Origin of the sequence: Brumimicrobium oceani, assembly GCF_003143775.1 — a bacterium.
In the GTDB taxonomy this organism is placed as follows: Bacteria; Bacteroidota; Bacteroidia; order Flavobacteriales_D; family Crocinitomicaceae; genus Brumimicrobium; species Brumimicrobium oceani.
In genome coordinates this window covers 1-57,671 of the sequence record NZ_QFRJ01000016.1, presented here as the reverse complement: position 1 = coordinate 57,671, position 57,671 = coordinate 1, and the positions used below count along the sequence as shown (strand labels likewise).

The window sequence follows — 57,671 nt, the reverse complement described above, 5'->3', positions numbered from 1 at the left end:
CAATTGGCTGCCTGGGGACAAGACGCTTACTTTCATTATCAAGACTTAAACGAAGGAATTTGGCCCAACGATAAACCCCATGTTATTTATGATTACGCATTAATCGATTCCGCAAAATCTTTAACCATTCAGGCAGGCACTAAAATCCACATGCACAAAGGAGCAATCCTGTTTGTAAACAAAGGCGAGCTGCATATTGAAGGAGATTTTGACAACAAGGTGATTATTGAGGGAGACAGGCTTGAGCCCTTCTACCAAGACGTAAAAGGTCAATATTATGGCGTTTATTTCAATCAAGCACTTCCATCAACAATAGATAATGCAATCATTAAGAATGGAACAGCTGGAGTTCATATATTCGGCAACAACCCATCCAATAGCGGATACACCGTTGAAATTACCAACTCAGAAATCTCAAATCATTCCAGTTATGGAATTTTCAACTACTCAGGCGGAAAAGTGAAAGGAGAAAATTTAAACATTCACAGCAATGGCATTTATGCCTACTTTCTTTTAGAAGGAGGTAATCACAATTTTAATCACTCCCAATTCTTAAGCTATGGCTCAGATGGAAACCAACCCGCTGTGGCTATAAAAAACTACTTTACAAGAGAAGACAACCTAACATACATTGGCGATGTTGGTGAAGGAGTTTTTACTAATTCAATCATTTTTGGAGGTGGAGATTTCCAAATTGCTTACGATACCATTACAGACAACGGAGCAGTTTCTATAGATATTAATTACAACACCAATTTCATCAATCAATTGGATATTCCTAGCCATTCAGGATTTGTTAATAACGTATGGAACACCAATCCAAATTTTGAAAATGTAATTGAAAAAGAATTTATAATCAAAAACTCTTCTTTGTGCAAAGACGCCGCTAACATGGGAATCCTTATGATCCCAGGAAACAATGTAGACATCACAGGAAAAAGCAGAAGTGGTGTATTTGACATTGGCGCTTACGAGTTAGACTAAAAAATGAAATTAAAACACCACTGTATCCTCCTAATGGCTTTTATAAGTCTGCATGGAATAGCTCAAAAATGGGTTGGAGAAAATTGGGGTGTTCAAGTAGGAATAACTGCGGATGTTGGAACGCACATCAATAAAGTAGGGTTAAAGTTTCAAGGATATTATTCTTATGAATTCGTTCAAATAAATCTGGGAAATCAAATTAGATTTAACAGCACAAATTTAGGAGGAAGAAAAGATTACGTCACACAAAGAATTAGCACTGGAATTGCACTTTTAACAGGAGCTAAAAACAGCACTCCTCAACTTATATTAGATGGCCTCAATCATCAAAGCAAACACGATTACGCTATTGCCTATAACTACCTGTGGTACTTCGACAACATAGGAACTTCTCAAAGATCTGGCGGATTTGGGATACATCTCCAACAAATCAGTTTATATATAGAAAATGATTTCTTTGCAGGTTCAGGACGAGACAGGTACAGAACAAATCACGCCAGCATAAGTTACCATGATGGATTATACAACGTGAGCTTAAACACTCAATTATGGACGGGAGACACCAGGGGAACTCGTTTAATGAACACCGCAGACAGCATGTACGTTGTAGGATATAAAGATTTAAGCGAAACACATTACGGCAGATTTAGCCATGGAATTTTGAGCTTGGGGTTTGATTATCAACTATTTTACGGCAATCAATTCTCTGCCCTTGCTGGTGTAGACAGTGAACGTATACGCCACGGTTTACAAAACCAGTTCATGCACAACAAGAAGTTCATTCCATTACGATGGCGAGAACCAAATGTTAACTACCCTATGCTGAATGCGGAAGGTTTTCCAGTCCATTTCAAAGAGGAAGCTGCACCAGCCAGATTATTCCTTCAATTTGGGTTAAACAGAAGTTTTTCCTATTAAAAAAATAAGCCTATCGGATACTTTACCCCAATCTGCTTTATGAATAAAATTAGCATTATTAATTGGTGTTTTTCTTTTTGGCATTGCCCCAAAAAGAAACAAAAAGGTCTAGCGCCTGATATTTTTTCTTGTCTTCACTCCTAAAAGTCGATAATGTCGGTGATCTCCGCCGCAAGCTATGGAGCTTCCGCCATTATTAGCGACTTCTAGCACGCTCCACCTTCAAAAAAAGATAAAGCGCGTCCTAAAAACGAAGAATTTCCACCCTAATAACTATTTGGGATTTCATTTTGAAGTTATAAATTTTTAGTTTTCCAATAAAATTAGAATGACAATTCGCAAAACAAACCTAAAACAAAGGGGGGTAAATAGTTTTGGGGTAAAGAAGACGATAGACATTTAAAAAAATAAGCCCTTCTCCATTCCCCTTTTGAATTTTATTTTTTTGGGCGCCTAAATCCAAATACACCTTCAAAATAATTTCTGCTTTTTGGTTTTGCTTTAACCCTTTTATAAAGTGTTCCCGCAAGGTTGTATCTTGTGGGAATGCTTTAATCACCTATGGTACTACTTCGTGGTATATCTTATGGGAACACTTTAGTCTTGTTCTTTTATGCACTTCATATTTTTCAGAATCCCAAAGATCAACTCAAGATAGGAGAATACCAATTTTTATACAGGGATTCTTAGTTAAGAAAAAAGTCAATCCCTAACTTTTGAAACTGCCCCATAAATAACAACTCGTAACAATAACAACACTTTTAGTTGATTTTCTTTGAATACTCAAACAATTATAAACACCGAACTCAAGTGAGACAAGCCTTAAACACCAGAGATCATCAAAAATTTAAGCCATAAAAAAAGGCGGTTCTGAATTCAGAACCGCCTTTTTTAAAAATTATTAAAATGCTTAGTGATTTACTACTACTTGCATTGTGTGAGTCATGTTGTTTGTTAAGTAAACCTTAACAATATAAACACCATTTTCAACACTTGCTACATTCATAGTTGAAGTTTCAGCATTGTTAGTTACATTTTGAGAAACTACTGTTTGCCCCATCATGTTAACTAATTCTACTTTATTCACTTCATTTCCGTTGAAATCAACATTTAGCACATCAGAAGCTGGAGAAGGATAAGCAGACATATTGATTGCTAATTTCTCTTCGTTTAAGCTTACTCTTGACGCGTCAATAAACCCTACAGTTACACCAGGAACAGTTTCAGGTCCAAATCCATTTGGATTAAAAGATCCAGAACCACCTTCAATTGGGAACATTGGTTGTAGGTAATACTCACGGTTAAAAGTGTAATCTCTAGCGCCATCATGACCAAAGTACACCTCTGCATTAAATGTATTTACACAGAATAAGTATCGTTGGTTATCTTCCAATGCTTTTACTTCAGCATCTTCAAACGTTGCAGTAACCATTTCGTTTGCTGCATCCGTTGCGTATTGATAATCTCCTGCCATGAATGGTTCATATAAAGAAATTGGGTTTGTAAAGTTAGGGTCATTTAAATCTACAAAATTGTCATTCCACTTATACACTTGTATAAAAACATCTTCTCCTGCCAATGAAGGATCTACTGCATCAGATGCCTTAGAAGCTGCAAAAGAAATGTGTCTTGGAGCTAAACGACTCGCGTTTTCATCCATAAATGTAATACAAGAAGAATAGTGAGGAATCGCAGCACCCCCAGCATCAATAGGTCTTAAACCACTCAATCCAGAAGGCAACATTGTTACTTCATCAAACTTGGCATAAGATAAATCTGTTGGACTAATTACAAAGTCAGACTCTAATGCGTCATCTACAATGTATCCATCAGTTTCAGCACTTTCGATAGTATAAGTTAAGTTATAGTAACCTTCATCCCACATTGCTGGAGCAAAATCTGGTAAACTAAACAACAAACTGTCACCAGAGATAATATCAGCCGCAGCAGAAGTTTCGTTATAAATTTCAGTTCCGTTTAAGGTAATTACGGCATTCAAAGTAATACCTGTTTGGTCATTACTACCATAGTTATAACCATAAGCAGCAAGATCAACTTGGTATTCAGAACCATCCGTAGCCAAAGCTGAAGGCATAGAAGCAAATTGCGGGCGCAAAATCTGTGCATCTTTCAGTCCTAAATCGTTAGCAAAATAGCCCAATTTATTCCCGATAAATACGTTTACAGGTCCATTAGCCATCTCAGCAACGATAGTTGCTCCATCCATTTCACCAATCATGGCAACTGGAATATTCGTAAGCATACCATCAGTACCACCAGCCATTCCAACTGGTCCACCTGGAACGTTGTTAATGATTACAGTTGCAATTGCACCTGCCGCCTCAGCTTTTAATACTTTCGAAGAGAAAGTACAATCTCCTCTATAAAGCACTGCAATGTTTCCATTAAGCGCAGCTGCGTTTGTCGCAGCTGTACAAGCCGTACTGTCAGTTTCAAATAAAACAAGATCTCCCGTTACAGAATTTGCTGGGATTGCTAAATCTGGAGAAGACCAACTGCTTCCTGGATCTCCATAAGTCATGTCGTAACCTCCTTCAATGTTGGCCGGACTCAAACCAAGGAAAACTACTTGGGCATTCATCGCTCCTGCAGCCAGCAATGCCAATCCTAAAAGTAAATGTTTTTTCATAGTATTTATTTTTCAATTATTTAAGACGAAAATAATGCAATTAAAGTTAAAAACAAAGATAAAAGACAATGTAATTGATTAATAAAGGGTCTTCAATTGATTTCTGATGAAATTCTCAGAGAATTCCTCAGCGAAACCAGCTATTGAAACACTGCTATACTCCGTTTTTGAAAACTTCTGCAAGGCGTTTAAAAGTGAAGCCACATCCTTAGCTTGGATTTGAGTTCCTAATCGTTCTTCTTTGATTTCTGTAAGCCCACCACACTGACTGTATATTGCTGGAATTCCAGAAGACCAAGCCTCGGCCAACACCACAGAAAAGGTTTCATAATTACTAAACAAAACCAGACAATCCGCTAAACGCATAGCTTCGCCAATTTCCTCCACCTGCAATTTACTCTCTACAATGCATTTGGCTTTCGGAATATCATATTTATGTATCAAACTCCACACATCATCTTCCTCTCCTTCCGTAACCAAATGTAAAATATAATCACTTTTTAATTGTCCAAAGGCAGACAGCATTCCTGAAACATTTTTATGCTTATCATCAAAGGTTGAAATATGTAAAAATCGATTAGGCAAATCGCTATTACGGTCCTCCTTTTTAGGGTAGAAACAATCTGACTTCACCACATTGTTGATTACGGAATACGCTTTAATTAAACCCAAATTCTGCAATGATTTCCCAAGATGATCCGAAACAGGTAAAACTTGTTTAGCACTGCTGAAAATTTGCTGATAAACCCGTTTAATATAAAAAGGTAAAGACTCATAAACATTGTGGTGCGGCAAAAAACCCGTCCAATGCACCGTAACAATAAAAGGTGTTCCTACATTACTTTTAATCCAACGGGCAAACATCCCAGCAGGAAAAACAGCATTTAGATGAACCACATCATAAGTGGTTTCCAAATATTTGTAACCAGTTCGCAGCGCAAGTAGATAGGTCTCTTTTTTAAGAACAGTGCTTATAAACGGTACATTTGATTTAATAGGTGGGTAGTAAACGATAACGGTACGTAAGTTATTAACTAGTTCATCCACTACTGTGATTTCTTCAACCTCATCCGAATCAACAGCATAAAGCACATCTACGCATGCAACTTCATTTGCCAACTCAGCGTGTTTTTGAACAAAATTTCCAAGCGTAGTATCATTTTTACTGGGATACCAACTAGCTAAAAACAGTACCTTCTTCTCTGAGTTCTTCCCCATAAGTAAAAAGTTAGAGTTTATTTATGAGCTTGAAGATAAATCTTTTTCTGAAAAATTAAAGCAAATTAGAAAGATCATTTGTCCCAAGTGGTCTTTCTGTGATAAAACCCTCTCCATATTTCACTCCAATATCCCTACCGAATTGAACTAATCGAGCTTCCAACGCATCCAAAAACTCTTGACCAGATATTGGTGTTTTGGGTCCTGTCATATCCGTTTGATAAAACTGGGTCTTGTATGCTAAAATGGCTTCAAACTTTAAATCTCTTTGTGCAGAAACATCCACAATAAAATCAGGGCTTAAGTATCTATCTTGAATATAATGATAGACCGCTTTAGGCCTCCAATGCAACTGAGCTTTCCCTTCACTTTCTGTTTCAATTTTCAATAATCCAGATAAAAAACAGGCCCGAGAAATTAAAGCATTTCCTCTTCCGTGATCTGGATGTCTGTCTGAAGGTGCATTGGCCAATACTATCTCTGGTTTATATTTTCGAATAGTCGAAACCACCTTCATTAAACTGGCTTCATTGACCTCGAAAAAACCATCTGCCAATTTTAAATTCTCACGATAATGAACACCCATAATTTTCGCCGCATTTGCCGCTTCATCATAGCGTGTTTCAATTGTTCCGCGTGAACCGAGCTCCCCTTGTGTTAAATCAACAATTGCTATCTTTTTTCCTTGTTGAACACTTTTAATTATAGTACCCCCGGCTGCCAATTCTACATCATCAGGATGTGCTCCAAAGGCCAATATATCGACTTTATTATCCATTAATCCAATCTGTAATTTCTGTTGCATTTGGAAGCGTTTTTGGATGAACATCTTTTACGAAGTTCCCAGTTTCATCAATTAAAAATTTATGAAAATTCCAAACCACTTCTTCCGTTCCTCCATTGCTTTTACTTTCTTCCAAAAGCCATGTGTAAAGGGGATGTTGATCACTTCCTTTAACCGCTATTTTTGACATCATTGGAAAAGTCACCCCATAGTTTTTTTGACAGAATGCAGCTACTTCACTGTTTGCACCAGGTTCTTGCGCACCAAAATCATTTGACGGAAAACCAATAATCATAAACTCATCTCGTGAGGTTTCATCGAAGAGAGCTTGCAACTGCTCGTATTGAGGCGTCAATCCACATTCAGAAGCTGTATTAACAACAAGAACCTTTTTACCTTTCAATGAAGCAAGGTCAAAGGGTTCACCATTGATTTGATTCACTTTAAAATCGTATAAATTCATAGTTTACTTTTTTGATTTATTTGAAGAATCCATTAGATATTTCACCGTGGTTACCAAAGTGAATGTTCCAAATATTCCAAGTGCAACGAACACAGATGTAGGCCATTCTGCTACTCCATCACCTTGGGCGTATGAATGCAGACCAACAAGAATAAAGTTCACCCCAAAGAACGTAAACAGTATCGCGGAATACCCCCACAAACTTAATACATTGAAAAGGAAGCGGCTACTTAATGCTGGAATGAAACGCAAGTGAATAATTATGGCATAAACCAACATTGAAACAAGTGCCCACGTTTCTTTCGGGTCCCAACCCCAATATCTACCCCATGATTCATTTGCCCAAACTCCACCTAAGAAGGTTCCTATGGTCAGCATAAAAAGTCCAATAATCAAAACCATTTCAGAAACTGAGGTAAGCTCCACAATATTCATTTGAAGTCTCTTCTTATTGTTTTTGGTTTTCAGTAAGTACAAAATCATATTAACCAAACCTAGAATACCCGAAATACCCAAGAAACCATACGAAGACGTAATAATTGCTACGTGAATCATCAACCAATACGACTTTAAAACAGGCTGTAAAGGGGTAATTTCAGGATCTAAGAGATTGAGTTCTGTTACAAACAACATCATCGCTGCCAATAAAGTTGTTGCCGCGATAACGGCTGGATTCTTTTTCACAAAGAACAGACCTGCTAAAATAGTGGACCAAGCAATAAAGATAACTGCCTCATAACCGTTACTCCAAGGAGCATGTCCAGAGATATACCAACGCATTGCTAAACCTGCACCATGTCCAATAAATACAAGTACAACACCTGCTAAAAAGACATAGTTTATTTTCTTTATTATCGATTCACTTCTCAGGGTTGGTGTAACCAAAGTTCTGAAGAAAAAAAGTATCAACATAAGGAAACCGAACAAGAAGTAGAAAGATTGAATTTTATCAAAAACCTTAAACTTATTGTATGCTATCTCTACATCAACATGATTTTGAGTTAGAGGATTTAAGTGCGGGTTGTTTGCTTCATACTTTCTTAATTCCTCCCATTGATATTCTTTCAAGGGAACCAAGTATTGTTGTGCATCGGAAAACGCTGCTTCACCTTGAGAAATTGCATATAGATTCGTAAGCAGATTCATCGCCAAAGTGTTTGCTTTTTGATCTTTTTCTCTTAGCTCCATTGCGAAAGGCCATATCCATTTTCCGTTGTCATCGCCTGGTATAGGAACAATTCTCAAATGTTTAAATTGAAAAATCTCTTTTAAAATTCTATAGCGCTCTCCGAGTTTGATTAACTTTTTATCGAATTCATTTTTTTGACCATCCGATTTTCCATGAGCAATTTCATACTCATCCATCCACTTAAAGACACCAAACTCATCTTCCATGTCTGTAATAGAGATGTACTTACCACTACCTAATTCCCCTCTTATTTTGTTAGAAACATAGGCTATCTTTACATTATTCCAAGCATCGGGACCATAAAGATGCATTGCTAATAAAGTCTGAACTGCAGTTTTCTCATTAAATTTATCCGACTGATGAACTTTTCTTAATAGCTTATCCGCCATCGTGTGAAAAGGAATTATTCTACCATCATAATCTTGAACAAGCAAATCATCCAGCTTCTCTGCATCTTCGACGGAGAGATAATTAATTTCAATTTTCTCGGACTCAAATGAGGTACTGCCGTGTGTTGAATGATCATGATTGTGCCCTTCATGATTATGTCCCGAATGGTCATGAGAATGGTCATGTCCTTCGTGATCACCGTGATCATGATTATGCTCTGTTTCATGGTCATGCGTATGTGTTGAATCATCGCCATGCGCGTAACTGAAACCTCCTAAACCTACACCAATCAATAACACAATGGTTTTAAGCATTTTAGAACGATTATTCCTGGACTTTTTGATTAAGTTATTTAATTCTTTCATTCTACCCTTGTAATTGAATAAAGACATGATCATCCCAATGGACATAATCAAATAAGCAATATATGTCACGGTAGTTCCCCACCAATCATAATTCACACTGAGCACAGTACCTGATTCGTCAGGGAAATAACTGGATTGAAAAAATCTGTAACCGTGATAATCCATTACATTATTCATAAAAATTCGCTGTTCATGATTTACCCCACGCGCAGAATCAATAACAGAAACCTCAGAGGCAAATGAGCTGGCCATAGAAGAACCCGGATACTTGTGTAACTGAAAGTCACGACATTTCAAATAAAAAGGAATTTCAATTGGTTTTGCACCATAGCCAATTTCAAAATTTAATCCAGCAAATTGAACATATTCTTCATCTAAAATATGATTAGAACTACCTTGTACTTCAACTATTTTAGACTCTGACTCCGTAGAAAGTTTCATTGTTAAGTAATCTAAACCTCCGTCCTTTTCAGGAGATTTCATTTTCTTGATACTTACCTTCTTTTTATAATCTCTAAAAACTAAACTTTCAGTTCCAATCATGTACAATTGATTTGGATAAAAAGGCATTAAGGTGTCTGCTGGAATTTCTGTTATCGCACTTGGATCTATATTGTTTGACATTCTGTCTTCTTTAGACAAAACGGACATATCTATTCTTTTGTAAGGCTCAATTGCTTGGATATATAAAAATCCTCCATCCTCATGAATGCTTACTCCAGGGTGCGCCTGATTATCATTTTCGAATGCATAATTTACCCCTCCAAAGACGGCTTGATCTCCCTGAAACAAGTAGGTGCTTTTACCTCTAATTACAAGCTCTATAGCATTTCTACCATTTTCCGAATCTTCAACCAAAGAGTCCACCATTCCTTCTTTATAAGAAACGTACTCCACTTTAACTTCAGGTTGGTTTGGTAATTGAAAATCAAAAGAAAAAGGGTTTTCTACTCCCTCAGATAACCAACGCATCTCTTCATGTGTATATTGATTCACTAGATCATTCGATTTCAATGTGAGATAAGGAATAGAACTATAAATGACATTGGTCGTTTCACCTTCCGCAATTCTCATTTGACCTTCAAAACCGACGTAGCGCGTTAAAGCCGCCCCAACAATAATCAATAAGAATGAAAGGTGAAATGCGAAGGTAGCTAACTTACCTTTTTGATACATTTTATACTTCACGATATTTACAACCAAAGTGATGGATAGGTGAAGTAAAAGTATTTCGAACCAAACGGCGTTATAAATTGCGATTTTTGATGCTGGTGTTCCGTAATCTGATTCGACAAATGTTGCTACTGCTATTGCTACTGCGAAGATAACCATACTCACGGCCATCATTTTCATTGAGAAAATCCCTCTTAATATTTTATCTAACATTGCCTTTTCTGTTTTACCCGACAAATCTACGAAAGCTTTGCTAATTTAGATTGATTTTAAATGTTAATTTTGGACTAATTAAACGATTATTGCAAAGGATTTATGACGAAAAAAAAGGAGCACATCGTAATTATAGGAACGGGAAAAGTAGCCCAGCACTTGGGACTTCAATTAATACGGAGTGGACATAAAATAAAATATGTTTGGGGTCGTAACATTTCAAAAGCTAAAAGATTGGCGAAGCTTTTTGAGACCAACACACTTCCTTCACTTGAGCAGCTTCCTAAAGAATATTTAGCACTTGTTTGCGTTTCAGATGACGCCATTAAAGAAGTGGTCTCTCAACTACCGAAAGAAGTAAAAGTGGCTTACACTTCGGGGAGTGTTAAACTAGAAGACATTGCTGACAGACCGGATATTGGAGTATTTTATCCCCTACAATCTTTTAGCGAGGAGAGGAATATCAACATTTCAATTGTACCCTTCCTTATTGAAGCTACGCAGATTGAATTTCAAGATGACCTAAAACGATTAGCTAAGTCATTAAGTTCAAAAGTTATCATCGCTGATTCTCAAGTTAGATTCAACACGCACATTGCGGCAGTCATGGTAAATAATTTCACCAACTTTCTTTACCACCTTGCCCAGGAGCATCTCAATGAAAACAAGATTGATTTCAATTTATTAAAGCCATTGATGAGAGAAACGATCAATAAATTAGATGAGTTAACACCGATAGAGGCCCAAACTGGTCCTGCGGTTAGGGGAGACAAAAAAATAATTGAGAAACATATCAATGCATTAAGTAATCCTGAAACCAAACAAGTATATCGCTTGTTAAGTGAATTAATACATAAAGAAATAAACAAATCATGAGTTATAAATTAAAACTTCCCTTAATCACCACATTTATCTTTGATATAGATGGTGTTCTTACAGATGGTTCTGTAATGCTTTACAAAGACGAAGTAGTAAGGACTATTAATGCGAAAGACGGATATGCCTTGCAATATGCTGCCAAAATGGGTTATTCTATTTTTATTATTAGTGGAGGAGATTCAAAAGCAGCTAAAACTAGACTACTCTCTGCTGGCGTAAAAGAAGTGGTTCTTAAAGCCTCCAATAAGGTTTCTGTTTACGAAGAACTAAAACGTAAATACAATTTTACAGACCAAGAAGTTCTTTATATGGGAGACGATATTCCCGATTACAACGTGATGAGCAAAGTAGGGGTTTCCACTTGCCCACAAGATGCTGCAATAGAAATTAAAGACCTTGCAGACTACCAGTCTCCATTAAAAGGAGGAAATCACTGCGTGAGAGATATTATTGAACAAACCTTAAGAGTGCAAGGCAAATGGTTTTCTGCTGAAGCTCATGAATGGTAAGTAAAATAAGACAACTATCTCTTTAAAATTTTCGCAGACCACATTTGATCTTCCTCTTTAATATTGAGGAAGTAAATGCCTACATCCAAATTGTAAAGACTTATCTTTTGCGTAACAAGGCCTGTTTGAACAGTTTTCCCCTGAAGATTTCTTAATTCGTAAATTTGTCCTACTAATTCTGATGGGATATTAATGTCTGATCTTGTTGGATTTGGGTAAATAGTCAATGTTTTCTTTTCATAAGAAGTTAGATTCACAAGATCCAAGTCTAAGTCAGCGTCTAAGGTATCTTCTCCATTCGGACCTATTTTGGCCAACATAACATTTGTACCCGAAGATAGGTTCTCTTGATCATCACTAACCGTTCCCACAAGAGCAAAACCGCCATCATTTGTACCTATAAATTGATTTATGACATCATCATTATAGCCTGAAAAAGGACGGCTCGCTTTAAAAGATAAGTTTGAGGCATTGTAAGTATGCACATAAACATCTACCCCGCCAGGGTAAGGATTATTTTCTGGGGATTCGGTGATCATCGCCAAATACATTGTATCAGCATTCTTCACCGAAAGAGCACTAAAATAAGTGTCTAAGTCATAAAACGCCTCCCAATAATGAGCTACAAAAACTCCTGACAAATTGGTCTTTGCAACCCACAAATCCTGCTTTTCACTTGTGGAGTTATCTTTAGAGCCCGCTAAATATATTAAACTCTGATGAATTGCGATATCATTGACTGTCGTTACGCCTGCCTGATCCATAAATTCCAACCAATTTTCTGTTCCATCGATATCATATGACATCAACATACCTTTTGACAAACCGAACTCTCCACGATTTCCTCCAACTATAAACTCATTGGTCGACAAAACCTCTACAGCATTCGCAAAATCATCCTCTGGAGTTCGAATAGTTTTTGTCCAAACGGTATCACCCAAAGGAGTTGTTCTCACCATAAAAATATCTCTCTTTTGTGATAAAAAGCCTTTTGTCTCTCCAACGAGAATTACCCCCCCATCAGACAGAAGAGCAGCGTCATTTAGTCGGTCCCAATCCATTCCACCATACATTTTTTCCCACTGCAAATTCCCTTGTTCATCCGTTTTATAGAGAACAAAATCGAAGTTTCCATCCATTGTAGAACCTGAATATCCTGCAATAAAAAAACCATCACCAGGAACATGTAATACCCTTACCCCAATATCCTCTCCACTCCCACCATAATCCTTTGTCCAAGCCTGATTCCCTAAGCTATCAACCAGCATTAAAAAAGCTTGTCCTGAGGTATTATTGAAAGACCCCGAAGTCCCCGTCACAGCATAACTAGAGTCTGGCAGTTGTGTCAAGCCATTCCCCTGATCAAATGGTCCACCAGTATATTTTTTATAAAACGCAATTTGTGTGTTACCTAAGAAAGGCACCATACAAATTGACACAAACAATAACTTTCTTAAAATTTCCATGCTAATTTTATTAATCCTGAGTGTCCATGCTGGCTTTTTAACAAAACACCTAAAATATCCTCTGACCCTAGCCCAATCATCAAGTTTTTCGTGGCGTAATTCACATACAAACCGAACCGCAAATTTCCATATCCTCCAAAAGCCAATTGGGACCCTAATGAAAAAGATTGATTCGCCTGATAATGAGCCCCAGCATAAACCATCGGTTTGTAAATGTAATTGGTATACATTCTAACACCAAAAATAGACTGAATTTTAGTTTTCGAATGCGCAGTAACCACCTTACCTACTTGAATAAAACCTGGCAACAACTTAGTGGTTGAACCTGTAGTTTCCGTTACCCCTAAAGTATCTTTTAAAGTAGTCATTTCATTAGCGTTGCTAAAGTCTTCTATCTGAAAACCACTGTAAGCAATTTCAGTATCCACTTCCTGCATTTTAACTTTTTGAAGCTGATAAACCCCAATGTTCCTCGCTGTTACTTTCATAACCCCATTAAAGGATTCAGATGTTCCAAAGGGAATATTAAAATCAAAATTTAATGCAGCTCCAATTCCTTTGAAATAGGGATGGGAAGCCGCTTCCAAGAATTCGCCTTGTAAGACCAAATCCACGTTTGTTCCATCTTCAGAGAATGAAACACTTCCTCTATTAGAAGCTATACTAAAGAAATTCTGAGGCAAGACAGCATTCAATGTAATGAAGTTTTTATTCTTCCTATTGTGAATACCCCCTCCAAGCGTGAAATATTGGAGGTACTGAGCAGAAGAGCTTGAGAAGTTCACAGATTCACCAAGAAAAGAAGCGTTTCCTAAGAAAGCCAAACCAAAAAGCGCATCAGAATAATCCACTGCCCCGTGTATCTCATTTGACGCTTCAACCATCCAACTCCAATTCGGCTTAGATTCAAAAATTTGACTGGGAGACTTGTATGCAACTCTAATTCTTGCTCCTGCCCCTACTCTGTTATACGATTTTTGTCTTTCGTAAGCCTTCCTACTTAAATCGTCTGATATTTCGCCTCCGAAAATAAATTTTCTCGAAAACTCATTGGATAAAGAAGTTCCATGTTGTAAAAAGCCACCATGTACAATTAGTTGATGATTAGCCAATGTTGAATCGTATAGTTCTGGCAAGAATTCCTGACTTTTCAAAGCACTAACTACAAAAAGCGAGACACCTAAAAACAGTAAATTTATTTTTTTTAGGATCATAATTCTGACTTTAATTTAAATTGGCTAGAAAGTAAAAGTTTTAGTGCTGCATTGGCAAAAACTTTATTATTTGTAAACGAAGTGCTCGAAAATACAGCGGTAACCATGATGGATTTCGTCGTGGAAAGCAAATCAGCAGATTGCTGATCAATTATAAACTCTAACTTCTCTTCTATTGGCAAATGGGCATCACCTGCCGAATTCAACTGGGCTGGCGAAACTAAACCAATTGATGTGATTTTTTTCAAACTAAGCCCGTTTTCATCAAGTAATTCGAGGTCTACACTAGCCCCAAAAGGAAAGGTGTTTGTAGTATTCAAAATAAGTTTCCCTGATTCCAATCGTGCCAATTTACTGTCGTTTTTAAAGTCTATTTCAAAAGTATCCCTTAAAGTAAGCTCGTCTGCTCCAATCAGTAAAGGAAAGTTGGCGTTTAAATCTATCCCCAAACTACTTTCAGGATAAAGCACATCATTTCCACTGGATGTATTCCCTAGCGGATTCAATTCAATAGCATACCCAATTTGATATTTACTACCAATATTTTCAATAAAAGTCTCCATGTTTCCACTTGAGTGATCAAATAAAAATGGTATTTCAGACGGCGTTAAAGTATTCCAAGCACCTAAAGCAGGCTCAATATTAAATTGTTGACCGAAAAAAGGATGATTTAAAGCCACTAAGTTATTGTTGTAATTAATACTTTCAAAAAGTGTGACCTCTCCTGCAGCCCTCACTTTTATTCCATTTCGAACAATAAGCTGCAAACTTACACCCTCAACATTAAGGGCTCCTCCTACAATTTTTGACAATTCATCAACATCAACAGTTGTGGTATCAGAAAACACAACATTGCCAAAATAACCTTTTGCATAATCAACCCTCAATCCCTCAAACTTTACTTTGGTTTTAAATACATCTTGGTTTGTTAAAACTATTGAAGAACCATTTGGGTCTGTCGTCACTTTCATTTTAGATTGAAGCAGGTTGTAAAGCTGACCACTTTCTCCTCTCATATCAATGGTGTATCCCGTTAAATCCAAAACTAAATCCCCAACACCTGGATTTGAGGCTGTTCCACCAGGAACGGTTTCAGTGAAAGCAAATTCAATTCCGTTCTTAGTAACTCCTGGCAATGAAATTGTGAAAACACCTTTGTTCATCACCGGATTTTCAATACGAATTACGGCTTTTCCAGATTTAACCCTTGCCGAAGTCAAAACAATCTCTTCAAAAGAAAATTGGTGTTGTTTAATCTCATCAATAAAACTAGAACCAGGGGCCAAGGTCAGAGAAGGGATTCCAATGGCAAAGCTTTGAACAACCGATGTATCCGGAATCTCAATGATTGAAGATAAATCCAAATTTAAGAGACTTCGTTGCGCGATAACCTGAATCGATTGATCGCTGTTGACAGCCAAAGTAGAGTCATTTACATAATCTTTAATCAGGAGTGAATCATTAATTAACGGGACCACCCAGTCTGAATTCCATGTTGTTGTATCCTTCCGACAACTTAAGACCGATAAGATAATTCCTGCAAAAATTATATATTTAAAATTCATATAGTTTTTCTTATTCGTAATATAACGTACCCCTTCATAATAAGTTGGCTTGACAGAAGTCGCTTTTTATTGAAAAATAGATGTACCAATTCAAATAAGCAGCAAAAGGTAACAGACAAATCTAATGAAAAACATTTATTTCAATGAATTTGACCAGATTAATAAATAATTTGGCTTTTGTAAGCAGATATTAATTAAAGCGTGTTAATTTTGAGCTAATCATAGAACTAAAAATGGAATACATAACTTATATAATTGTCGCACTAGTCCCTGCGCTTGCAGTAATTTACATCGTAAACATTTTCTTAAAAAAACAAGGTGAACGAGAAATTACAAATTTAAACGTGAATTTAAAAAAGGAACGTCAGAATTTTTTTTTGGAACCCCGAATGGAAGCATATCAAAGAATAGTATTATTGCTAGAGCGAATAAATCCTCAGAGCTTAATCATGCGACTACACGACCCAAACAAGTCTGCAATCATGCTACAAACTGAATTGCTAAGTAATATTCGTAATGAATTTGATCACAATGTTGCGCAACAAATTTTTATATCCACCTCTAGCTGGGAGATGGTTAAAAAAAGTAAAGAAGAAACAATTAAGATTATCAACGTTGCCGCTCAGGCATTAGGTGAGGAAGCCACATCAATAGAATTAAGCAATAAGATTTTTGAAATCGTTGGCGAACTTGATGAATTACCGACGGAGATCACTATAAAGCTTTTGAAAGAGGAGTTACATAGGTTATTTTAACACTTCAAAACAAATATTAAAAGATATTCTTTGTATCATTGATTAAAACAAAATTATGCGATTAGTTATATTACTTTTTACTTTAGTTATCGTGTTTTCGTCAGCTTTACACGCACAGAACGACGAGAAAAAAATGAAGCTAATTCAATTTTCAGGTGTGCTCGTTTCCAGTGATAGTCTTGACCAAGTTTCTTACGCATCTGTCATTGACAAAACAACAGGAAAGGGGACAATGTCTGATTATTACGGGTATTTTAGTTTCGTTACTCGCCCGGGAGACACTATTCTTTTTAACGCATTTGGTTATAAAACAAGTTCCTACATTGTTCCTGATTCATTAAAAGAAATTCGTTATTCAATTATTCATGTAATGACGCCAGACACTCTATTACTGCCAGAGGTCAATATTTACCCTTGGCCATCAAGAGAGGAATTCGCTAGAGCATTCGTTGAAATGGACCCTTATGATGATGCTTTAAGAAGAGCTCAAAAACAATTGTCTGGAGAAAGTTTAGCGTTTATAGCATCAAGAGTTCCTACAGACGGAAGATTATCTTACAACTGGGAATCAGAGCAAAGACAAACACAAATATACACGCAGGGACAAACTCCAATGAACAACTTATTAAACCCTGCCGCTTGGGGTAAATTCATAAATTCATGGAAAAACGGTCAGCTTCAGAGAGAGTAAAATTCACTTTTTCTCATTCAAAACAACATTGAATACTCCTATAACCAGGAGTATTTTTTTTTGTGGTTAAGCTTGATTCAAAAGGTCTTTCCGTTTTTTTTTGACTCAGCTTCAAAACAACTAAATACAGTTTATGGTTACCCTTAAAGAAAACCCCTTCGCACTGATCCGTATCAACTAGCAACACATGCCACAAATATAAAGCAAAAGTAAAAACCAGTAAAAGGGGTCCTAATGGTTGATGCTTATGTTTAAAATGAGTTAAATAATAAGTGGATTAGAAGAGCTTCTTCGCTCAAAAAAGTAAAAATTTTTATGAGGCGCAAGATGACAACTTGAAGGAGTATTCAATCAAAAACCTGTTATTACCTTCCGAACCAGTGAGAAAAAATTTTGATTAGGAAAATACAATCAAACAGAGAAAGGTAAATTAGCGGATTACCTTGAGAAATTAGATAACAAGCAAAGAAAAACGCAGCGCAACCTTGAGAGAACGTTTAAAAGTTACATTTGAATCTTGTAACGCTTAAAGAAAGCCTCCCAGTTCCATAAGAAATTCTTCATTATTTCATCCATTCTTTTTAAAAACAACGGATTTGGGGAGTCCATGCTTTTAAAATAATCATCTTGAAAGTCATTCAATTTATACTTGTAAAACATGGCTTTTGACATGCTATACAAAGTCACCTTAGAAGGATGATTTACACGACTCATGAATGAAGAGTAGTTCTTGTAATGCTCTTCTAGTTCGTGCGTAGTCATCTCAAAAGCAACTGCTAATTTCTCAAAAATTAAAGGCTCCAATGTTTGTAACTTCCTAGAAGAGAAAGAATTCGTTAAGGAGTTAATATTTCCTGAGATCACAATCATAGCGAAATGTCCGTCGGAAGAATCTCCTAATTGAGGCTTCTTCATAAAAGCTGGATCTTCCTCCATGATGAATCTCACATCTTTAAACCCTTTATCTATAACATCTAAAACACCGTTAACAAAGACGTTAGCGAGTTGTTCATCTGAAACTTTTCTTTTAAAGATTGTACTAAGCATATTGCATTTTTTAGAATTACTCTGTTCACAAAGTTATGGAGTAATAATACAGGCTCAACTGATGCTGGATGGTGTTTTTCAACATGTTTATTAACAAATCAATGATGATTCCTAGACTTTACGCAGAATTTAGTCTTTCAAAACTATTTAATTCAATTTAGGTCGCAGGTATAAAAATACGATTTTTAACAAGCAATTGATTAACTTCAATATTTCAAGCTTAAATCCTATTTTTGTAAAAAAACCAATTAATGAAAGCGCATCAGAAACTAATTATAGGCCTAATATTTATCATAATTAGCCTTCTCATCGCACTACTTTCATTCATCTCTTCTAATAGCGACAACCCTGAATCCCGAACTAATCCATACAACCAAGATGATTTTAAACTGATGGAAATCAAACAAGTGGAAAGCATCACACTTCGCGGGATTATCATCCCTGAGGTAAAAGAGGAAGTACATATGAAGCTTAGCGGAAAAATCGACGGTGCGAACAGGCCTTTATCTGTAGGTTCAAAATTCAAGAAAAATGAAATTCTAATAAAAGCAGATAGACTTGATGCTATTTACAACATATTAGCGGCGAGAGCAGCGTATAAAACTTTAATTCAGAAATTAATTCTATCGATAAAAACAGAGCTTCCCAGTGAGTTTAGCAAATGGAATGAGTTTGAAAACAAGATTCAAAAATCTCTTCCTCTACCTGAACTACCTATTTTAAAATCAAAAAAAGAAGAATTATTGATTCACGAAATGAATATAGTGAGTGAATTCTATAAAACCAAAGCTGTAGAAAAACGATTAGACGACTATGTATACCTAGCGCCCTTCGAAGGTATAATAATTGAAAGTAAAATAAGACCGGGCTCCTCCTTTCAAGCGAATGAAAACCTTCTAACACTAGCTAAAATCCAATCTCAACAATTAATAACAACAGTTGAAATAAGTAATTTACAAAGGATAAGAAATAACGATACTGTTGCCATCACCAATCCAAATGGCCAAGCTTTAGGAAAAGCCTTGTTCCTGAGAACAGGACGTTATCTTTCGGATTCCTCGAAAATAGAAATCCACTTTGAAGTACTTCCCCCAAATCAAAACTTATATAATCAGGAAATACATATTCATTACCCAGGCAAACCTACATTTATTCCTAACACAGCCATTAAGCAAAACACCGTAAAAGTTCTTCACAATGGAAACACTTATGAAGTGCAAGTAAAAACAACTAAAGAAATGGGTGACTCCTCTATCGTGGAAGGTCTTCCTCAAAATTGTATGGTTATTGCAAATAATCGATAGTTTCAGAAGAACATGTGTCAAATAGGACATAAAAATAGAAGCCGCAAAATATAAATTGCAGCTTCATTTTAAACATTCAAATTTTTCATATGAGTTTAGTTTTCGAATTTCAAAATACGAGTCAGTAACAAGAAACACGAAAGAAAAGAGAAAACATACTCAAAAAAGCTTTGCTGTAAATTCGCTAATTAACCCAGCAGGAACCCGATATTTACTGAGTAAGAGGAGTGAGTAAGTTATGCTTTTCAATTAATTTCCTAATATTAATCAAGGCATAACGCATTCTACCTAAAGCGGTATTAATGCTCACGTTTTCTTTCTTTGCAATATCTTTAAATGACATTTCTTTAAAGATCCTCATATTCAAAATATCCCTTTGCGAATCTGGTAAATGATCAATCAATTCGACCATTTGACTCACCAACTCATTATGAACAATTTCATCTTCAATATTATTGTCCTTCAATTCAAGCAAATCAAAAATATTATAATCACTGGATCTTGAGCTGGACTCCGAAATCATTCTTACTTTATTGGTTTTTCGGAAGTGGTCAATCATAAGATTGTGCGCAATTCTCATTGCCCAGGGCAGGAATTTACCCTCCTCATTATAAGCTCCTTTTTTTAAGGTCTTGATAATTTTTATGAATGTTTCTTGAAAAATATCTTGTGAAAGCGCCTCATCTCGAATTTTCATAAAAATATAATTGTATATTTTATTTTTATGCCTGTTCAATAAGACTTCAAATGCTTTTTCCTGTCCGTCAGTATATAAAGATACCAATTGTTTATCTTCTAGTTGTGATAAGTTCATCGTTACTCAGTTTAGAGATTAACTATTAAAATTGTAATTCTTAGTTTTAGAGTAAAAATGTTTCTATAAGCAAATGGTTTTTAAAAATTAATAAATTCAAATATAAACTTAATTGTCAAACTAGCAAAAATCAATCCAAGGAATAATTTCTACACACACAAGACGTAGCTAAAGTAGAAAAGGTTGTTAATTTTATAATCTTTTTTTAATCCCACCTATTTATCGGTACTTCTCATTGATTATCGGGTACAATTCCAAACTAATGTGACAAATTAAAAAATTGTCAATTAATACAAATTAGGATAATCTTTAGGAAAAATCGCACAAAATCAAAAGGTCTTGGTTATTTTTGAAGCAAATAAAACAGAAAGAAAATATGCCAAAATTATCAATGAAAGCCGCAAGCATGCCTTCTTCACCAATTAGAAAGTTGGTTCCATTTGCAGAAGCGGCGAAATCTCAAGGAAAACACGTAATACACCTTAATATAGGACAACCAGATATCGAAACTCCAGAATCGGCAAGAAATGCTGTAAAAAATACAGACATTAAGGTTTTGGAATACTCCCACTCAGCAGGATTTGAATCTTACAGAAAAGGTCTAGCTGAATATTACGGTAAAAATGACATTGAAGTAAGCCAAGACGAGATAATCATTACCACCGGAGGCTCGGAAGCCTTACTTTTCGGTTTTTCAGTAGCACTGAATCCTGGAGATGAGGTAATCATCCCTGAACCTTTTTACGCAAATTATAACGGGTTCGCAACTGCCGCTGGAATTAATATTATTCCTGTAACCTCAACAATTGAGAATGGATTTTCTTTGCCTTCAATTGAAGAGTTTGAAAAGAAAATCACACCAAAAACCAAAGCAATCCTAATTTGCAACCCAGGAAACCCAACAGGGTACTTGTATACTCAAGAGGAACTGGAGAAGCTAAGCGAATTAATTAAAAAGAAAGACCTTTTCCTATTTGCTGACGAGGTGTACAGAGAGTTTTGCTACGATGGGGCCACTCCTTTTTCTGTAATGAACCTTAAAGGCATGGAGGAAAACGTAATCCTCATCGACTCTGTATCCAAAAGATACTCAATGTGTGGGGCACGTATTGGCGCATTAATCTCTAGAAATAAAGAATTTATGGATGCAGCGATGAAGTTTGCTCAAGCTAGACTCTCTCCTCCAACTTATGCTCAAATTGCAGCCGAGGGAGCCTTAAAAACACCTCAATCCTACTTCGACGAAGTGACAATTGAATATGTTGCAAGACGTGACATCATGGTGGATGGATTAAATAAAATCAAAGGTGTTAATTGCCCTAAACCAAAAGGCGCATTTTATGCAGTAGCAGAATTCCCAGTTGAAGATACCGAACACTTTTGCCAATGGTTACTCGAAGACTTTGAACACGAAGGAAGCACTGTAATGATGGCACCTTTGAGCGGCTTTTACGCAACACCTGGTTTGGGTAAAAAAGAAGCACGAATAGCCTATGTTTTAGAAAAGAAAGAATTGGAGAAAGCCCTTGTTTGCATTGAAAAAGCATTAGAAATTTATCCCCACACCACTTATTAAAGAAAGATTTTGAGTATTCAACAAAACATAAAAGTCGCAGCAGATGCTGTTGTATTTAGCTTCGACGAAACGGGATTATACCTTTTGCTAATTGAGCGTAAAAAAGCAACTAAGGGAAAAAAATGGGCTGTACCTGGAGGGTTTATTGAGGATAACGAAACCCCAGAAGCAGCAGCTGTTCGAGAATTAAAAGAAGAAACAGGTGTTTCAGTGAAATTCATGACGCAGTTCCACACTTTTGGTGAGGTAAAAAGAGACCCTAGATTTCGTGTAATTTCAATTGCCCATTATATTCTAATGAAAAAGAAAGGTGTAAATCCTAAAGGAAATGATGATGCAGAATCTGCACAATGGGTTGCGATGAAAGATTTACCTGAATTGGCATTTGACCATTACGAAATGATTAGAATGGCTTTTTCTCAATTACAAAAAAGTGTTTCGTCACTTAATATAGATTGTTTCGCCGAAGACCCAAGCTTAGAAGACGTTAAGCTGATATCTAAACTACTGGGAAAGGTTAAGTTTAAATAAGGCTAGAATCAGAAATAAAAATGGCAGCAATTGATGAATTGCTGCCATTTTTTTTTAAAGATTTCGAGATTCAATTTGGTTACTGATTATTTTTAATTACATAATCTAACACCTTACGCATTAAATGCACTCTATCTTTACCTCGCACATTATGCTCATGCATTGGATAAGGAAAGAAATCTATTTGAATTCCTAAATCAACAAACTTCTTTACCAAGGACAAGTTGTGTTGCATTACTACAACAGGGTCTGAAGTTCCATGAATCAATAATAAGTCACCCTTTAAGTTCTCTGCCTGATTGATCAAACTGGTTTTTTCATAACCTTCCTTATTTTCTTCAGGCGTATCCATGTAACGCTCACCATACATAGCCTCATAATACTTCCAGTCTGTAACTAAACCTCCAGCTACACCTACTTTAAAAACCTCAGGTGATTTCATCATCATCGTTCCTGTCATAAATCCACCGTAACTCCAGCCATGCACAGCAATCCTACTCGTATCTGCATACCCCAAACTGCTAAGGTACTCTACACCGTCAAGTTGATCTTGGTGCTCTATTACACCTAAATTCCTATGAATAATATGCTCGAATTCCACACCTCGATTACCAGAACCTCGATTATCCAATGTAAACACAATATATCCCTGATTTGCCAACCAGTGCATCCATAAACTAGCCCCGTCGTACCAACTATTAGTAATTAATTGTGCGTGCGGGCCACCATAAACATAAATTAAAACAGGATATTTTTTCGTTGAATCAAAATCTCTGGGTTTAATAGTACGTGTATATAAATCGACTCCATCTCTAGACTTTATAGTTTTCACTTCCGCTTTTGCCAAATTATAATCAGCTAGTTTATTTTCAGCCTCCAACATTAGCTTCACAAGCTTCCCATTTGATTTACGAATAACTGCCTTATTTGGAATATCATGGGCTGAAAACTGATCAAAAATATATTCACCTGTACAATTGACGTCAACTGAATGCGTCCCCAGTTCTTTTGTCAAAAGCACTTGCTTACCCTTGGTATTTACCTTATACAATAATGTATTCAACGGATTTTCTCCAGTTGCAGTAAAAAACACCTCACCATGATGAGCCGCAACTATATCTTTAAGCATAAACGCGTTACTGGTCAATTGCGATTTTAGTTCTCCTTCTATAGAATAGTAATAAAGATTATCAAATCCATCTCGTTCACTCACCCAAACAAAGTCATTACTTTTTTTGGAAGGAAAGTGCGCCGGTTTTTCAGGTTCAACCCAAGTATCTTTCTTCTCTTCAAAAAGCGTTTTAACCAAATCACCTTCCGCATTGTACTTTTGAACCCAAATGTGTTTTTGCGAACGTGCTACCTCTGCCAAAATAATGAATTGCTCATCAGGAGTCCAACTCACATTGGTTAAGTAATTTTCTTCGCCGTGTTCTGTAGAGATAAAGTTGGTCTTTGCATTCTTTAAATTATAGATTCCCAATTTAGCTTTTTCACTAGGTTGACCAGTCATCGGATACTTAATAGAATTAAGAGTCCCTGGAGTTTCAAGTATATTCAAAAGTGGATAATCACTTACATTTGATTCATCTTTCTGATAAAAGGCCAGATGCTCTCCTGTGGGTGACCAGAAAATCCCTTGAGTAATTCCCATTTCACTTCTTGCGATCTCCTGTCCAGAAACGATATTGGAATCATCATTTTTAGTCACCGCAATGTGCTCGTATTTTGTAACAGAAGAGTAAAAAAGATTATTATCTAAGGTATATGCGACATTATTATATTGATGATCAAAAGTAATTCGTTCGGCGTTCTCTGGTAATTCTATTTTAGTCCCTTTCTTGGTATCTATATTATAAGTAAGCACTTCATTTCTCAAATTCAAAACAAAGGTATGCTCGTCTTTCCATTTAATTCCAGCAAAATAATTAAACCTCACACCAAGGGCCTCATTCACTTCACTAATATGTAAAACTTCCTTTTCCTCTCCCTCAACCATACCCACTACCAAGGTTTGGTATTGCTTTAAGTATGCATACTTATTCTGATTTTCAATCCAGTTAAAACCAAAAATATGATCTGGATAAAATTGTTGATACTGTCCTAAAACAGCCTCTTCCAAAGTAAGCTCCTTTTGAGCATCAACATTGGTGATCAAGAATATTGAGATCAACACTAAGATAAAACGTCTATATAATTCCATATTATTATAAATTGTGAAACACCAAAGATAAAATTATTTCAAAGTAGAAGCTTACCGAAGAAAACTAAAAATATGAGTTATATTAACATTCAGCCTTTGATATGCCATGCTTTCAAAAGAATTCCTTTCGTGCAACTAATCACAATAACCACTAAATCACCAAACGAAAGCTAGCAAGCATAACATGTGCCTAGGCCGAATAAAAGCAAGAAGCAGAAAAAAATCGAATTTACCCATCAAAATAAAAATAAGAAATTGCCCATTAAAGAATTATCTACCTAATTTTGGCAGCATTCCCACCTTAAAACACAGATATCAAAGATTTATACAAATCTTTTCGAAGGGTATTTGTTATTCAAATCTTTAAGTTATATATTTGCAACCCCAAATTTTGGGATTATTGTCTTATTTTTAAAATTAACAAAGTGGATACATTAAGTTACAAAACTGTCTCTATCAATAAAGAAAACGCTGAAAAGAAGTGGTTATTGGTTGACGCAGAAGGCGAAACGCTAGGGCGTATGGCAAGCAAGGTAGCGCAATTAATCCGTGGAAAACACAAGCCGAATTTCACTCCTCACGTAGACTGTGGTGACAATGTCATCGTAATCAACGCAGAGAAAGTTGCAATGTCGGGTAACAAGTGGGAAACGAAAACATACCTTCGTCACACTGGTTTTCCAGGAGGTCAGCGTTCATTAACTGCAGAGCAGTTGAGAGAAAAGCGTCCTGAGCGCATAGTAGAAATGGCTGTAAAGCGCATGTTACCGAAGAACAAATTAGGTAGCAAGTTATACAAGAACTTGAAAGTTGTTGTAGGAACTGAGCATGATTATGCTGCACAAAAGCCAGAAACGATTAATCTTGAATCAATCAAATAATGAGTATGGAAATTATTAACACATTAGGAAGAAGAAAAACTTCTGTTGCACGTGTATACATGAAGCCTGGAAAAGGTAATGTAACAGTTAACAAACGTGACTATAAAGTATTTTTTCCAGTTGCAACTTTACAGACTAAAGTTCAACAATCTTTTGCAGTAACAGAAACATTAGGTCAGTATGACGTAACAGTTAATGTTCACGGTGGAGGAATCAATGGTCAAGCAGAGGCAATTCGTTTAGGAATCGCTCGTGCTTTAGTAAAAGTAAATGAAGAGCACAAGCCTTTATTGAAGGAACATGGTTTAATGACACGTGACCCTAGAATGGTTGAACGTAAGAAACCAGGACAACCAAAAGCACGTAAGAAGTTTCAATTCTCGAAACGTTAGACTTACAATTACTTTATTTGGCGCTTGTTTAGTATCCAAGTGGCGGAGTACTTTTCGAAAGAACCCTTTGTCATTGATTACTAAAGGAACGTAAACACGAAACAAAAAATTAAAATGTCAAAAAAAGCAGATTTTAAAGAACTTTTAGACGCAGGTGTACACTTTGGTCACCTCAAAAGAAAGTGGAACCCAGCAATGGCTCCTTATATATTTGATGAGCAAAAGGGTATTCACGTTATTGATTTAAATAAGACAATAGCTCATTTAGAGCAAGCTTGTTTAGCTATGAAACAAATTGCAAAGTCTGGAAAAAAGATTTTATTTGTTGCTACTAAGAAACAAGCAAAACAAATTGTTGCAGACAGAGTAAAAGCAATCAACATGCCTTACGTTACAGAACGTTGGACAGGTGGAATGTTAACAAACTTTGCTACAACTAGAAAGTCTGTCCGCAAAATGGCGACGATCGACAAAATGCAATCTGACGGTACTTGGGACACTTTATCCAAGCGTGAGAAATTGTTCATTACAAGACAACGTGAGAAATTAGAAAAGAACTTTGGTTCTATTGCTGATATGACTCGTCAACCAGCAGCTATTTTCATTGTAGATGTAATGAAGGAAAACATTGCTTTAAAAGAAGCAGTTCGTTTAGGAATCACAACTTTTGCGATGATTGATACAAACTCTAATCCAAAATTAGTTGATTTCCCAATACCAGCGAACGATGATGCATCTAAATCAGTTGCAATCATTATGGACTATGTTACTGCAGCAATCCAAGAAGGTTTAGAAGAGCGTAAAACTGCAAAATCTAAGCAAGAGGCGGACAAAAAAGCAGAAGAAACAAAGAAAAAAGAAGACAAAAAGAAAGCTGACGAAGAAAAAGCAGCCAAAAAAGAGGCTTCTAAAAAAGAAGAAGAAACAAAAGTAGAAGATAAATCTGAGGCTAAAACGGAAGTTAAAGCAGAAGATAAATCAGAATAATAATTTTTGTAATTTAAGATATTATGGCAATTACAGCTAGTCAAGTAAATGACTTAAGAAAAAAAACAGGTGCAGGAATGATGGACTGCAAAAAGGCTTTAGTTGAAGCAGACGGAGATATGGAGGCAGCAGTTGACTTTTTGCGTAAAAAAGGTCAAAAAGTTGCAGCTAAGCGTGGTGACAACGAGGCTAAAGAAGGTCTTATTTTTGCAGAATCAAAAGGTGAAGTAGGTTACATCATTCAATTGAACTGTGAAACTGATTTTGTTGCTAAAAACGAAGACTTCCAAAACTTTGTTAAGTCAATCTTAGAGATTGGTATCAAAAATGACGTTACTTCTGTAGATGATTTAAAGAAACTACAGTACAACGAGAAGTTAACAGTTGATGAGAAATTAGTTGAGCAAATTGGTGTTATTGGAGAGAAGTTAGACTTAACTAACTTCGGAAAAGTTAGTGCAACAACTGTTGTAGCTTACAACCACCCAGGAAATCAATTGGCTGCTCTAGTAGGATTAAACAAATCAGGATCTGAAAGCGAAGATGCAGGAAGACAAGTTGCAATGCAAGTTGCTGCCATGAACCCGCTTTCATTGAAAAAAGAAGGTATTTCTCAAGAAGTTATCGATCGTGAACTGCAGGTTGGAAAAGATCAGGCAATCGAAGAAGGTAAGCCAGCAGAGTTGGCAGACAAAATTGCTCAAGGAAGATTAAACAAATTCTTTAAAGAGAACACTTTGTTAAGTCAAGACTTCGTTCGTGACAACAAAATGACTGTTGAAAAATTCCTTAATTCAGTTGAATCTGGATTAACAGTTACTGAATTTAAGCGCTTTTCATTAAGCTAATAAATATTTAAAACTAAAAAAGAGAGAACATTGTTTCTCTCTTTTTTTTGTCTTATTTTGCATGAAATTTATAAACGTATAACGATTCTTAACCATGAAGTATAAAAGAGTTCTGTTAAAATTAAGTGGTGAGTCACTTATGGGAGATAAAAAATTCGGAATTGACAATGCCCGATTAACCAAATATGCAGAACAAATCAAAGAGATCACAGATCTGGGTGTAGAATTAGGAATTGTCATTGGCGGAGGTAACATTTTTCGCGGAGTACAAGCCGAAGAAGGTGGAATGGACAGAACGCACGGAGATTACATGGGAATGCTCGCTACTATGATCAATGCAATGGCCTTGCAGTCAGCCCTAGAAACCGCTGGAATAGATTCTCGCCTATTGTCTGCCATTGAAATGAAAGAAATAGCAGAACCTTATGTGCGAAGAAGAGCTGTTCGACACCTAGAAAAAGGAAGAGTGGTGATTTTTGGAGCTGGAACAGGAAATCCCTACTTCACTACAGACTCCGCAGCATCGTTAAGAGCAATCGAAATTAATGCTGATGTCATAATAAAAGGAACCCGCGTTGACGGAGTTTATACTAAAGATCCCGAGCAAGATCCAAATGCCGAAAAATACGATACGATATCATTTGATGATGTTTACGCTAACGGTCTAAACGTTATGGACATGACCGCATTTACATTATGTAAAGAAAATGACCTTCCTATAGTTGTCTTTAATATCAATACAGAAGGTAACCTAAAACGAATCATAATGGGAGAATCTGTAGGTACCATTGTGGCATAACAGATTCTTTGCTAAATTTGTATATTATATTTTGAGATTTTAATAACGAAGAGTGATGGTAGAGGAAATTAATGAAACTATAAAAGATTTTAAAGAGTCGAACAACAAAAGTTTGAGCTTCTTGGATTCTGAATTACACAAAATTAGGACAGGAAAGGCAACACCTGATATGTTGGATGGAGTGTTGGTAGAATATTATGGAAGCATGACCAACCTATCTAAAGTTGCCAATATTGGTACATTAGACGGTAGAACACTAACTGTTCAGCCATGGGAAAAGAATATATTAGGAGCATGTGCTAAAGCAATTATAAATGCAAATTTAGGCCTAGCACCTCAAGATAATGGTGAAATGTTAATTATTAATATTCCCATGCTTACAGAGGAAAGAAGAAAGGAATTAGCTAAAATAGCCAGAGCAGAAGGTGAACATGCAAAAGTAAGTATCCGTAATAACCGTAAAGACGCGATGGACTACATCAAAGAATTAAAAAACGAGGGACTTTCTGAAGACGATATGAAAACAGCCGAATCAGAAATTCAAGATGTTACCGATTCTTTCGTAAAAAAGATTGACTCTCTTATTGATGCTAAAGAAGTTGATATAATGAAAATATAATCTTTTTTACTCAAACTAAACATAAGCTTTCCAATCGGAAGGCTTTTTTTATTTTAATACACCAGCATCTCAACAAACAAAACCATACACCAAAGACGCCTCTTAGGCCATCTAGAACTAATAACTAGGCAAGCATCAACCTCTCTCTTAACGAATCGTGAACCAGGTCATTATAAAACACTCTGAGTATTCCGATTTACTAGTTAAAAATTCTATTGCCTGGCAAAACCCGAATAAAATTAATCTCATCTAAAAAAAAAGCTATTGGATAGAACACAATTCTAGCAATTAAAGCTTAGAAAAGAAACAATCAGTTCATCTTTCACACACCACATCGACATCCATTTACTAATGACACTAAAGTTATAGGACATGACGCTAGACACTTTTCTTATATACTCCTATCCTACTGATTAAGTACGAATAATAGGGTAATCAGGTGGCGTTCCTCTGCAATACACTATCGTAATTTAGAGTTCTATATGAATATGTGTGGCTGGTTTCAAAACCTCTGATTTTAATTGATTCCTAGTGACTGGCAATTTAATTATAGGTTTATTTAGATGTATCATTTCTGCTAAAAATATAATTTCCTTAAGCTCGTAAGTTCAAGAGGGTCGGCATACTCACCTGAAATAGAAACTACCAAGGGTTTAATTGCAAAAACAAAAAGACATCAATGATCCGTAATTTAAAATGCAACTTGTGCAGGAGCTTACAGTAAAATTCGCAGTGTAGCAATTAATATTTTATAGGATTTCAATTGGGGCCATACTAATCTATAAAGAAGCTGATTTATAAAACATAAAAAAACAGCCTCCCAATTATGGAAGGCTGTCTGAATTATAAAGATCAGTTTTATTACATTTTTACAAACTTCGTGTTTTCAACTTGACTACCACTTTGTACTCTAATAATATAAGTACCTTGAGGAAGCTCTGAAGCACTGAATCCGATTTCATTACGACCTACGTGCGCATCCGTTTTTTGAATTCTTTTTACTAAGCGTCCAGAAATATTATAGAACTGGATATCTAGCAATTTACTGTCTTTTAAGTCAACAACTAAAGTTGAATTGTAACGTGCAGGATTTGGATAAAGCTCCAATTTAAAAGGCTTCTCTACATCCACATCTTGAATTGGATCATTAGATGAAACATTCAATACTGCGCTAGTAGACCAAATTCCTCGACCAAACGATCCCATGAATATTTTACCTGGTATGTTATTCCCTTCAGCGTAAGTTCTCCATGCTTGACGAATTTCATATGTTGGAACTCCTGCAAAACGTGGGTCAGAAACATCCGTCCACGTAGCTCCACCGTTTTCTGACATCGAAACACCAGCGAAAGTAGACGCGAATAAAATATCACTATCATTTCTGTCTATAATTACATCGTAAAATGCCATACCATTCTGAGTACCTACTAGTGACATTGTCGGTGATGCCGATGCTGCATTTGATGAACGGTAAACAGAACCATTAAACATTTGAACAGCGACTACATCGTTCTCATCATTTGGATTAACAGCTACACCAGAGAAAGATCCAGTTCTTAAAGTTTTCTTAACTGTTGCCGTGGCACCTTCGTCGATATCTAATTTAGCTTTGAAATCTGCATCCGAAGAATAAACTTTACCTAACCCTTCTAGGCTATATACAGAACTACCAGCAGTAACATACATATTATTTAAATCCTTACTAAAGGCTACATCTAAATTACCTGCACTACCGATTCCTTCCATTAAACGAACCCACTTGATGTTTGAAGCAGAGAATCTTAAAGCATCTCTAGTCCCCCATATCTCACCATTGTTTTTGGTCGTACTAAATACAAACCACGATTGGTAAGGGTCTTGAACCGTAAGTGTATCCCAAGCGATATCTAAGCCAATAGTATCTTTTCCAAATGGAGTAACTCCAGGGCCTGCACTGTTTGAACCATAGTAGAAGTTATAAGGATTAACAGCAGCGACAACAACAGTATCAGGACCGTTAGGCACGTATACTAAAATTGAATCATCAACAGCTGGAGGAGTACTTCCAGAAGAAGAAGGCAAGTGTGTGTAAGAATATACACCCAAGTCATAAATAATTCCTGAAGTATCTTCGACTTCGTATTCCACAGTTGTTAAAGATGGATCGTAAAGTAAGGTATCATCAAACTGAACAGGTATTGGTGTAACATATTCTATCGTATCACCAGTTGCTCTACTTGGAATTCTAATCGTTTCCCCCACAGCATAACTTGCAAGTGGAACATAAATTAAAGAATCTTCTGAATCTGTATCGTAATATTCACCCATGTGAAATTGTGAATGGAAAGGGTGTTCCGGACTTCCTAATTCAAAAGGTCCGTATCCAGGTAAATTTGGTGTGAAAGGACTCATTGTTACCCCTCCATCAGGACTTCTGAAAAAACTATTAGCGTACAAACTTGTAAACAACACGTTTGGATTGAAGAAAGAGATTTCAGCGGTAAAACCATCACCTCCTGAAACTTGTCTAAACTCCTTGTAAGTTGCATTACGCAAATTGTTATAAAGAGAACCATTATCTTGAGTTCCTCCTATAACAGCACCATTTTTATCATGAGCGAATGCGTAGAACTGTGTAATGTTGTAACCTCTGTTTGCCGGATAAAAAGTTTGTCCTTGATCCAAAGAAACTCCAATACCTCCATCGTTACCAATGTATAATCTATTACTGCTGTCCCATTTTAATTCATGGTTATCTGCATGAACGTATAGTGGACTTGTTGGACTAGTAAACCAAATAGAAATTTTATTCCATCCTCCTGAAGGTGGATTGTTAATTTGTTTTTTCCATTCATGTAAGTCGATACCACCAACAATCACACGGTTTACATCCGTAGGATCAAAACTCACGACGTTGTTGTAAGTACCTTGTCCTCTATAATCAATCACACCGTTATTTACATCCGCTGGAGTTGCAGCAGTGTGTTTATGCCATGAAGCTCCATTATCTAGAGAAATCCATTGACCTTGATTATTCGAAGAAGAAGTTGCTGCATATATGGAGTAAGTTCCATCAGACTTCTTGGATGAAACGGCGAATTCGATTCTTCCATATCCTGATTGCGATAACTTACCTGGTACGTTTCCAGGAGCAGAAACTACCTGAAAATTTTGCCCCCAATCCGTTGAAACCCACGTTTCAAAGTTATTTGAAGTCACAACAATAACTTTCCCATCAGCAGAATACGCCAGGGTTTTTGCCCCTGTACCTCCAAAGGAAGCCACATTTTCAACCGATCCTCCGAAAGTGTATTTTTTCAAACCAGATGTGTGCGTAAAATAAACTACAGGACTTGCTTCGGTCGCTGCTACTCTATTAATTCTAGAAAAGTTTGAAGTTCCTGGTACTTGTTGCCAAGTTGCTCCTCCGTCAGGAGTTACAAACAACCCTTGTCCGTCCCAACTTTCATCAATAGAACCAGTCGCTACATATATATTCCCTTCTGAATCCTGAGCAATAGAAGAAATAAACTGCCCACCAGGGAAATTTTCTACTCTACTCCAATTGTTAGCACGGTTTTCTGATTTATACAAACCACCAGAAACACCACCTGCCCACACGTAATTTAAATTGGTGTGATCTGCCAAGATTGCACGAGTTCGACCTCCGATATTATCAGGCCCCAACTCAGTCCACTCTACAGAAATGGCTTTCGTTTGTGATACTTCTTGATGTTGTTTCAAGATTTGGTTCAACTTATTACTTTCAATCATTTCGCCTGTTTCGACGTCAACCATTGTAGTTTTCACCCATTCTCTGAAACCATTCCCACCTGTTAAAGCTTCCAAAGAACCTCTCTCTTGGGAGTACCTTACGTCTCCCTCTTTTTCCAAAACACTTGGAGTAACAAAGGCTGCTGCTGCAATAGCGACAACTCCTAGACCTCCCAGAATCAACTTATTTCGTTTCATATTCATAATAATACTTTCGGTTTCACATCTATACCAAAGCGCCAATTTAAGTAAAAAATTCAAATATTTTACAACTTTTTAACGCCTATTTAATCATTTATAAAATTATATCAATTTGTTCAAGTAATAAACACGGTCCATCCAAGATTGTTCAAAAAATATACAACTCTAAATCTTTTGAGCTTCTTCCATGTCAAATATATGTTTCTCAGCGCGGTAAGAAGATCTCACCAGTGGCCCCGACTCTACATATCTAAAACCCATTTCAATCCCTTTTCGTTTATATTCTTCAAAACGCTCAGGTGTAACAAACTCTGCAACTGGGAGATGCTTAGGTGTTGGCTGCAAATACTGACCAATAGTAACAATATCAGTTCCCACACTTCTTAAGTCCTGCATGGACTCTAGCACCTCTTCATGGGTTTCTCCTAAGCCTAGCATTATTCCAGACTTCGTGCGCATACCCGCTTTTTTAATTCTAAAAAGTGCTTCTAAACTACGGTCGTACTTCGCTTGAATCCTAACCTCTTTTGTCAATCTTCGAACTGTTTCTATATTGTGAGACACAATTTCTGGAGCAACATCAGTTACAATTTTTAAGTTCTCCCATTTTCCAGCAAAATCCGGAAGAAGAGTTTCTAAGGTTGTACCTGGAGATTGTTTTCTTATCGCTCGAATTGTTTGCGCCCAAATATTAGCCCCTCCATCTTTCAAATCATCCCTATCAACAGAGGTAATTACGGCGTGCTTCACTCCCATTAACTTAACAGAGTTAGCCACTCGACCCGGTTCAAAAAGATCAACTTCTTCGGGACGTCCGGTTTGAACGGCACAAAAACCACAAGAACGTGTACAAATATTTCCTAGAATCATAAATGTTGCTGTTCCTTCCCCCCAACATTCACCCATATTAGGACAACTCCCGCTCTCACAAATCGTATGCAACTTGTGTTCATCCACCAATTTCCTCACATTTCTGTAGGATTCTCCCGTTGGCAACTTGACCCGTAACCACTTAGGCTTTTTAATTTTCGTTTGTCTTGGCTCTTCTACTATTGACATGTCACCTAATTTATTAAGGTTCTTATATTCATTCAATGAAATGCACTATTCCATTCATTCCATCAAAGAAAATACTATTTTTGTAATATAATTTTCACCTGCAAAAATAAGCAATATAACGGACTATGAAAAAAATAAGTTCTTCCTATTTAGGAGATTTACGAATTTCGACAACTCATCAGAAATCAGGCACAATTATTGAAACAGATGCTCCCTTAGACAACAACGGTAAAGGAACTAGGTTTTCTCCAACTGACTTGCTCGCGGCTGGCTACCTTAACTGCATGATTACTATAATAGGTATCTACTGTGAACAGCATGCTATTGACTTCAAGGACTGTAAGGGCGAGGTAGAGAAAATAATGATGGACAAGCCTAGGCGAATTGGTGGTTTACAAATCGTTTTAGACCTGAGCAGTAACAACTGGAACGAGAAAGATAAAAGAAGAATAGAAACAGCAGCCAAGAACTGCCCTGTGGCGAAGAGCGTTTCATCAGAAATAGAGGTAAATATTGAATTTAATTATTAATGTCAAACATATTACAAATGCGTATTTTTCAAATAATCATGCTACTTTCAGCTATGTTCTCAGCTTCTTTGAGTGCACAAGATTTAAAATTCAAATTAACGGACTTTCACACGTACAATCCAAAATTAAACGAAGCTGTACTTCAACAATTCAATCAGCTATCTGAAGCTGAAAAAGTAGCCCAACTCATTATGCCAGCAATAGGGCCATACGGACAGACAGAAGCAACTATTGATCAGTTGGTGAAAGACAAAAAAATAGGCGGCTTGTTATTGTTAAACGGTACAAAAGATGAGTTTACCACTTGGGTAAAAAAATACAACACGTGGAATAAAGAAGCCGGTTCCCTTCCCTTTTTATATAGTGCAGATGCAGAAGCAAGTCTAGTGAACAGAAAAATAAAGAATTCTACTCCTGTTGCCAAGGCTAACACATTACGAACAGTTAAAGAAGTTAAAGCAGTTGCGCGGACGATATCAAAAGATTTAAACGAGATTGGAATTAACTACAATTTTGCACCTGTAGTTGATATGTCTCCAAACAAAACGGTAGGCTGGAGAAGTTTTGGTCATGAACCAGACAGTGTTATTCCTTGGTCAAATGCATTTATTCAGGAAACACAAAAGCACAACATCATAGCAACAGCTAAACATTTCCCAGGACACGGTTATGTGGAAGGTGACACCCATAAAAAATTAGTCTATATCAAAGGAGAAATGAAGGAAGTTAAAAACTATCCTCCATTAATTGAGAATGGCGTCGTAAGCATTATGATTGCACACATCGCAGTAGATAACGATTCTCCGTTCAATACCCAAGGCCAGCCTTCATCTATTTCAAAAGAGATTGTTACAGACCTATTAAGAGATAGCCTCCATTTTGAGGGACTCATCGTAACCGATGCCATGAATATGTTGGGGGTTTCCACCATTCCAGGATCAAATGTAAAAGCAATTGATGCAGGAGTAGACATTCTTCTTATGCCTTTAAACGCTGCAAAAGCTCATAAAGAGATTCTAGAAAAATACAAGTCGAGCTTAGCCTTTAAAGAAAAAGTTGACTTAGCCTGTAAACGAATTATTCGCGCTAAACTATGTACAGAAGGAGATTTATTTCCGTCACAAAACTAAATTGCTAAAATCGCTAGTCCTACACCCACTAGTAAACTTATGAGTTTTATAAAATTGAACTTATGATTTTCAGTGGACTCAAAAATAATAGTTGTAGAAATATGTAAAAACATACCCACTACTACAGCTAAAATAATTTCGAGATTCAATAATGAATTTTGAGCACCATAATGGCCAACTAACATTCCTAGCGGTGCCATAAGCGCAAAAGCAATTAGGATCAACCAAGCCTTTGTCATTTTAAATCCGGAGGCCAGTAATAAAGTCATCAATGCGATTGCAACGGGAATTTTATGCAGGACAATTCCCAAAAGTAAGCCCTGAACACCTTCGCCTTTAGCATGAGAGTGAACGTGCGAATGGTTGTGTCCCACATGATCCATTAATTGAGTGCCTGCTTCACCTAGGAATTGAGCCTCTAAAGGCATCCCTTCAAAAAACGAATGAAAACTAAGGGCTATAAACAAAGACCAGGGAACTGTTCCTTTCGTGTCTTTGGCGTGAATATGTCCGTGCTCAATTCCGCCAGAAAAATATTCCAAAAACAATTGAACAAGAAACCCAAGCAAGATGTAATAGCCTACCCCTTCGGATCCATGAGCATATATTTCTGGTATGAAATGAATAAATGCAATTGCTAAAAGAAAACCTCCACTTAATGAAAGTAGAACTTTTATAAGTTTACCCTTGTTTAAGTTCTGTAAAAACACAACTAAACCTCCTCCTAATAACACCGAACCTATTAAAAGGACAGTTCCCCAAATTAAACTCATTTTTTCTTAGCGATAATAATTAAACGATCAGACTTCTCCTTGCTGAATGGTGACAAAGAAAAGTCTCCGTAGATTTTTTCAATTTCAAATCCAGACTCCTTCAATAACATTTCAAATTCGTCTTTTTTTATGGCTTGTACTTTTTCTTGAAAATGGTACTCTTTGCCTTCATCAGAAAAATTAATATCTTTAAATATGTGCCTACCATCGTAAGATTTTGTGATACGGAAGTCGATATTATCGAGAGTTTTCACTTCTTTTTTCACCAGATTATCTAATACAAAATCAGCATTCATAAAATCAATAACCAATAGCCCGTCCGCTACCAGCATTTTATGCACAGAATTCAGGACTTTAGCGTTATCTTCATAATCGTCAAAATAACCAAAACTGGTGAATAAATTAAATACAACATCAAAAGTATTTTCTTTGTACACTTCCCTCATATCATGCGTATCAAAAGAAAGGGAATCATTTTCGAAAGGCTTTGCTTCACTAATACTGTTTTGAGACAAGTCTACTCCAGTAACCTTAAATCCTTTCTTATTGATAAAAACAGAGTGGCGTCCTTTGCCACAAGCTAAATCTAAACAATTGGCACTTTTTGATAAATCAAGGTCGTCCAAAAGGTTATTTATAAACCTTTCCGCTTCTGAGAAATCTCTATTTTGATATAAAATGTGATAATACCTTGTATCGAACCAAGTTTCAAACCATTCACCCTTCTGCTGTGCCATGTAAATAATCTTTTATTATAAAAAAGTAGACAAATGTATCCATTTTATATCACTCCTGCAATAATGTTGCATTAAAAATATCACAAGCATAAAAATCATTCTTTCAGGTGTTGATGAATAACAAAAGTTTATATTTGCATTTGCTGACAGGGGGAATCCGAAGAATTTTATCCAATAAATAACCTTGGTAATAAAGTCTAAATAACTTTAGATCATTTTTCATTGTGTTTCCGTCAGTACAAAATTTTAATTATTGAGAAGCAATATTATTTCAAATGTCAATTAATTCAATTTATGAGCTTTACCAATCCATGGAACGCAATAATGCTATTGTCTCTTTTAAAGGGTTGGTTACTGCAGACCTTTTGAACTCTGTTCTGCAAATCATGGAGTCAAAACTTGATTATTCTGAAGAGTCCACGAAGACGCGCAAAAAAGTTTACAGCGTTTTAGTTGAATGCTTACAAAACTTGTATCACCACAGCGAGGAGGAGATTATAAAAATTGATGGGCAAACTGAACATCAAATCAAAAACGCTTCCATCCTCTGCATTTCGAACCCAGCTGATTACTACGAAATTAAAACTGGTAATTATATAACCAAGGACAAAGCGGAAGAGTTAGAGGGAAAAATTAGTAACATTAATAGTTTAGGAAAAGAAGAATTAAGAGAATTATATATTTCAGTTTTAAGTAAAGGACAGCTTTCTAGCAAAGGAACTGCCGGTTTAGGACTGATTGACATCGCAAGAAAATCTGGAAACAAGTTAGAATACAGTTTTATGCCTATAAGCGATAAATACAGTTTCTTTTGTTTACAAGTAAAAATTAAGCAATAAAATGGAGAATATAAATTTAGAAGCAACACCAAAAACACCACGTGTAACTTTCAGTTTTGAGAAAGGTAATTTAGAACTTTTAGGGAGATCTATTCCTGAGAACTCTGTAGAGTTTTATGAGCCCTTAAACAATTGGATTGCATCCTATGGTGAATCCCCTCAGGAGATTACTACATTCGATGTGAAGTTGGAGTACTTCAACACGTCTTCTTCAAAATGTTTGCTCGATCTTTTTAAAATGCTAGAATCCATCAACGAAAAAGGAACAGAAGTAAGAGTTAATTGGTATTTTGAAAAAGATGATGGTGATATCGAAGAAGCTGGTGAAGACTACCAAGCAATTGTAGCGCTTCCATTCACAATGATTGAAGTAGAAGAAATTTAATGGCTATAACAAAAATTGGATTAACAGGTGGTATCGGTTCAGGGAAATCTATCGTTTGCGAACTCATAAAAGCCTTGGGTTACCCTGTTTTCAATTCAGACCATGAAGCAAAGTTGTTGATGACCGAGAATGCTTCAGTTCGCGCGAATATCAAAGATGTTTTTGGTGAAGAAGCATACTCCAATAATCAATTGAACAGGGAGTTTTTAGCCAGTAAAATATTTTATGACGAAAGTTTAAAAGCAGCATTGAATCAAATTGTTCATCCCGCCGTTAGATCGACATTTGAAGAATGGGCAAGTCTTCAAAACAAAAAGCTAGTATTCAATGAAGCTGCTATACTCTTTGAAACAGGAGCCTATAAATCATTTGATTTTACTGTTCTTGTTACCGCACCAAAAGATATTAGAATAGCAAGAGTAACTCATCGAGACAACAGCACAGAAGAGGAAGTTCAGCAAAGAATGAAAAACCAGTGGGATGATGATGTAAAGAAAGAGCTCGCAACATTTATCATCAACAATGATAATAAGACTTTGGTTATGCCACAGGTTTTAAAGGTGCTTTCTCATTTGGAACAGCTTATTTAATTTCCGTGTAATCATCAAAATGATCGTCGTCGTTATCTTTATGATCATCTTCAGCAAAGTCTGCCTCCTTTTTGCTTCCCATCAAAATAGCCATTATCGCATTTGCTATTCGCATCAACACAGAAATCATGAAGAAGAAACCAACAATTTTAAAAATAAAGCCAAACACAGGAGTGTCTTCAATATTCAATATGCTTTCCAAGAACCAATTTGAAATTGTGTTTGAAGCTAAGTGTGGTGCGAAGTAAAAACCGCTAAAAATAGCAAGTGCCAAAACTACCACTCCGATTTCCAGACGTATATCAAACACCGGCTTTAATCTATTCAGCAGATCACCAAAACCAGGGATATTTGCTTTTCCACGAACAGAAAACAAGGATTGCCTCTCTTGTTTAGACTGAATTTTTCCTGTGAAATAGATGAGCAGTATCAGCCCCGCTAGTAACAAGTCATTAATCAACACTAAACCACCAGCTTGCTGAATAGAAAATAAAAAGATGACATCAGCCAAAAACACATATCGGATTGTTTTAATGAAATAAATTTCAAACAATATTTTTGGGCGTCCACCGCGTAAAACTCTAATAAACAACATAATTAACCACCACAAAAAATTGTAAACGGCCAATATAACACCTATCCGAAATATAAAATTGAGTAAATCCACGATACAAAGTTGTAAAAATAAAATCTTTATGTGGATAAGAATACTAAAAATTCTAGACACTTCTTATCTTTACCGCTGAATAAAACAAAACATCATGAAAAAAGTTAGCTTTTTATTAATATTTACATTTTTAACTGCCTTTGCTCGCTCAGAAGAAGGCATGATTATCCCAACACTTCTAGGTGCATTTGAATCTGATATGAAGGCCATGGGAATGAAAATTAGCGCGCAAGATATTTATGACGCTAATAATGCAAGTATTAAAGATGCAATAATGCACTTTGGGGGTGGTTGTACTTCTGAAATAATTTCGGACCAAGGAATGTTGTTGACAAATCACCACTGTGGATTTTCGCAAATATATTCGCATACCAGTGTTGAAAATAACATCGCCAAATATGGTTTTTGGGCAAAAAACTTAAAAGAGGAACTTACTAATCCTGGTTTAACAGCAGCTAGAATGGTAAGAATTGAAGATGTGACTGCAAAAGTTTTGGAAGGCACGGAAGAATTAAACGATCAAGAGAAAGGTCAAAAAATCATGGCTAACATCGCACTATTAAAAGCAGAAGCCCTTGATGGAAATCATTATGAAGCCGAAATAAAGCCATTTGATTTTGGTAACAGTTACTTCCTTTTGGTAAAAGAAACTTTTAAAGATATTCGCTTAGTAGGAACTCCGCCAAAAACAGTAGGTAAATTTGGTGGTGATACTGACAACTGGGTATGGCCAAGACATACAGGAGATTTTGCAGTATTTAGAATCTATGCGGGCCAGGACAATAAACCAGCGGAGTACAATGAAAACAACAAACCTTATTCCCCAATTCACCACTTACCAATCTCATTAAAATCTAGAGAAGTTGATGAATTTACCATGGTTTTTGGATTCCCAGGAACTACTAACCAACATACAATCAGCACAGAATTAGATTTCATCATTAACACCATGCGTCCGGCTCAAATTAAAATGAGAGATCTTTCTTTGTCTGTTATTAATGCAGCTATGAAAAAATCTGAAGCGACAGAAATCATGTATGCTTCAAAACAAGCGAGAATTGCCAATGCTTGGAAAAAATGGATAGGTCAAATTGATGGATTAAAAAGAGGTGATGCCATAAACAAAAAAGTAGATTATGAAGACAGCTACACAACTGAAGCAAATTCGAAGGAAGAGTGGAAGACTGAGTATGGTGAGGTAGTTAAAAGTTTAAGAACTCTTTCTAAAAAGTACAACATGAGTGATTTTACCTACAACATGTATATTGAATATGTGTACGTAGGTTCAGAAATTTTTAAAAGAGCCCGTGCAATTGATGAGTTAATGGATTTATACGCAAGCGGAGATTCAGAAAAAGTAGCACAACTCATAAAAGAACAAAAAGAGTCTTTAGCTGATTTTTACAGTCAATATGATGCCGGTATCGACCAAGAAATTTTCTTGTTGCAAAGCGAGTACTATAAAAATATGGTTGATTCATCTTTTCTTCCTGAATCCTTATTAAAAACTGATCTGAAAAGTTTGCAATCAACTATTTACGAAAAATCATTCTTAGTGGATCAGGAAAAGTACCTTAAAGTACTGAACAACTTTCAAAAGTATGCAAAGAAAAAAATAGACAAAGATCCAGGATATGCTTACTATTCTGAATTGAAAAACATCTTTACTGATCAATTATTAGGTGATCTGCGTTTGTATTACGGTACAAGAAACCAATTGATGAAACCATACGTTAAGGGGAAATATGAAATGTATCCAGAAGCAAAGCACTGGGCCAACGCAAACAGCACACTCCGTGTAACTTATGGGAAACTGGAAGGCTCTACACCACGTGATGGAATGCAATATACTCCGCATACCACACTCGATGGAGTAATAGAAAAATTTAACACTGGCCACGAAGACTTTGATTTGCTGCCAAGAATGGTTGAGCTTTACGAAGCAAAAAACTATGGTGATTATGCTCAAGACGGTGAATTATGGGTTTGTTTTACAGGATCTAATCACACCACTGGAGGAAACTCCGGTTCACCAGTAATAAATGGAGAAGGGCACCTTATCGGTATCAACTTTGACAGAAGCTGGGAGAGCACTATGAGTGATTACATGTTTGACGCTTCACGTTGCAGAAATATCTCTGTAGATATTCGTTACGTACTTTGGATGATTGATATCTACGGTGAAGCGCCGCATTTAGTAGAAGAAATGACAATAGTTAGATAGAATAACAATATATAGAATTCAATAAAGTTATTTAGGAAAAATAAATTAGGATGGCAAAAATGAAGTCTGATCAAAACACCAATGAGTTATTGGTGTTCACATTTAAAAATAGAAAAATTTTATTTTTCACGGGTTTAATTGCTGGAATAGCCTCAATTATTGTATCACTTTTACTCCCTGTATTGTACGAATCGAACGCCATTGTGTTCCCGACCGCTACGAGTACGGTTTCATTTAATGCACAAAGTAACGCAAAGGCAAGTTCAATGGACTTTGGAGAAGAGGAAAATGCAGAACAATTAATCCAGATTTTGCAATCCTCACCACTACGTAATCGAATAATTGAAAAGTTTGATTTAGCAAAAGTATATGATATAGATCCAAAAGCTGACGGATACTACCACAAACTCGGAAAAGCTTATGAAAGCCACATTCATTTCGAAAGAACAAGGTTTGGTTCTATTAATATTTCTGTTTTAGACGAGTCACCACAGTTGGCTGCTGATATTGCAAATAAAATTGTTCAACTGATCGATACTGTAAAAAATGATTTAATTAAAGAGCGAACGATTCCTGCTTTTGAGATTAACAAAAGAAAATTAGAGCAATTAAAGTTATCTCAAGAGAACTTAAATAGAGAAATGGATAGCCTATCTCAATTGGGTGTTATAGATGCATTGTCTAGATCTAGTTTGTTTGCTGCACTGAATGAATCTAAGACAGCCGAAGACAAAGAATTTTTCAAAAATCAGATCGAAGTTAACCTAAAATATGGAGCTCGTTACGACGCCCTTTCTGATTTGAGAGAATTCAGAATTGAAAAAATGACTGATCAAGAGGTTTCATACGAACAAGCAGAGTCGGATGCAATTGAAAATTTCAATCACAAATTTGTAGTAGAATCTGCTGTAGCCTCGGATAAAAAAGCTAAACCAAAAAGAGCAATTATTGTGCTTGTATTTACATTCGCTGCTCTAATTCTAATGTTTATCGCATTATTAATTAGAGATAGAGTAAAACAAATCAAACAAGCAGTTTAGGTTTTGGAGCACATTAAAAATAATAGCGTACTGGTTAGTCTTGTGCTTCTTTTTATGGGAGTTAACGCCTACTTTATTTTTAATGATAATTATTTTTTAAATGCTATTCCTCTGGCTTTGGTGATTGCTTACATTGCTATTTTTCACACCAACACAGCTTTCTTAATCACAGTTTTCTTAACTCCATTATCGATAAATTTAGAAGAGTTTACACATGGGAAAATAGGCTTATACCTTCCGACAGAGCCAATTTTGTTTGGATTAATGCTACTCATCGTTTTGAAGGAGCTGAAGTCTCCCATAATGTCGAAAGATTTCTGGCGTCATCCCATTACTTTATCCATAGGATTTTACTTAGTATGGGTCTTTATGACCTCCATTACCAGCACACAACCAATGGTATCCTTCAAGTTTTTATTAATGAAACTCTGGTTTATAGTTCCGATTTTAATGATTGGCTTTAACCTGTTTAAAGAAAAGAGTAATGTTGTTAAATTTTTGTGGGCCTATACAATCGGTATGACCATCGTAATAATTTACACCTTAATAAGACACTGGGGCTATAGTTTTGGAGAAAAAGAAGGTCATTGGGTAATGTCACCTTTCTTTAAAGACCATACAATTTATGGGACTAGTGTTGCCATGAGTATCATATTTGTAATAGGACTGTTTGCTTACAAGAAGCACTCCATTCAAGCTCAATTTCTTTTGTCTATCGTGTTTATTATTACCTTGATCGGACTGTATTTTAGTTATACCCGTGGTGCTTGGCTAAGCATTGTTTTTGCTTTAGCTGTATGGGCTTTTATTAAATATAAAGTCAAGTTTAAATACTTACTTTCATTAGCCATTATTGTTTTGACCGTGATTGTTATTTCATGGCCCAAAATTGAGATGGAATTGGCTAAAAACAAACATGAGCACACCACGACCAACTTTGATGAAAGAATTCGCTCTGCTGCAAACATCTCTTCAGACGCTTCCAATTTAGAAAGGTTAAATAGATGGGGTGCAGCATTTAACATGTTTAAAGAACGTCCTGTTTTCGGGTTTGGACCAGCCACCTACGCTTTCGAATACGCTCCTTATCAAGATCCTGAAAAATTGACGATCATCTCTACAAATTTTGGGAATCAAGGAAATGCACACTCAGAATATCTAGGTGCTTTATCAGAAATGGGGTTAATTGGAATGTTGTCAGTGCTTGCTTTTGTGGCTGCTTTATTTTACTCCGGAATAATGTTATTAATAAATTACAAACGTTTTGCTCCGGGAGATTCTGAAATGTATATTTTGCTACTGTGTATTGTACTGGCCATGTCGACCTATTTTTTCCATGGATTATTAAACAATTATCTGGATACAGACAAAGCATCAATTCCTGTATACGGCGCTGCAGCCATAATTATTGCGCAACAAACCATGTTGAATAAGAAGAAAAAGGATGCTCTAGCTTAAAGCATTTAGGAAAATTACTGTTTAATTTTTCAAAGAAGATTATTCAAGATTCTACAAGGCTTTCTCAACGCTCAGTTACGCAATTTAAGACAAAGGACTATTCGATACTTTACCAGTATAAATCTACGTAATCAAACCTTTGATTAAGCAATGGACTGACAAGACCCTTTCAAAATTATAACTAAAGACAGACAAAATGAAAAAACCTGCAGCGAACTACAGGTTTTAACCCTAATTATTCATAAATCTCCTATTACAAAGCCAAACTGCCTGCTAACTTTGGAAATGCTCTAAATTTTTAATACCCAAAAGTGAGGTTACACCTCTGGGCACTAAAAACATCTGTTCTTCCCAAATATATTGACATATTGACTTTTCATGACGTAAACCCATGAATAATTCGGGTTAAATACTCTTAAAAATACCTATGTAAATTTACTACTACAGGTATTTCCCATCCATTAAATAATTCTGAACATAGTCTTCTACACCTTGCTCTAATGTGTGGAATCCTTCAGTATATCCTGCTGAAACCAATTTATTAATCTTTGCCTCCGTGAAATATTGATATTTATCTCTAATATCGGCAGGAGTATCGATATAGGAAATATCTACCTCTCTATTCATCGCATGGAAGGTGTTTACAGCTAAAGATTTGAATGTTCTAGCTCTCCCTGAACCTACATTATACAATCCACTTTCTGGACGTTTCTCCATCAGGAAGACACAAATATTTAAGACATCTTTTACATAGATAAAATCTCTTTTTTGCTCTCCATCATCATACTTTTCATTGTGGGATCTGAACAATTTTAATTCTCCAGTTCTAGTAATTTGGCGATAAGCATGAAGCACAACAGAAGCCATTCTTCCTTTATGGTATTCATTTGGTCCGTATACATTGAAGAATTTTAGTCCAGCCCAAAATGGTGGTTTAATGTGTTGTTGTAAAACCCATTTGTCAAAGTCGTTTTTAGAATCTCCGTAAGCGTTCAATGGCTTTAAATCATTTACCACTCTATGATTATCGTCATAACCATGTTCTCCCAAGCCATAAGTAGCTGCAGAGCTAGCATAAATTAGAGGAATTCCGTACTGCGTTGCATATCTCCAAACATCTTTTGAATAATTCAAATTTAAACGATCGAAAATCTCCTTATCAAACTCTGCTGTGTCTGTCCTCGCACCAATATGATAAATAAATTTAACTTCCTCGCCATGTTCTTTCAACCATGCTATAAAGTCAGCTCGATCAATTCTTTTAGCATACTTCTTTCCTACAAGATTGTGTTCTTTATCGTCATTCGAAAAGTCATCAACTATAACTATACGTTTAATACCTATCTCGTTTAACTTACTAACCAATCCACTTCCTACAAAACCTGCAGCACCTGTTACAACTATCATAATTACTTTAATTTATAAAGGTAAATATACAAAAATGACATGTTTATAAGCTACAATTAAACATAAAAAAACCTCATACTAGCGCATGAGGTTCAGTAATAAGATATTTCCTATTATCTCGAGAGCGAATGAACGCTAATTTCGATAATAAAAAATCACTATTTAGATTAATTTAAAGGGGCACCCACCTTTACAGCACAATCATGTCCTGGCTCTCCGTGAGGAGGATTTAGCTTTACAGGGCTATTCATTGGAGAATTATTAATTGGTGCACCGTTATTACTTGGAGCAAGATTTTTAGAAGAAGAAGGAAGAGGATCACCTACCTTAACTGCACAATCATGACCTGGTTCTCCATGAGGAGGATTTAGAGTGATTGACCCGCCATTACTCCCTGTATTCATATTTATAGGAGTGTTTGGTTCTTTCGCTTCCACTTCAACTCCATCCATTGTACCTTTTTTAGATGAATCATCATTAATCAAAGCTCTAGGAGCATCTTTTACAGTTTCACTACCTTCATCACTTCCCACTGTTCCTGCTTCATTGTTATTACATGAAGAAAAAATGATTAATGCACCAGCACAAAGAAAAAGAGATGTTTTTTTAAGAATTTGAATTGCCATACTTGTGTTTTTTTTTGTTTTATAGTTAATGGGCTAAGTTATAACAAAAAGATGTGACATCAATGTTTTTTGACATTAAGTGAAAAAAGCTTGGACAAATGACATTCGCAGGTAAACCAAAATCCTTTCCTAAGTTCATCCTTAGTCTTAAGGGCGCCTAGTCTTGGTTATTTCAAGGACACACAAAAAAAGCCCCATACATTTGTATGAGGCTCTAATTTGTATTATTTCTAATTGAAAAAGTTCAACTGAAAAATCTTATTGAACAAATTAAGCATTGCTATCTTGAGCGATCTTAACGTACTCATCATAATCAACTTCTTTTTCGTCTAATTTAACCGTTTCTTTGAAGAATTTCGTCATTTTTTCTTCTGCCAACATATCATAGATTTGTTGTGCTTCTTTTTGATTCGTCAAGACTTGTTGAGCCGACTGTGTCAATTCAGCATCCTCTGGTGCAGGCATTCCATACTGTGCATATTGATTTACCAATAAGCTTTTAGTATAATTCAATGCTTCTTCCTGCTCAACTTTCATATCGTTGCTCTTGAAGATATTATTTTGTATCAATTGCCATTTCAAACTACGTGCATAATTTGGGAAATCTGCTTCAACCTGCTCCATGGTTAGTGGCTCTTTTTGGGAAGCCAAGATCCATCTTTTCAAGAAACCTTCTGGCAATTGAATATCCGTCTTTTTAATTAAATCATTAGAGATTCTTCGTGTTAAGATTTTCTCACTGTCTTTTTCAAACATTTGCACTAAGTCAGCCTTCACTTTCTCACGCATTTCTTTCTCTGAAGAAACCTCACCTTCCCCAAACAGTTTATCGAACAACTCTTGGTTCAATTCTGCTGGTTCCATAATTTTAACCTCATTGATTGTTAACTGAAATTTATCAGAGATAGACCCTAATTCACTTTCTTCAATTCCTAACATAGAAGCTGTATCTTTCCCTCCTCTAGAAACGTTTGCAGGATTTACAATAACAACATCCCCTGCTTTTTTCCCAATCAATTCTTTCTTCAATTTATCATCCTCGATAAATTCCATAGAAATCGTTGAGCTATTCATGACTCCACCTTCTAAGATTTCACCATCCTCATTGAGTTCCACAAACTGACCTAAAACCATGTCTTTTTCACCCACCTTTTCGCCAGAAACAAGTTTTCCATAGCGACGTGTAAGATCCTCTAGTTGCTTATCAACTAGTTTCTTGTCTACTTTTACTTTGGTATACTCGTACTTATTTCTTCCTGAAATCTTTACATCTACTTTAGGTGAAATTCCGATTTCATAAGTAAAAACGAATGTATCAGGGTTATTGAAATCTCCTTCTACTTCGATATCATTTTTAGGCAATGGATTTCCAAGAATTTCAAACTCTTGTTCATCAACATACTTAAAAAGACCTTCGCTTACAATTCTGTTCAATTCATCACCCAGTACATTTCTACCGTGTTGTTTCTTGATAATTCCCATTGGGACTTTACCTTTTCTAAAACCTGGGATACTTGCTTTTTTTCTGTAATCAGCTAGTGCTTTATCAACGTTTGTTTGATAGTCGCTTTTTTCAACTGTCACTTTCAATAATGCGTTGAGGTCATCAACGTTTTCCTTTGTAATATTCATATTGATGGAAATAAAGTTTACTTAATACTAAAAATCTGTAAGGGCATAGTTCGAAATAACTGCGAGCTTGTATATTACAGACCCTAAAAACCAAATAGGGTTAAACAAAAAATGGTATAAGCTTTATACTCATACCACTTTTAATTGTGTGCGGATGGAGGGACTCGAACCCACACGCCTCGCGGCACTAGATCCTAAGTCTAGCATGTCTACCAATTTCACCACATCCGCATTTAAAAAAATTCTACCAAAACGTTATTTGGTATTTTCTCAACTTTTATAATCAAAAGCGAGTGCAAATCTAAGTATTTTTTCTTTAACTAAAATTCTTTTTATTAATTTATTTTAAATATTTTCTAAAATAAATATAAAACACTTTGATAATCAATAAAAGAGCATCACTTCTTATAAATTAAAAACGCGATTTTTCATTTAATAGACTTTTACGGGAAAATTCTATCTACTCATTAAACTGCAAAATATCTTTTGAATTGAAACCAATTGTAATGGTATCCGCGATGTTTGTATCCTGCGTCATTACCGTTAACTGCTCTCCTGAATCTAGTTTTAATAAAAGTTGAATTGAATCCCCAAGCACAATTTTCTTCATCACTTGTGCATTGGTAATATAATCACAATCAGAATCCATGGCTGCGGGATTCACTTTGATTTTTTCATTTCTAATGGCGTGGCAGCATTCTTCATTTAAAGGGCAATGAAAAGCACTTTGAATATTTTTGTTAATCCTTACGGTATTTCCGAACAAAGAGGCCACATATAGCGTGTTTGGCTTAACATATAAATTTGCCGCTGCATCTTTTTGCACCACCTTTCCATGTTGCAGAATGAGAATTTCATCCGCCACAGAGAGTGCATCTTGGGTATCATGGGTGACAAAAAGGACCGTTACATCCGTTTTTTTAATAATATCAAAAACCTCATTTCTCAGTTGTGTCCTCAACATAGAGTCAAGATTACTGAAAGGCTCGTCTAGAATCAACAAGGAAGGTTCTGGAGCTAATGCTCTTGCCAGTGCAACCCGCTGCTGCTGTCCACCTGAAAGCTGATGAGGGTAGCGTTTACCCATTTCACTCAAGCCTACCAAGTCAAGCATTTCTTGTGCTCTGTTTTTTTTGTTTTTAAGTTTTGAGATACCGTACAAAACATTATCCAAAATAGTAAGGTGGGGAAATAATGCATATTCTTGAAACACCAACCCGATCTTGCGTTTTTCAGGCTGAACAAATTTATTCATCGACGCTATTGTTCTCCCATCCAGCAAAATGCTACCGGAATCTGGTCTTTCCAATCCCGCAATCAAGCGAACCAAGGTGGTTTTTCCACTCCCACTCTCTCCTACTATAGCACATACATCGCCAACTTTCAAATCGAAAGTTACATTTTCCAAGGCATAACTCTTACCTTTATCAAAGCTTTTGGAGAGAGAATCAATTTTGAGCATTGTTATTTTTTAATCAATAATTTGTTTAGAAAAATCACTGGAACCATTGCCGTAAATATAATGAAAAGCGATGGAATCGAAGCCTCCATTACCATTTCATCACTAGCATATTCGTAGGCTTTCACTGCTAAAGTATCGATATCGTAAGGTTTTAGGATAAGTGTTAATGGCAATTCCTTCATAACATCAATAAACACAAGGATTACAGCACTAAACACCCCAGTTTTAATTAAAGGAAACTCAATTTTAAAAAAGGTTTTTAAATTCCCCACTCCTAGCACTTTAGAAGAATCAGGTATTGAGCTAGACACTTTCAAGGAGGTGGATTCAATTGGATTGTATGCTACCGCAAGAAAACGAACGGCATAAGCATAAAATAATGCAATCAATGTTCCATTTATAATCAGGCCTGAATCTACCCCAAATTGACCCAGAACATCTATAATCCACTTATCTAACGCTATAGTTGGAATCATTATTCCGATAGCTATAACTGCACCAGGAATAGCGTATCCTAATACACCAACTCGCGCAACATTTTTAATAAAACGCAAAGCGCTCCATTTTGAAAAGTAAATCAGCAATAAAGCAAAGAACACAGTAATGAATGCCGAAATTATTGCTATCCCAAAACTTTGGAGGGAAACAAATAAAAATTGCAAATCAAAAACAGTTGTTGCGGTTAAAAAAGCCCAGTAAAGAAGTTGTGCCACTGGAAGAACAAAACCTAGAAAAACTGGAATAAAGACCATGATAAAAATAAGTCCTTTCTGTACCCCAGAAGATTCCTTTCTTTGAATCTGTGTGCTGTTAGACTTAGAAGAGCTAAACTTAATTTTCCTGACTTGCCATTTTTCGAATAATATAAGCGCAAAAATTATTATGATGAGTAAGGCAGAAAGATAAACTGCCGTTTCTGGTTCTTCTAAAGAAAACCAAGACCTAAAAATACCTGTTGTAAAAGTATTAACACCATAGTACTTTGCTGCTCCATAATCATTCAACACCTCCATCAAAACAAGTACTAAGCCTGCAACAATTGCCGGTCTGGCCAGAGGTAACATCAACTTAAAGAAAGTTTTTCTTTCACTCACACCTAACATCTTGGATGCTTCTAAAAGATTATTGGCTTGATTCAGGAAGAACGCGCGTGCACTAACATAAACGTAGGGAAATAATGAAATACTTAAAACGAAAGCTAAACCCGCTCTATTCATAATGTCCACCCGAATGAACTCTATATTCCATTGTCGGAATAACAAATCTAAAGTTCCACCATAATCAAAAATCCCTGCATAGGCATAACCTACGATATATGAAGGAATTGCTAAGGGAAGTATAAGCAACCATTCTAATTGCCTACGCATCGGAAATTCAAATCTGGAAACAAACCAAGCGGAGGACACTCCAAAGACCAAAACAAGAACACTGCAAAAGAACACCAAGAACAAGGAGTTCAAAATGTATTCTGGCAATAAGTATTTAACAATGTGACTCCAAGTTTCCCCAGGACCAGCAAATAATTCAACACCAATAAAAATAATTGGCAGTGCTAAGAAAAGAACGATGGCCAGTGTAAATACCGACCATCTATTATTGTCTCTTAAAAATCTTTTGATCCTTGACTTTAAGGAAAAAGTTTCGCTATTACTTCCAGCCTGCTTCATCAAAAATTAAAACTGCCTTTTTATTATTTTCTCCTAGTTTGTTCAACCCCAAAGTATCTTCCTTGAATTCACCCCAAGCATTAATATCAGCAGTTGGTGCAACACTCTCTAGAATTGGATATTCGTAATTTGCATCTGTAAAGATTTGTTGAGCATCTTTGCTTACCAAAAATTCTATAAAACGAATGGCATTTTCTTTATTAGGAGCATATTTAGCAACACCTGCACCACTCACATTTATGTGCGTTCCACGTCCTTCTTGGTTAGGTGAGAACAAACCTACTTTTTTCGCGGTAGCCACCTCTTCGGCATCTGCCGAGTTCAACATTTTACCAATGTAGTATGAATTCACGATTGCTAAATCTCCTTCCCCAGCAACCAAAGCCTTCACTTGGTCTCTATCATTTCCTTTAGGTGAGCGTGACATATTTGCAACGATTCCTTCTGCCCATTTTTTTGCAATAGCTTCACCGTCATTGGCGATAATAGAAGCCAAAAGGGATTGATTATAAATATTAGAAGATGATCTTACTAAAATTTTCCCTTCCCATTTTTTTGAAACTAAATCTTCATATGTTGAGAGTTCTTCCGGCTTTACTCTATCTAATGCGTAAGCTATAACCCTTGCCCTTTTCGTTAAACCAAACCATTGATTATCGACATCCTGAAGATGGCTAGGGATTGTTTTCTCTAAAACATCGGACTGAATACTTTGCAAAAGTCCCTGTTCCTTCGCTCTTCCCAATCTTCCGGCATCTACAGTGATTAGAACATCCGCTGGAGACTGTTTTCCTTCCATTTTCATTTTCTGAATCAACTCATCAGCGCTTGCATTAATCACTTTTACTTTGATTCCAGTAGATTCTTCAAACATTTTGAAGATCTGTTGATCTGGCTCGTAATGACGATGAGTATAAACGTTTACAATTTGTTCCTTAGTAAGCTCTACTTCGGCTGAATTGTTTGAAACTTCTGCATCGCTACCACAGGCTGTAAGCATTGAAAAAGCAGCAATGGCAAATAATATTTTCTTCATCTCTATTTTTTTATTGTAGAAACGCAAATATAATAATTTAGAATGGATATGAATAAAGCAAATTGTGTATTTCAGTAAATGTCTTTTCCTAACAATTCTTGACAAACATGACATCTCATTTATTCCTTCAACTTTAAATTAGAAAGCAAAATACCTAAAACGGGTTATTTAGATTTAGTCTAAATAGAGTAATTTTGTCCTTTTACATAATTAATTCTTGATTGATCGAAACAGAAGATTTTTTAACCCAAAATATTTATAATTCTGACAGCTTTCATTCCAGAAATTATTTACCTACTCAGCATTATTATAGTATTTAGCATTAGACAAAACGAGAGAATTGAACATTAATCAACTTAAATATATTACCGCGATAGATCAGCACCGCCATTTCACACGAGCAGCTGAAAGTTGCGATATTGCACAGTCAACCCTAAGCAGGGAGGTTCAAAAACTTGAACAAGAACTAGACGTAATCATTTTCGACCGGAGCAGAAGCCCCGTTGTTCCCACCCAAAAGGGAAAGAGTTTAATTCTCATTGCCAATAAAATCCTCACAAAAATTGAGACTTTTGAACTGACCGCCAAACAGTTGGACAATTCCAAAGCTCAGAGTTTTAATTTAGGAATTTGGTCATGCATCGCCCCATATATTTTGCCCACATTTCTAGAGTCTTTCACTCAAAAATATCAAAATATTAACCTAAACATAACTGAATTGAACCTTCAGGACATCCAAGAAAAATTCAACGAATTAAGATTAGATGGCTGTATACTACCTGACTCAGTTCAAAAACCTGGGTTCTACCAATCACTATTATATGAGGAGACATTTAAAATATATAACCATTCGCAACCAAAAAACGGCTTAGAGAATAATAGAGGACTAATACATATTGATTTAAAAGGAGCATCCGAAAGCCTCTTAGTAAATGAGAAAGCTAGTAATTTAAAACCTAAAAGTTACCCGTCTTTGACTTATCAAAAATGTTCTATTGAAACCATAAGGAAAATAATAGAATACAATGGTGGGATAAGCGTATTGCCTGTGTCATTTCTTAGGGACAAAGATAAAAGAGAAAAAAGGAAAGCATTTTTTGAAAAACCATCTCATAAAATAAAAATAAACTTTGTCACCCCACGGTTTTATGAAAAAGAAGAGATTATTCAATCAATAAAAAAAGAGTTTAAAACACTCTTTTTAAGTGAGAAAAAAGAAATATAGAATACAAATCGTTTTTGACGATACCTAGCATCCGCTTTTGTTATGGGTTGGAATTAATCAAATAACTATTTTTGATTTAATCTAAATAAAAATAACAAAATGAAAAAGATTACATTTTTAATTCTAACACTTCTTGCTAGTTCATCCCATTCGCAAAGCTTCGATGAATATTCAACACTTGATGGCGTATACTATGGTACATCATTTTGGGTAGAAAAGGAAAACTCTATTACGCACGATGCCGTTGTAGTTGGTTACAATGAAAACTATGATCAATTTGCTAGCACTTATGATGCTCAATATTCAGGATATGCTTCCACACAGCAAACAATATCACCACTTGGAATGGCTACTGGTGATACATTAGATGCTAATGAAGATGGAAGAATGGACTTCATAACAGCTGGTATTGATACCACCAGCAATGCTGTAATAAATTTGTATACCCAAAATACAGATGGTTCTTTTAATGAAACGACTCTCCCAATGAATGGAATATCTAACGGGAAAATCAAGACCGGAGACTTAAATCATGACGGTCATGCAGACTTCGTAGTGATGGCAATGTCAAGCGGGTCGAACTATATAGCAAAGCTGTAGCTTGGAGATGGCCAAGGAACTTTTATTGAATCACCAGTTCCATTTTTTCCAAACATATTTGGAGAACTCGTTTTTTTCGATGCCAACAACAACGGGTATACTGATGTCTTAATCACAGGCTTTAGTCAGGCATCCGCTCCTAAGTCTACGCTATATTTTAATGATGGAGCAGGCGGTTTCGCGGAACACGTGAACTCAGGTATTGGAGATGCTTACTTCACAGGATTAAGCGCTGGTGATTACAACAATGATGGAAATATAGATATTTTAATGTCAGGAATGAATGCGTCGTTTATGGCATATACGGCGATTCTACAAAACGACGGAACAGGACACTTCACAGAGATATCTACTAGCACCTTTGAACAACTTTATTTCGGGTCTGCAAACTTTATTGACTATGACAATGACGGCGATTTAGATGTTTTCATTACTGGGACAACAATGAACTCTATCGTCCATTCAAAATTATATACCAATAACAACGGGGTCTTCACAGAAAATACAGCAATAAGTTCAATCATTGATAATATTAATATAAGTTCATCTAATTGGGCTGACTTTGACGCAGATGGTGATTTAGACTTAATCATGAATGGATATGATGAAAATGCGAATGTAATAACTAAAATTTACCAAAATAATCATACCCAGGTTTGTATTCCTAATTTCACCAACTACACCCAGGAAAACGCCATAACCAATGTACGCTTTAGAGAGATTAATAAAGACTCACCTGACAGCATAGGAACTCCAACGTACGAAAATTTTATTTCAATTTCCACTCCTATTCATAGAGGAGAACCTCATACAATCACTGTAACTGGTTATTCCAATAATTACCCCAGTGATGTCACAGTATACATAGATCTCAATCAAAACACAGACCTTACGGACAGTAATGAAGAATTTTATCTAGGCAGGATACCAGCTGGAAATAATTTAGACTCTATAAGTGCTACAATATATATCCCAAGTAATGCAAATCTAGGACTATTGAAAATGCGAGTTATCAAATCTACAAATGAAAATGCCATAGTAGAAACAAACGCTTCGTCTATAATTAATTCACCTTGTGCCCAAAATCTGTTGTCAGGTCAAGTTGAAGACTACACGCTAAACATTAAAGAACCGCCTTACTGTCCACTACCATCAGATTTAACATACAATATTAACACAGACCATAGTATTGAAGTAAATTGGACAGAACCAGTAGATCTGAATACATTTACCGAATATAATTGGAAGTTAATGAATACAGGAGATGACCCATTGATAAACAACGCCGTACAAACGGGGAATGCAAATCAAGGGATGGACTTCATAATTCTAAATGGAGTACCTGGAGGAACATACGATTTTTACATTTCGACAAATTGCGGAACAGACTTAAGCAACATGGCTCAAATCACATTAGAGATAAGTTATTTAGGCTTAACACAAGAAGTAATGGAAACTATTATCTATCCAAATCCAGCATCCAACCAAATCCAAATAAAAAGCCAGTTATCCTTAACATTAGTTGAAATATTTAATAGTACAGGAAAACTGGTTCTGCAAAATGTGTTCACATGGGACGAAGAGCAACTGGACATATCTTCACTTCAAGAAGGACAATACACCATTAGACTTAGTAATAACAATTACACCGTTACCAAAAAACTGATCATTACAAAATAAAACAATTAACACATGATTTAAGACCCGATTACTGCCAATAATCGGGTTTTTGCATTGGTAAATTAATAATTTACTCATAGATCAATTAAATTTCTACTGATTTCAAATCAATTACTCCCTTAAAACCAAACACAATCTTCGAAAGCAAAAGACAACATCACTTTAGTTGTGCCAGAAATAGATGAAATATAAAATGTAGAGCCACTTATAGAATTATTACAAAAGTAGAAAGCATTTGTCAAAACAAGTGAATCCTAAAATAAGTATTTCTTCATTTCTCAAGATAAGACATGTTAGCTTTCGACAATAGGAGCGATAATTTCAATAATTCAAACAATTTAAACGGTAATTATATAGAGCTTTAAATTTAATGCAACGGACGGAAACCAACAGGGGGCAAAAGCAAAGTATTTACCCGCAAGCTTAAAAAATTACAACTACCTCTTAACAAGGAAAAGCTTAAACAATTAGATTTTTCATGATTACAATGGCATTTACTGCTAAAGTTTGACATATAAAAGAGCATAGATGACCTATACTTGATTTAGCTAACACAAAATTCACAAGTGTCCCATTATAATCAGCACAAACAGCCTTAACCTGTTAACATCATTGTGATTACCGGTTTGTATAGAGCGAACGGACTTGAATTTTTAGTTATGCATTAGATAAAGCTGAAAAATTATGCATCATGATAATTACGTTTTTGCCCGACTATGCTCATTCTTAAACCGAAGTTGATTCAATTGTGTTGTTTCCAAATATAACGGTAAAAAATATGCAAAAACACTATCCTTATAGGAAGCAACTTCTTTCCTGATGTTTAGCCAATTATCTAATTGATAAAACTTTAAAAACCTGATTGTTGAAGTTGATGCCCAACACTCAAAATCTTATCATTTGGGTTTAGGCAGAAACGTTTAAAAATCATCTTCATATAAACCTAATCAAGACAGGGATTACCACCTAGTTGAGGAATATGCTAATTATTTGGTAAGCGAAGAAAGGAGCGAGTGTCTAAAATCCTTAGCCTTGAAGCTAATGTAAATGCTTTTGAATCAACAACGATAGATATATACTTATCCATATTATGGCGGGCGAAATTCACCAAGAAAAAAAGAGGTATTAAAATGCATACATTATTTGATGTAGAAACACAGATACAGATATTTTTCCATATTTCATCAGCTTCTATTCACTACTCTACGGCAATGAAACCAATCCAATATGAGACAGGTTTATATTATATATTTGATTTTAATAGGACACTAAAGTGCGCGAATATCATTACAAGATGCCTTTTAAGAATCATCAAATAGCGCCATTCTTTATTGTTAGAGCAAAGAAAAATCTATGATATAAAATCATTAAATGGAAACCAAGGATGCCCATAAATGCAAAAAACCTCATACATTTCTGTATGAGGTTTTTAAAAAGTGGCGTCGTCTTACTCTCCCACCCTTAAAAGGGCAGTACCATCAGCGCAAGCAGTCTTAACTTCTCTGTTCGGAATGGTAAGAGGT

At 35.9% G+C, this 57,671-nt stretch carries 48 protein-coding genes, 1 tRNA gene and 1 rRNA gene (1 of these 50 running past the window's edge); 26 read left to right on the top strand and 24 right to left on the bottom strand.

Annotated elements, in window-relative coordinates:
- Both DIT68_RS14800 and DIT68_RS14795 read left to right on the top strand, forming a co-directional pair.
- Positions 1-984, top strand: partial view of a hypothetical protein gene (locus DIT68_RS14800; RefSeq protein ID WP_146194242.1) — the 3' portion only. 417 nt of this gene lie to the left of the window's left edge; the window shows 984 of its 1,401 coding nt (coding positions 418-1,401); its start codon lies off the left edge, out of view; its stop codon occupies positions 982-984.
- 3 nt (positions 985-987) lie between these two features.
- Positions 988-1,902, top strand: a complete 915-nt coding sequence (locus DIT68_RS14795; RefSeq protein ID WP_109360598.1) for a polymorphic toxin type 23 domain-containing protein — start codon at positions 988-990, stop codon at positions 1,900-1,902.
- A 910-nt stretch (positions 1,903-2,812) separates the two neighbouring features.
- Here DIT68_RS14795 and DIT68_RS16370 read toward each other — a convergent pair.
- The 5 genes from DIT68_RS16370 to ccsA all read right to left on the bottom strand — a co-directional run bounded on the left by DIT68_RS16370 (position 2,813) and on the right by ccsA (position 10,347).
- Positions 2,813-4,552: a T9SS type A sorting domain-containing protein gene (locus tag DIT68_RS16370; RefSeq protein ID WP_158276206.1), complete on the bottom strand. Its 1,740-nt coding sequence runs from the start codon at positions 4,550-4,552 to the stop codon at positions 2,813-2,815.
- A 78-nt stretch (positions 4,553-4,630) separates the two neighbouring features.
- Positions 4,631-5,770: a glycosyltransferase family 4 protein gene (locus DIT68_RS14780; protein ID WP_109360596.1), complete on the bottom strand. Its 1,140-nt coding sequence runs from the start codon at positions 5,768-5,770 to the stop codon at positions 4,631-4,633.
- Between the two features lie 55 nt (positions 5,771-5,825).
- Positions 5,826-6,575 (bottom strand): bacillithiol biosynthesis deacetylase BshB1, encoded by a 750-nt coding sequence (bshB1, locus tag DIT68_RS14775; protein WP_233244208.1) that lies wholly within the window; start codon positions 6,573-6,575, stop codon positions 5,826-5,828.
- A complete protein-coding gene (locus tag DIT68_RS14770; protein WP_109360595.1) occupies positions 6,541-7,017 on the bottom strand; it encodes a glutathione peroxidase in 477 nt (158 codons plus the stop codon). Before DIT68_RS14770 ends, bshB1 begins: the two co-directional genes overlap by 35 nt.
- Positions 7,018-7,020: 3 nt before the next feature.
- The gene (gene ccsA, locus DIT68_RS14765; RefSeq protein ID WP_109360594.1) at positions 7,021-10,347 is read right to left on the bottom strand and encodes a cytochrome c biogenesis protein CcsA; all 3,327 of its coding nucleotides are present in this window, start codon (positions 10,345-10,347) and stop codon (positions 7,021-7,023) included.
- A 102-nt stretch (positions 10,348-10,449) separates the two neighbouring features.
- Between ccsA and DIT68_RS14760 the strand changes: the two genes are divergently transcribed.
- Both DIT68_RS14760 and DIT68_RS14755 read left to right on the top strand, forming a co-directional pair.
- On the top strand, positions 10,450-11,223 hold the full coding sequence (locus DIT68_RS14760) for a Rossmann-like and DUF2520 domain-containing protein (RefSeq protein WP_109360593.1): 774 nt from the start codon (positions 10,450-10,452) through the stop codon (positions 11,221-11,223).
- A complete protein-coding gene (locus tag DIT68_RS14755; RefSeq protein WP_109360592.1) occupies positions 11,220-11,735 on the top strand; it encodes a KdsC family phosphatase in 516 nt (171 codons plus the stop codon). Before DIT68_RS14760 ends, DIT68_RS14755 begins: the two co-directional genes overlap by 4 nt.
- A gap of 14 nt (positions 11,736-11,749) precedes the next feature.
- Here DIT68_RS14755 and DIT68_RS14750 read toward each other — a convergent pair whose 3' ends face one another.
- The 3 genes from DIT68_RS14750 to DIT68_RS14740 are packed head-to-tail and all read right to left on the bottom strand — an operon-like array spanning position 11,750 to position 15,980.
- Positions 11,750-13,201: a T9SS type A sorting domain-containing protein gene (locus tag DIT68_RS14750; protein ID WP_109360591.1), complete on the bottom strand. Its 1,452-nt coding sequence runs from the start codon at positions 13,199-13,201 to the stop codon at positions 11,750-11,752.
- Entirely contained in the window at positions 13,189-14,415 is a 1,227-nt protein-coding gene (locus DIT68_RS14745; RefSeq protein ID WP_109360590.1) for a hypothetical protein, read from the bottom strand. Before DIT68_RS14745 ends, DIT68_RS14750 begins: the two co-directional genes overlap by 13 nt.
- Positions 14,412-15,980 carry a hypothetical protein gene (locus DIT68_RS14740; RefSeq protein WP_109360589.1) on the bottom strand — a complete coding sequence of 523 codons (1,569 nt, stop codon included), beginning with the start codon at positions 15,978-15,980 and terminating at the stop codon, positions 14,412-14,414. The genes DIT68_RS14745 and DIT68_RS14740 overlap by 4 nt, the downstream gene beginning before the upstream one ends.
- 233 nt (positions 15,981-16,213) lie before the next feature.
- Here DIT68_RS14740 and DIT68_RS14735 point away from each other — a divergent pair, with 233 nt between their 5' ends.
- Both DIT68_RS14735 and DIT68_RS14730 read left to right on the top strand, forming a co-directional pair.
- Positions 16,214-16,735, top strand: a complete 522-nt coding sequence (locus DIT68_RS14735) for a DUF7935 family protein (RefSeq protein WP_109360588.1) — start codon at positions 16,214-16,216, stop codon at positions 16,733-16,735.
- A 55-nt stretch (positions 16,736-16,790) separates the two neighbouring features.
- Positions 16,791-17,426, top strand: a complete 636-nt coding sequence (locus DIT68_RS14730) for a carboxypeptidase-like regulatory domain-containing protein (protein ID WP_109360587.1) — start codon at positions 16,791-16,793, stop codon at positions 17,424-17,426.
- Positions 17,427-17,930: 504 nt separating this feature from the next.
- Here DIT68_RS14730 and DIT68_RS14725 read toward each other — a convergent pair.
- Entirely contained in the window at positions 17,931-18,473 is a 543-nt protein-coding gene (locus tag DIT68_RS14725; protein ID WP_109360586.1) for a hypothetical protein, read from the bottom strand.
- 251 nt (positions 18,474-18,724) lie between these two features.
- Between DIT68_RS14725 and DIT68_RS14720 the strand changes: the two genes are divergently transcribed.
- On the top strand, positions 18,725-19,777 hold the full coding sequence (locus DIT68_RS14720) for an efflux RND transporter periplasmic adaptor subunit (RefSeq protein ID WP_109360585.1): 1,053 nt from the start codon (positions 18,725-18,727) through the stop codon (positions 19,775-19,777).
- Positions 19,778-19,988: 211 nt separating this feature from the next.
- On the opposite strand, the gene DIT68_RS14715 is transcribed toward DIT68_RS14720, so the two are convergent.
- A complete protein-coding gene (locus tag DIT68_RS14715) occupies positions 19,989-20,591 on the bottom strand; it encodes an RNA polymerase sigma factor (protein ID WP_109360584.1) in 603 nt (200 codons plus the stop codon).
- Between the two features lie 376 nt (positions 20,592-20,967).
- Between DIT68_RS14715 and DIT68_RS14710 the strand changes: the two genes are divergently transcribed.
- Positions 20,968-22,167 carry a pyridoxal phosphate-dependent aminotransferase gene (locus DIT68_RS14710; RefSeq protein ID WP_109360583.1) on the top strand — a complete coding sequence of 400 codons (1,200 nt, stop codon included), beginning with the start codon at positions 20,968-20,970 and terminating at the stop codon, positions 22,165-22,167.
- A gap of 9 nt (positions 22,168-22,176) precedes the next feature.
- Positions 22,177-22,698 carry an NUDIX domain-containing protein gene (locus DIT68_RS14705; protein WP_158276205.1) on the top strand — a complete coding sequence of 174 codons (522 nt, stop codon included), beginning with the start codon at positions 22,177-22,179 and terminating at the stop codon, positions 22,696-22,698.
- A gap of 79 nt (positions 22,699-22,777) precedes the next feature.
- Here DIT68_RS14705 and DIT68_RS14700 read toward each other — a convergent pair whose 3' ends face one another.
- Positions 22,778-24,901, bottom strand: coding sequence for a S9 family peptidase (locus tag DIT68_RS14700; RefSeq protein ID WP_109360581.1), 2,124 nt, complete (start codon positions 24,899-24,901; stop codon positions 22,778-22,780).
- 425 nt (positions 24,902-25,326) lie between these two features.
- On the opposite strand from DIT68_RS14700, the gene rplM reads away from it, so the two are divergent.
- The 6 genes from rplM (at position 25,327) to frr (ending at position 29,427) form a co-directional block, all read left to right on the top strand.
- Positions 25,327-25,782, top strand: coding sequence for a 50S ribosomal protein L13 (rplM, locus tag DIT68_RS14695; protein ID WP_109360580.1), 456 nt, complete (start codon positions 25,327-25,329; stop codon positions 25,780-25,782).
- Positions 25,783-25,787: 5 nt separating this feature from the next.
- The gene (rpsI, locus tag DIT68_RS14690) at positions 25,788-26,174 is read left to right on the top strand and encodes a 30S ribosomal protein S9 (protein ID WP_107039281.1); all 387 of its coding nucleotides are present in this window, start codon (positions 25,788-25,790) and stop codon (positions 26,172-26,174) included.
- A gap of 114 nt (positions 26,175-26,288) precedes the next feature.
- Positions 26,289-27,161 carry a 30S ribosomal protein S2 gene (gene rpsB / locus DIT68_RS14685; protein WP_109360579.1) on the top strand — a complete coding sequence of 291 codons (873 nt, stop codon included), beginning with the start codon at positions 26,289-26,291 and terminating at the stop codon, positions 27,159-27,161.
- A gap of 23 nt (positions 27,162-27,184) precedes the next feature.
- Entirely contained in the window at positions 27,185-28,009 is an 825-nt protein-coding gene (gene tsf / locus DIT68_RS14680) for a translation elongation factor Ts (protein ID WP_109360578.1), read from the top strand.
- Positions 28,010-28,103: 94 nt separating this feature from the next.
- Complete coding sequence (pyrH, locus tag DIT68_RS14675; RefSeq protein WP_109360577.1) at positions 28,104-28,808, top strand: UMP kinase; 705 nt, start codon at positions 28,104-28,106, stop codon at positions 28,806-28,808.
- A 55-nt stretch (positions 28,809-28,863) separates the two neighbouring features.
- Positions 28,864-29,427, top strand: a complete 564-nt coding sequence (gene frr, locus DIT68_RS14670) for a ribosome recycling factor (protein WP_109360576.1) — start codon at positions 28,864-28,866, stop codon at positions 29,425-29,427.
- A gap of 861 nt (positions 29,428-30,288) precedes the next feature.
- Here the strand turns inward: frr and DIT68_RS14665 are convergent.
- The gene (locus DIT68_RS14665) at positions 30,289-33,378 is read right to left on the bottom strand and encodes a T9SS type A sorting domain-containing protein (protein WP_158276204.1); all 3,090 of its coding nucleotides are present in this window, start codon (positions 33,376-33,378) and stop codon (positions 30,289-30,291) included.
- Between the two features lie 168 nt (positions 33,379-33,546).
- On the bottom strand, positions 33,547-34,440 hold the full coding sequence (gene lipA / locus DIT68_RS14660; protein WP_109360610.1) for a lipoyl synthase: 894 nt from the start codon (positions 34,438-34,440) through the stop codon (positions 33,547-33,549).
- Between the two features lie 125 nt (positions 34,441-34,565).
- Here lipA and DIT68_RS14655 point away from each other — a divergent pair, with 125 nt between their 5' ends.
- Positions 34,566-34,970, top strand: coding sequence for an OsmC family protein (locus DIT68_RS14655; RefSeq protein WP_109360574.1), 405 nt, complete (start codon positions 34,566-34,568; stop codon positions 34,968-34,970).
- A complete protein-coding gene (locus DIT68_RS14650; RefSeq protein WP_109360573.1) occupies positions 34,970-36,100 on the top strand; it encodes a glycoside hydrolase family 3 N-terminal domain-containing protein in 1,131 nt (376 codons plus the stop codon). Before DIT68_RS14655 ends, DIT68_RS14650 begins: the two co-directional genes overlap by 1 nt.
- Here the strand turns inward: DIT68_RS14650 and DIT68_RS14645 are convergent.
- Both DIT68_RS14645 and DIT68_RS14640 read right to left on the bottom strand, forming a co-directional pair.
- Positions 36,097-36,873, bottom strand: a complete 777-nt coding sequence (locus tag DIT68_RS14645) for a ZIP family metal transporter (protein ID WP_109360572.1) — start codon at positions 36,871-36,873, stop codon at positions 36,097-36,099. The genes DIT68_RS14650 and DIT68_RS14645 overlap by 4 nt on opposite strands.
- Positions 36,870-37,610, bottom strand: a complete 741-nt coding sequence (locus tag DIT68_RS14640; protein ID WP_109360571.1) for a class I SAM-dependent methyltransferase — start codon at positions 37,608-37,610, stop codon at positions 36,870-36,872. The genes DIT68_RS14645 and DIT68_RS14640 overlap by 4 nt, the downstream gene beginning before the upstream one ends.
- Before the next feature lie 275 nt (positions 37,611-37,885).
- On the opposite strand from DIT68_RS14640, the gene DIT68_RS14635 reads away from it, so the two are divergent.
- From DIT68_RS14635 to coaE, 3 genes are read left to right on the top strand one after another with little or no spacing between them, the layout of a single operon-like run.
- Positions 37,886-38,449, top strand: a complete 564-nt coding sequence (locus tag DIT68_RS14635; protein WP_109360570.1) for a SiaB family protein kinase — start codon at positions 37,886-37,888, stop codon at positions 38,447-38,449.
- A 1-nt stretch (position 38,450) separates the two neighbouring features.
- Positions 38,451-38,834: a DUF1987 domain-containing protein gene (locus DIT68_RS14630; protein WP_109360569.1), complete on the top strand. Its 384-nt coding sequence runs from the start codon at positions 38,451-38,453 to the stop codon at positions 38,832-38,834.
- Positions 38,834-39,424: a dephospho-CoA kinase gene (gene coaE, locus DIT68_RS14625; protein ID WP_109360568.1), complete on the top strand. Its 591-nt coding sequence runs from the start codon at positions 38,834-38,836 to the stop codon at positions 39,422-39,424. The genes DIT68_RS14630 and coaE overlap by 1 nt, the downstream gene beginning before the upstream one ends.
- Here coaE and DIT68_RS14620 read toward each other — a convergent pair.
- The gene (locus DIT68_RS14620) at positions 39,417-40,091 is read right to left on the bottom strand and encodes a hypothetical protein (RefSeq protein WP_146194241.1); all 675 of its coding nucleotides are present in this window, start codon (positions 40,089-40,091) and stop codon (positions 39,417-39,419) included. The genes coaE and DIT68_RS14620 overlap by 8 nt on opposite strands.
- 94 nt (positions 40,092-40,185) lie before the next feature.
- Here DIT68_RS14620 and DIT68_RS14615 point away from each other — a divergent pair, with 94 nt between their 5' ends.
- Genes DIT68_RS14615 through DIT68_RS14605 form a run of 3 tightly spaced genes read left to right on the top strand, consistent with a single transcriptional unit; the run spans position 40,186 to position 44,813 of the window.
- Positions 40,186-42,315 carry a S46 family peptidase gene (locus DIT68_RS14615; RefSeq protein ID WP_109360566.1) on the top strand — a complete coding sequence of 710 codons (2,130 nt, stop codon included), beginning with the start codon at positions 40,186-40,188 and terminating at the stop codon, positions 42,313-42,315.
- Between the two features lie 50 nt (positions 42,316-42,365).
- Complete coding sequence (locus tag DIT68_RS14610; protein ID WP_109360565.1) at positions 42,366-43,355, top strand: Wzz/FepE/Etk N-terminal domain-containing protein; 990 nt, start codon at positions 42,366-42,368, stop codon at positions 43,353-43,355.
- 3 nt (positions 43,356-43,358) lie between these two features.
- A complete protein-coding gene (locus tag DIT68_RS14605) occupies positions 43,359-44,813 on the top strand; it encodes an O-antigen ligase family protein (protein WP_146194240.1) in 1,455 nt (484 codons plus the stop codon).
- Positions 44,814-45,254: 441 nt separating this feature from the next.
- Here DIT68_RS14605 and rfaD read toward each other — a convergent pair whose 3' ends face one another.
- The 7 genes from rfaD to DIT68_RS14570 form a co-directional block, all read right to left on the bottom strand.
- Positions 45,255-46,220, bottom strand: coding sequence for an ADP-glyceromanno-heptose 6-epimerase (rfaD, locus tag DIT68_RS14600; RefSeq protein ID WP_109360563.1), 966 nt, complete (start codon positions 46,218-46,220; stop codon positions 45,255-45,257).
- A 167-nt stretch (positions 46,221-46,387) separates the two neighbouring features.
- The gene (locus DIT68_RS14595) at positions 46,388-46,846 is read right to left on the bottom strand and encodes a hypothetical protein (protein WP_109360562.1); all 459 of its coding nucleotides are present in this window, start codon (positions 46,844-46,846) and stop codon (positions 46,388-46,390) included.
- A 270-nt stretch (positions 46,847-47,116) separates the two neighbouring features.
- Entirely contained in the window at positions 47,117-48,478 is a 1,362-nt protein-coding gene (gene tig, locus DIT68_RS14590) for a trigger factor (RefSeq protein WP_109360561.1), read from the bottom strand.
- Positions 48,479-48,627: 149 nt separating this feature from the next.
- A tRNA-Leu gene (locus DIT68_RS14585) sits at positions 48,628-48,709 on the bottom strand.
- 229 nt (positions 48,710-48,938) lie between these two features.
- A complete protein-coding gene (locus DIT68_RS14580) occupies positions 48,939-49,940 on the bottom strand; it encodes an ABC transporter ATP-binding protein (protein WP_109360560.1) in 1,002 nt (333 codons plus the stop codon).
- A gap of 2 nt (positions 49,941-49,942) precedes the next feature.
- A complete protein-coding gene (locus tag DIT68_RS14575) occupies positions 49,943-51,607 on the bottom strand; it encodes an ABC transporter permease (protein ID WP_109360559.1) in 1,665 nt (554 codons plus the stop codon).
- The gene (locus tag DIT68_RS14570; RefSeq protein ID WP_109360558.1) at positions 51,588-52,643 is read right to left on the bottom strand and encodes a Fe(3+) ABC transporter substrate-binding protein; all 1,056 of its coding nucleotides are present in this window, start codon (positions 52,641-52,643) and stop codon (positions 51,588-51,590) included. Before DIT68_RS14570 ends, DIT68_RS14575 begins: the two co-directional genes overlap by 20 nt.
- A 340-nt stretch (positions 52,644-52,983) precedes the next feature.
- Here DIT68_RS14570 and DIT68_RS14565 point away from each other — a divergent pair, with 340 nt between their 5' ends.
- The 3 genes from DIT68_RS14565 (at position 52,984) to DIT68_RS14555 (ending at position 56,148) form a co-directional block, all read left to right on the top strand.
- A complete protein-coding gene (locus DIT68_RS14565) occupies positions 52,984-53,868 on the top strand; it encodes a LysR family transcriptional regulator (RefSeq protein ID WP_109360557.1) in 885 nt (294 codons plus the stop codon).
- Between the two features lie 99 nt (positions 53,869-53,967).
- Entirely contained in the window at positions 53,968-54,468 is a 501-nt protein-coding gene (locus DIT68_RS14560; protein WP_109360556.1) for an FG-GAP repeat domain-containing protein, read from the top strand.
- 24 nt (positions 54,469-54,492) lie between these two features.
- Positions 54,493-56,148 carry a T9SS type A sorting domain-containing protein gene (locus DIT68_RS14555; protein ID WP_317133916.1) on the top strand — a complete coding sequence of 552 codons (1,656 nt, stop codon included), beginning with the start codon at positions 54,493-54,495 and terminating at the stop codon, positions 56,146-56,148.
- A gap of 1,434 nt (positions 56,149-57,582) precedes the next feature.
- On the opposite strand, the gene rrf is transcribed toward DIT68_RS14555, so the two are convergent.
- A 5S ribosomal RNA gene (gene rrf / locus DIT68_RS16720) occupies positions 57,583-57,671 on the bottom strand; the annotation flags it as partial.

Coding starts and splice junctions, on each gene's coding strand:
- DIT68_RS14745 (WP_109360590.1), bottom strand. CDS start 14,415: ATGATCCTAAAAAAAATAAATTTACTGTTTTTAGGTGTCTCGCTTTTT.
- bshB1 (WP_233244208.1), bottom strand. CDS start 6,575: ATGCAACAGAAATTACAGATTGGATTAATGGATAATAAAGTCGATATA.
- DIT68_RS14630 (WP_109360569.1), top strand. CDS start 38,451: ATGGAGAATATAAATTTAGAAGCAACACCAAAAACACCACGTGTAACT.
- DIT68_RS14560 (WP_109360556.1), top strand. CDS start 53,968: ATGAAAAAGATTACATTTTTAATTCTAACACTTCTTGCTAGTTCATCC.
- rpsB (WP_109360579.1), top strand. CDS start 26,289: ATGTCAAAAAAAGCAGATTTTAAAGAACTTTTAGACGCAGGTGTACAC.
- DIT68_RS14760 (WP_109360593.1), top strand. CDS start 10,450: ATGACGAAAAAAAAGGAGCACATCGTAATTATAGGAACGGGAAAAGTA.
- DIT68_RS14640 (WP_109360571.1), bottom strand. CDS start 37,610: ATGGCACAGCAGAAGGGTGAATGGTTTGAAACTTGGTTCGATACAAGG.
- DIT68_RS14595 (WP_109360562.1), bottom strand. CDS start 46,846: ATGGCAATTCAAATTCTTAAAAAAACATCTCTTTTTCTTTGTGCTGGT.
- frr (WP_109360576.1), top strand. CDS start 28,864: ATGGTAGAGGAAATTAATGAAACTATAAAAGATTTTAAAGAGTCGAAC.
- DIT68_RS14710 (WP_109360583.1), top strand. CDS start 20,968: ATGCCAAAATTATCAATGAAAGCCGCAAGCATGCCTTCTTCACCAATT.
- DIT68_RS14655 (WP_109360574.1), top strand. CDS start 34,566: ATGAAAAAAATAAGTTCTTCCTATTTAGGAGATTTACGAATTTCGACA.
- DIT68_RS14755 (WP_109360592.1), top strand. CDS start 11,220: ATGAGTTATAAATTAAAACTTCCCTTAATCACCACATTTATCTTTGAT.
- DIT68_RS14610 (WP_109360565.1), top strand. CDS start 42,366: ATGGCAAAAATGAAGTCTGATCAAAACACCAATGAGTTATTGGTGTTC.
- DIT68_RS14570 (WP_109360558.1), bottom strand. CDS start 52,643: ATGAAGAAAATATTATTTGCCATTGCTGCTTTTTCAATGCTTACAGCC.
- DIT68_RS14615 (WP_109360566.1), top strand. CDS start 40,186: ATGAAAAAAGTTAGCTTTTTATTAATATTTACATTTTTAACTGCCTTT.
- DIT68_RS14635 (WP_109360570.1), top strand. CDS start 37,886: ATGTCAATTAATTCAATTTATGAGCTTTACCAATCCATGGAACGCAAT.
- DIT68_RS14650 (WP_109360573.1), top strand. CDS start 34,970: ATGTCAAACATATTACAAATGCGTATTTTTCAAATAATCATGCTACTT.
- DIT68_RS14730 (WP_109360587.1), top strand. CDS start 16,791: ATGCGATTAGTTATATTACTTTTTACTTTAGTTATCGTGTTTTCGTCA.
- pyrH (WP_109360577.1), top strand. CDS start 28,104: ATGAAGTATAAAAGAGTTCTGTTAAAATTAAGTGGTGAGTCACTTATG.
- DIT68_RS14750 (WP_109360591.1), bottom strand. CDS start 13,201: ATGGAAATTTTAAGAAAGTTATTGTTTGTGTCAATTTGTATGGTGCCT.
- DIT68_RS14795 (WP_109360598.1), top strand. CDS start 988: ATGAAATTAAAACACCACTGTATCCTCCTAATGGCTTTTATAAGTCTG.
- lipA (WP_109360610.1), bottom strand. CDS start 34,440: ATGTCAATAGTAGAAGAGCCAAGACAAACGAAAATTAAAAAGCCTAAG.
- DIT68_RS14720 (WP_109360585.1), top strand. CDS start 18,725: ATGAAAGCGCATCAGAAACTAATTATAGGCCTAATATTTATCATAATT.
- DIT68_RS14780 (WP_109360596.1), bottom strand. CDS start 5,770: ATGGGGAAGAACTCAGAGAAGAAGGTACTGTTTTTAGCTAGTTGGTAT.
- rfaD (WP_109360563.1), bottom strand. CDS start 46,220: ATGATAGTTGTAACAGGTGCTGCAGGTTTTGTAGGAAGTGGATTGGTT.
- DIT68_RS14580 (WP_109360560.1), bottom strand. CDS start 49,940: ATGCTCAAAATTGATTCTCTCTCCAAAAGCTTTGATAAAGGTAAGAGT.
- DIT68_RS14740 (WP_109360589.1), bottom strand. CDS start 15,980: ATGAATTTTAAATATATAATTTTTGCAGGAATTATCTTATCGGTCTTA.
- coaE (WP_109360568.1), top strand. CDS start 38,834: ATGGCTATAACAAAAATTGGATTAACAGGTGGTATCGGTTCAGGGAAA.
- DIT68_RS14575 (WP_109360559.1), bottom strand. CDS start 51,607: ATGAAGCAGGCTGGAAGTAATAGCGAAACTTTTTCCTTAAAGTCAAGG.
- DIT68_RS14725 (WP_109360586.1), bottom strand. CDS start 18,473: ATGCTTAGTACAATCTTTAAAAGAAAAGTTTCAGATGAACAACTCGCT.
- DIT68_RS14770 (WP_109360595.1), bottom strand. CDS start 7,017: ATGAATTTATACGATTTTAAAGTGAATCAAATCAATGGTGAACCCTTT.
- DIT68_RS14645 (WP_109360572.1), bottom strand. CDS start 36,873: ATGAGTTTAATTTGGGGAACTGTCCTTTTAATAGGTTCGGTGTTATTA.
- ccsA (WP_109360594.1), bottom strand. CDS start 10,347: ATGTTAGATAAAATATTAAGAGGGATTTTCTCAATGAAAATGATGGCC.
- DIT68_RS14665 (WP_158276204.1), bottom strand. CDS start 33,378: ATGAAACGAAATAAGTTGATTCTGGGAGGTCTAGGAGTTGTCGCTATT.
- rpsI (WP_107039281.1), top strand. CDS start 25,788: ATGGAAATTATTAACACATTAGGAAGAAGAAAAACTTCTGTTGCACGT.
- DIT68_RS14700 (WP_109360581.1), bottom strand. CDS start 24,901: ATGGAATTATATAGACGTTTTATCTTAGTGTTGATCTCAATATTCTTG.
- DIT68_RS14715 (WP_109360584.1), bottom strand. CDS start 20,591: ATGAACTTATCACAACTAGAAGATAAACAATTGGTATCTTTATATACT.
- DIT68_RS14735 (WP_109360588.1), top strand. CDS start 16,214: ATGGAATACATAACTTATATAATTGTCGCACTAGTCCCTGCGCTTGCA.
- DIT68_RS16370 (WP_158276206.1), bottom strand. CDS start 4,552: ATGAAAAAACATTTACTTTTAGGATTGGCATTGCTGGCTGCAGGAGCG.
- tig (WP_109360561.1), bottom strand. CDS start 48,478: ATGAATATTACAAAGGAAAACGTTGATGACCTCAACGCATTATTGAAA.
- tsf (WP_109360578.1), top strand. CDS start 27,185: ATGGCAATTACAGCTAGTCAAGTAAATGACTTAAGAAAAAAAACAGGT.